Origin of the sequence: Moritella yayanosii, from assembly GCF_900465055.1 — a bacterium.
GTDB classification, from domain to species: domain Bacteria; phylum Pseudomonadota; class Gammaproteobacteria; order Enterobacterales; family Moritellaceae; genus Moritella; species Moritella yayanosii.
In genome coordinates this window covers 115,344-173,014 of sequence record NZ_LS483250.1, presented here as the reverse complement: position 1 = coordinate 173,014, position 57,671 = coordinate 115,344, and the positions used below count along the sequence as shown (strand labels likewise).

Sequence of the window (57,671 nt, the reverse complement as noted above, 5' to 3'; positions counted from 1 at the left end):
ACATACGCCTGAATAGCGAATTTAGCATCGGCGCACAAGTTAACAGCCATTGCTGAGAGATACATGTTTTTGGAAATAAATAACTATAATTAACCACAATCGCCCCTTAATTTTGCAACTTATGTCCGAGTAAGTTGCAGTCCATTAAGGCGTATAATAAATACTACTTTGGAGATGACGAATGACTTAAGTCAATTTTCCACTCACATCATTATTATTTTATTAAATATTTTCAATTTAATTGATTTCGATCACTTTTGATCAGCGGGTATGAAGCTCCCAATGATGACCAATGTGACAAATGTGACAGAATTTGGTGGCTTTAAGGAGAGGGGAACACGTAAGATCATGGCTTCATCTCAAAATATATAATATTCACTTAAATAAGATAATTAACTAGTTAGCCGGATTAATTACGTCAAAGGTTTCACCCGAGTCATTAGCGAGAAACTGTCCGTGGACATAATTTTTATAAGTAACTAACGACATTTATTCAATACGCTGACATCCCCCCTGATGTAATGCAATACCCGCCGCCATGAACTGCGAACAATCGTGCCGAGTATATCTCCGTTATAAGGATCCACAGTAACAAACACCGTCTTACCTGATTCAAGCGTAATAGAAAAACGGTTAGCAAGATCACGGCTTGGCACAGGTATATTGATCGCGTGAATGCGACGTACGATTACAGTGAGTCGTACAACGATTATTTAAGTTAAGAAAGGGCGGTGGGGTTAATCACGCAAGAACAAAAAAGATCCGATTGAAATTTTACGGGGTTGCAATGCTTCTGGTACATTGCGCTCTAACTGTAACGTAAGTAAGCCATTCGTCCGATCAGCCTCCTTCACTTCAATGTCTATTTCGCTTAACTCATAGCTTAGGCCTTAACGGTCGAATTACAAACATCACCAGCGCATTGAGGTTGCAGAATATCATCGATCGGGGCTGGTTTCCCGATCCCATAACCTTGGGCGAAATCGACACCCATATCCTGTAATCGCTGCCTGATAGCATCATTTTCAACAAATTCAGCAATCGTTTTCATGCCCATGACATGACCAATATCATTGATTGATTTAACCATCGCTTCATCAATCGGATCGTTCAAAATATCTTTAACAAACATACCGTCAATCTTCAATGTACACACTGGTAAATTTTTCAAGTAAGCAAATGAAGATAAACCACTGCCAAAATCATCCAGCGCAAACTGACAACCAAACTCACTGAGTGTTTTTATAAACAAGGTCGCATCCCGCAAGTTACTGATCGCCGCAGTTTCTGTAATTTCAAACTTGATCATACTTGGCGGTAAATTATGCAATGTGATCTGCTGCATAATATGGCTGAGCAGCGTATGACTGCCTAATGATGCACCAGACAAATTGATCGCCAGATGATCAACATCATCAAGCTGCTGGAAATGCTGCTTCATCCAGGCAAAGGTGTGGTCAACGACCCAACGGTCGATCGCGTTTGATAAATTATAACGTTCTGCGGCAGGTAAAAATGCACTGGGGGGCACAATGTCACCACTGCGAGTACGCAGGCGAAGTAGCACTTCGTAAATACGTTTTTGCGAAGGATCTGAGAGCGACACGATAGGTTGGGCATAGAGTTCAAATCTATTTTCTTTTAATGCATATTTAAGTTCATTAACCCAACGGAATTCACCATCGCGTTTGGCTATTGATTTCAGCCAAACCGATACTTACGCCGATACTGAATATATTTTTTTCCCATATAAACTGAAAATCAGCAATTCATTCCAGTATATTCTGCGCGATTTGTTCGGCCTGCGCTAAACTACATTGCGTCATTAAGATGGCAAATTCATCATCGGCAATATGTCCGCAGGTATCATTGATAATTTAAAACTGATCCAGATCTAAGAAACATAATACATGGGTCGCTTGATAGGATATTTTTTGAGCCGCAATTCGGGCCTCGGTTACATCCACTTGAATGCCAATAAAATGGGTTATCCCGCAAGGTAAGCTTCGAGCTAGACTGCTAACAATGCAATGTTAATCGCAAAGTGTTGGGGTTCTGGTCACACAGCTAACAACAGAAACAATGATGACCCAAAACCAGAAAAGTCATCGCTTAACATTACCCATTCATAAAAGAATGGATTAGTGGCGATGACTTAAACCGAACTGATACTAAGTAATATTACGAAATAACGTCTAACGAATTAGCAATCTCGTTCGTTAACAAAGGGTCACGAATAATACTTTGATGGTCACCACTCAATATAGATATCGATGCTGAACCATAATCTTGCCACTCATTCTCTTTTGCACCTAACTGATACTCTCTATCGGTTAAAGTACCTGTCGCCCACCAGACTGCCATTGGAACTGAAACAGGCTGTAATCTATGGCTTTGCATTAATAGGTGACATTTCATAAATAGTTTCATCTGCATATAATGCATTTCACTGGCTCCCGAGTCTCTATTAATCAAAGGCTTATGAATAGACAATAAATCACTTAAATATTCAAATGCAATGTCATCTCTCTCCTCAGTTTGTACTTGTTGTAAATCTGCTTCCAACGAACCTAATTCTAACCTGTGTTTATCTAATAATAACTCGCGAGTCTCATTATCTAAACAAGCTAGGTACCTTGCTACTATTGGAAAATCAGGTAAGTTGAGCTTGGCACGATGCGCATCGGCTCTAGCATCCACAATACCTAACCACTCAACAGTCTGACCAGACGCTTCAAGTTGATTGGTTACAGCAATCGCTAACCATGCTCCAAAAGACCAGCCCAATAAGCGGTAGGGTCCTTTAGGTTGAACAGACTGCAACGATTTTACATACAATTTAGCAAACTCATCAACGCTATCTGGCACTAAAGATAAATCCATTAACTGAGGTGACTGAATACCATATACTGTATGTTCAAGCGGTAATGACGCAACTAATTCCGTATAGGCCTGAACGTGGCCTCCTGCAGGGTGAAATATAAATAAGGGTGATTGCTGTTGACCATCGTCATTAACACCTTGTTTAAGTGCGACAACTAAAGAAGAGGCTGAAATAAGTTCTGATTTATCAACCTGCATAATAGCGGCAGCAAGATCACGTAGCACTGGATAGCGAAATAACAGCGTTAAATTCAGGTTTATATTTTTCTGCTGTTTTAATAATGCAATCATCCGCCCAGCAAGTAATGAGTTCCCGCCTAAAGCAAAGAAGTCATCATCAGCAAAAATCGATACCCCCCCTAATAAGCTACCCCATGTGCTGGCTAACCAAAGCTCCATTTCAGAACTCGGCGGTAATCCGATCTTGGTACTTTGCTCCGGATTTGGTAAGGCTTTACGATCTATTTTATTATTCGCATTTAATGGCATTGCCTCTAATACGACAATGGATTGCGGAACCATATAAGATGGTAACGCGTCTCTGAGTTGAGCCATTAACGAACCAATATCAAGATGCATACTTTGAATCGCAGTCACATAGCCCACTAAACAAGCATGTGGCGTGTCGACATAACAAAGTTGAATGACGGCATCCTTCACGCCTGGGTACGCGCTTAAAATAGCCTCAATCTCCCCTGCTTCAATTCGATAACCACGCAATTTCATCTGGAAATCTTTTCGGCCAATAAATTCCATATTGCCTTGGTTATTTATGCATACCACGTCTCCTGTTTGATACATTCTTGCACCAGCAATAGTACTAAACGGATCGGGCATGAACACCTCTGCAGTTAAACTAGGTTGGTTAGTATAACCCCGAGCTAGACCTTCGCCAGCAATAAACAACTCGCCTTCAACACCGTTAGCAACGGGATTTAACCAGTCATCCAATACATAGAAATCAGTATTTGCAATTGGCAAACCTAAATGTGGTTGTGCAGCACTGTGCTTATTTAGCGCTACAGCTGATGACCAAACAGTTGTTTCTGTTGGGCCATAAACATTAAGTAACCTTGCCCCCTTTGCCACAATACTCTGCGCTAATGACGGCTGTAGCGCCTCACCACCAGTGAGAACGGTAAGCTTTGACCAATTTAAATACGTTTGCTCTGTCAACATTTGCCACGTTATCGGTGTTGCCTGCATAACAGTAATGCTTTGTTGTTTAATCAGTTCTGCCAGTTGCTGACCATCACGTGAAGCATCATAACTTGCCATCACAACTTGGCCACCAGCAAGCAAAGGTAAAAACAGCTCTAACCCAGCAATATCAAAGCCTAAAGTCGTGACAGCAAGTAGCTTATCTTTAGCACTAAGTCCTGTGATTTCCATCATACTCTGTAGTAAATTAGCAAACGCTCGTCGTGAAATTTGCACGCCTTTTGGAATGCCTGTCGAACCCGACGTGAAGATCGTGTATGCCAATTGTTCAGGGTGCGGTAATGGTTGTGCATCCAACCATGATTCATCCTTCGTACAATTTTGTAATAAAAATGCTAACGTCGTCTGTACTCTACCCGTTGATAGTTCGATAGCTTGCTCATCGACTAAAATGATATCGGGTTCTGCTTGCGCTAAAATCAATGCTAATCTTGCACTTGGTTGATTAGGATCGAGAGGGATATAGGCCGCGCCAGACCACAAAACAGCTAATAATGAAACGAGGAGTTCGGTATTTCGCTGCTGGCAAATTGCAACTGAACTATTCACCCCAATACCCCGCTCACTAAGCGCCTGGGCAAGATGAGTCGCTCTGCTTATCAACTGCGTATAAGTGAGCTCACAATCTTGATCACATATAGCGATAGCATCAGGCGAATATTTCGCAACATTAAGTATCTGCTGTTCAAGACACCAATTATCTGCCCACTGTTTTTGACTTTTACCCACAAATTCATTGCTAGCGCTAGCACCCTCAGCACCTAATAATAGACCTAATGGTTGAGACTCTGCTTCAACCATCTGGGTCAAAATAGACTCTAAACTCGCCAACATATGCTTAGATGCAATATAAGCAAGTTTGTCTCCATTACAACCAACTCTGAACACCAACTGCTGATGAGGCATAATGGTAATCGTTAGCGGAATGCTATTACGCTCATATCCACTTAAAGGGCGCACAGATAAGTGCGGTGATATTTCAGATGATTCAGACATAGCTTCATTTTCGAATACCAATAACGTATCAAACAAGCTTTGCCCTGCGCTCAACTCACTTTGAGCATGAATATCAACCAATGGCGTATATTCATGTTCTCGTAATTCAGCACCTTGTTGATGAGTCTTTTGCAGTAGCTGTAGTACTGTCATTGTCTCAATAAGGTTAACTCGAACAGGCAGCGTATTAATAAAAATACCAATGATCTGCTGAGCCTGCTCAAGATCTGCAGGTCGACCCGATGACGTCATTCCAAAAACAACATCATGTTTACCACTATGTCGTGCCAACGTTAATGCCCAAGCCGATTGGATAACCGCATTCAGCGTTACCCCTTCTCGCTTGGACATATCTTTGATATTTTGGGTTAATGACGCTGACAAATTATAATCATCAAGATAAAAACCATCATCTTGATTGCCTTTAGCTAATACTAACGGTGTATTAAAATCGGCTAATTGGTCACGCCAAAACTGGTGACTTCGTGTCATATCTTGACGCGCTAACCAATTAAGGTATAGCTCAAATTGCGGGCGTACCTGCGGCGTTGAAAGTACTTTCCCAGTTAAATTCAAATAACGATGAAGTACATCTTTAATCACTAATGAAGAGCACCAAGCATCGACGATTAAATGATGGCGGCTCCAAATTAACCAATACTGTCCCTCGGCTATATGAATCAAGTGCAATCTCATTAATGGTGGCTGAGCTAGATTAAAGCCTTGCGCACGATCTTCTATACACAAATCATCAAGACGCTGTTGCTGTTCCCTTTTATCTAAACCGAGCCAATTATAACGATGAACGGGTAATTCTGCGTCCTTAGCAAACCACTGTACTGGTTCTCCATTACTGGTTTCCTCAAATGCCGCTTTTAGCGCTTGTTCAGCATTGACAGTTTGCAGCCATGCTTGAATAAATGCCGGAGTATCTAATTCGCCATTCAGTTCTACGACGGTTTGATTAAAATACAAAGATTCTGACGAAGATGAGCTATGTAAGAACATGCCCTGCTGCATTGGTGTTAATGCATAATGTTGGTTTAATGTCGGTGCTATAAGGTTACTGAGTTTCTCCTCAAATAACTTAACTAACCCAGCTAATTTATTGTTAAGCACACCAGGGAATTGCCATGATATTTGCAACTGGCCATCTCTAATTTGCGCAGTTACGTCAATGAGCTGACGACGAATACTTGATGGATGGCGAGACTGACCAGAGCCATTACTAACAAGTTGCCATTCACTACTATTTGTTCCCACTTGCCCAAGGAAATTAAAGACCAATTGTGGATGTTCAAAAGCGAACTCTTGTTGTAAATAACGTAGTACGCCATAACCAAGACCTTGATCTGGCACTTGAGATAACGATTTACCGACAGCTGATAACGAACAAGATTCAGCATTAAATGAAACCGGATAGCGCGTTGTAAACCAGCCAACGGATTCACTAAGATCTTGTTCTTCAAGCCATGGATAACGGCCATGTCCTTCTAATTCAATTATTACCTTATCTTTATTAAACACCTCGCATAACGTTGTTGATAACGCCGTAAGCATCGCGACTTCGCAGCCAGAACGTTGTTCAATAATACCCATCTCGATGAGTGACTGAGTTAACGAAGTACTAAAGATCTGCTCTATTTTTTCTGACTCAGCAATCGTGCCATTTTGTGTTCCAGGAATAAGTATGCCATCCAAAGAACGAGCCGCCATCGGAAGCCAGAACTGTCTAGCCAGATCGAGTTTATCTTTAGGGTAATGGGTTAAGCTTCGTTGCCACTCTGCCATCGACATATGCTCTGAACCGAGTTCTATAAACTCACCCCTGAGGTAAGCTTGATAGGCCCGCTGCAGATCATGACCAATAATACGCCAAGATACACCATCAACGACAAGGTGATGAGCAATCAGTAATAATCGCGCACTACCATCTTGTAAGTTGAACGTGACAACTTTAAATAGTGGACCAGATGTTAAGTTTAAACTTTGCTGACATGCCTGTACCAAACTATCAATATTAGCTAATTGCTGATTATCAAAAGCGGCATAAATACCTGCGGTTTCACCACTATTCAGCTGGCGGTACTGACGATGTTTCTCATCAAAAGTAAACCTTGCAGCTAAAGCCGGATGCTTTGTCACTATTGCGTCAATTGCCTGAGCCATTGCGCTATGGTCAACTTGTTCCGGTAATTTTAACATCACCGCTTGATTCCAGTGATGCATAACAGGTTGTTCAACTTCAAAGAACCAATGCTGGATGGGTAATAAATCAGACTCGATAGGTAAAGAAACATGGACAGGAACAACGCTATCTACAATGATACTTTCTTTTGGCTCGACCACAACTTTCGTCATCATTTTTTCAGCCAATAGACTTAACTCACTGACCGTAGGAGCGTTAAATATTTGCTTAGGTGTAAATTTAAACTGATGTTTACGCGCTTTAGCGATAAATTGTAAACAGACTATTGAATCAGCACCTAAGCTGAATAAATTGTCGTTTAATGCTACTTCACAACCTAATAAACCTTGCCAAATATCAGTCATAATATTGCTTGTTGATTTGGACTCTTCAACAACGGCTTTGACTTGACTAAGATCAGCCTTAACAGGCGTATTCAGCAGCGCTATCACTTGTTGACGATCAACTTTACCATTACGATTTAAGGGTAGCGATTTAGCAACGTGCCACAGAGTAGGCACCATGTAATCAGGTAACATGCTTGATAACTGGAGCTTAATGGTGTCTAGTAACGCACTATCACTAAGTCCTCCCTGCATCACGTCATTTAGAACAATACAGGCTGCCAGTCGGTTTCCTGATGGACCTGGAACAACGACCGCAATTGCATCCACTAACATATCAATGTCTAAAAGTTGCGCTGAAACCTCATTTAATTCAACTCGATAACCTCGGATCTTAACCTGATCATCCATTCGACCTAGGTAAACAAGTTCACCTTCTTGTGTTTGGTAAACCTTGTCGCCGGTTTTATAAACACGTATAGAACCAACCTCTTCACCTTCTTGACCTAGCTCAGGCATAAGCGGAATATTGACAAAACTAATCGCCGTCTGCTCAGGTTTATTCAAGTAGCCTTTCGCAATACCATGTCCTGCAAGCCATAATTCACCAGCCACACCTTGCGCAACGGGAATGCCATGACCATCAACAACCATCGCCGTGCTATTACTTAATGGTTTACCGAGTAATACTGGTTCTTCATTCTTGATAACTTTAGCTATACAGCCAATCGTCGCTTCTGTCGGTCCATAATGATTAACAATCGTCATCTTAGGTGCTTGCTTGGATAACCATGCTACCAGCTCTTCAGTCAAAGATTCACCACCAGAAATAAGACACTGACGCGGTAATAACCGCTCTGGTTCATCTACGGCTAGCATTGCTTTTAGATGGGAAGGTACAATTTTCAATACATCCACAGGATAACGAGCCAAATATTCAGCCAGTTCAGGTGGGTTGAAATTCAATTCAGCGGGTATCAGCATTAAGGATCGACCCGTTGCTAATGCACCGAGTACAGACGTAAGCCCTAAATCAGCAGAGACTGTAGCGAGCGTCGTCATACTGGCATCACTTGCAATATCAATTCTGGCGAAAAATGCATCAATATAACTAAGCGCATTACCATGGCTTACCGCTACGCCCTTAGGCTGCCCCGTTGAACCCGAAGTATAAATGACATACGCAGTATCAGACATATTTAATGGGGTGGCAGGGATTATACTGGCCGCCGCGCCCGTGGTTGGAATCAAGGCGGCAGATGAAACATCGAACCAAGGGGTCGATAGTTGTTGCCAATATTCAGGCTGTTCAATACCAAGTACATAATCAACACCCGCATCCTCAAGCATGTATTTAATACGCTCGACAGGTAGCTCAGCATCAATGCATAACCATGCGGCCCCTTTCCACCACGCCGCCAACATAGAAATAATTTGTTCTTGTTGACGTGGTAAGCATATCGCAATAACAGACTCTTTATGGCTGAGCTCCGGTAACTTAGATGCAAGTAATCCGGCCTGAGCAATAAGTTGTTGGTAACTCATGCTCAATTGACTATCATCTTGACTAAATAGCAACGCAGGGATCTCTGCAGGCTGAAATCTGATCCGTTCTAATAAGGTCCCTACCGGAGCATCAGGTAAGTTGACCACTGTTAAACCAGAAACTAAACCTGTTAAGTGTGCATTTAACGATTTATCAAGCGAATTCTTCTCCGTCAGTACAATATCAATGAGTTGTATTAACGAAGTAACCATTTGCGTCGCAAGCGCTAAGTCGACCCTTTCTCTATCAATCAATAGATCAAATTGTAGCTCTGTTTTTGGCACTACACGTAAGGTCAGTGGGAAGTTATTACGTACGTGATGTTCTTCCAATGTTAAAAACAAACCATCTTGAGGTTTATTATCACTTGCTGGTAAGTTTTCAAACACTAACAAACTTTCAAATAAGCTCATTTCTTGAGGCACCGACGTCACCCGATGAATTTTAGCCAAAGGCGTCTGTTCAAAGTCTCTCATTGTGAGATTTTCAGTCTGGATATCAGTTAACCAATCACCTAATTTTGTCTCTGTGTCTAGCTTTAGGCGCAGAGGTAATGTATTAATAAATACACCCAGTATTTTATCTGCACCCGGTAAATCTGCGGGGCGACCTGAGGTGGTAACACCATAAACAATATCAAGGCTCCCCATATAACGGGACAGAACCATTCCCCATAATCCCTGGATCATCGTATTTAAGGTCAGCGCATTATTTTGGCAAAGCGCATCTAGCTGACGAGATTTATCTTCACCAATCATATGATGTGAAATGCTATAACATTCCTCTGGTATACAGGTGTTAGAAAGAGGTTGTACATATGCTGCGGGTAAACTATTAGGTTGTTCAAACCCGGCTAATTGCTGACGCCAATAATCCTCGGCGGCAGCTTCATCTCTCTTTTGTAACCAAACCATAAAGTCGCTAAACGGCACCGCAGACTCTATTTTTTGCGAAACCTTAAATTCTGGATTCGACGTTTGATTTGACAATAAAGCATATCCTTGTATGACTTCACTGACCAATAAATTCAAACACCAGCCATCCATAATCAAATGGTGAATAGTCCAGACCAATTGGAAGTCATCTTTACTATGACAAATTAAAGCAACTCGCATTAATGGCGCGATATCCAACTCGATAGCTGCTAGCTCGGTATTACGTAATTCAGCAAGGGCTTCGGCTTTACGCTCAACAGAAAACCCCTGCCAATCGTATTCAACAACAGATAAATCAGCCTGTTTTAGTACAATTTGATGCGGTTCATCCACACCATCGATAACCAATTCGGTACGTAATGCGGGGTGATTATCTACAACCGCCTGCCAAGCTTGAGCAAAGACCGACGTATTTAACTCACCTTCGCATTTAACGATACTTTGGCTAATGTAAGCATCACGGTGATCTAAACAATGGAATAACATGCCTTGTTGCACCGGTGTCAACGGGTAGATATCTTCCACAACTTGGTTGCTATATTTCTCAACAAGCGTTTGAGCTTGGATATCAGTGATGTTGGCAAGTGGAAAATCAGCCGCAATCGCACCCGGTAAACATTGAAGGTTATGGCTAACTTGATTCACCCCACAGATCTCATTAAGCATATGTTCTAAATGGCTTTGGTATACTTGGGCTAAATATTCAATCGTTTCAGGTAAAAAGGCCTGTTGTGCATATTGCAGATTAACCTTTAACAACCCTTCTTGCATAAAGACATTTACTTCTAATAACCACGCTAATGGGTTAGCTAGGTCTCTAAATTCAGATAATTGTTCAGGCGCTTTCTGCATAAAGCCTTGCTGAGTATCAAGCTGACCTAAATAATTAAATACGATTTGTGGTTTAACCTGTGTAGTAAGCAAAGGCTGCGCTAAACTAAAAGGGACGATCTGCTCCGGTAACGCACTGAGTTGACGACGAGTTTGTAATATCTGCTCTCGCCAGCTATTTGGTTCAGCGCTAAGTACTGCTGGATATAAACGCGTAAACCAACCAACGGTTTGGCTCACATCCATATCTAATAGATCGCGACCATGACCTTCTAGGTTGATCAAATGATTGGGATTTGTGGTCCACTCAGTTAATGTTTTAGACAGCGCAGCTAAACATAATTCATCAATACGAGCGCGAAGAGGTTGTCCGGCCTCACGTAGCAAGCGTTCAGAATGCGCTAGGCTTAAACTAAATCGCTGATTAGCCTGCTCTCCAGGTTGGAAACTGTTAACAATACGATCAAGCGGTAACTGTGACTTAATCGCTTGTCTATTCATTGTATTGCTCACCCATGCATGCCAAAGTGCCACGCCTTCAGCATCGATCGATTGCAGCTGGCCTTGTTCAGCCCAACGTTTAAAGGGGGTGGTTTGATAGACGATATCGGCCAATTTATCGCCGCGTTCTAGACGCAGATAATCATGGCTGAGTTGATCTAATATGATCCGCCATGATACACCATCGATAACCAGGTGATGGGCAACAAGCAGTAAGCGATAGTCCGTACGTCCATCTTGCAATGATCCAAAACGTAGTAATGATGCACGGAAAACCGCACCTGTTTGTAGCTGTAGCTGCGTCTGCTCACGTTGACATAATTTGGTTATTTCAGCCTGCTTTTGTACCGTGCCACAATCATTAAAATCAATAACATTGAATGCTATCGTCATTTCGTCATCAATAGACGTATTTTGTGTCCAAGCTTGTCCTTGTTTATTTTTAGACTCCATAAATCGAGCCGTCAGCATAGGATGAGATAATACAAGACGTGTTAGCGCCTGCTGTAGATATTCTGGCACTATGTCATTATTACTTGCCAATAAAATCGCTTGGTTAAACTGGTTTGGATTATGTAAAGGTTGCGCTAAATACCAATCTTGTATCGCCGTTAACGGGATATCGCCATAAACATCATCTTGGTTATAACTGACTTGAGCTTCTTGTGTTGCTACCGCGGACAATGCTTTGACCGTTTGGTGACGAAAAATGTCTTTTGGTTGCAGTGTTAACCCTGCTTCGCGCGCGCGAGCAACAACCTGCAAGCTAATAATGGAATCACCACCAATGGCGAAAAAGTTATCATTAATCCCAACCTGCTTGATATTTAATAGAGACTGCCAAATATCGACTAAAATACTTTCGTTGCTAGAAGTAGGTGCAATATAATCACTGCTATTTAGCACAGCTAAATCAGGTTGTGGAAGTGCTTTACGATCCACTTTACCATTTTGACTCAACGGCATTTCGTCCAAAGCGACAAACACTGTTGGGATCATATATTCAGGCAGCGATGCTGAGAGCAGCGTTTGCCACTCATCAAGTTCCGGTAATGCTTTACGCTCAGATGCAACAACATAAGCAGCCAAGTATGCTGAACTTTGTTCCTCTTTACGTGCCATAACAACAACTTCTTTAACCGCTTCTAACTCTGCTATACGCGCTTCAATTTCACCTAACTCAATACGTAATCCACGAATCTTCACTTGAAAATCGGCACGCCCTACATACTCAATACTACCATCGTGACGATAACGAGCTACATCACCAGTACGGTACAAGCGACTATATTGGGCATCGCCAATAGCGCCCGACTCAGCGAACGGATTAGGAATAAAGGCTTCTGCGGTAAGGTCTGGACGATTCAAGTATCCTCTAGCCAAACCAATACCAGCAAGGTATAACTCACCGCTAACCCCGACGGGCACAGGATTCAATTCACTATCTAAGATCCAAGTTTGAATGTTTGCGATAGGAAAGCCAATGGGTACCACATCTTTAATATGTTGCTTGCGGCAATCCCAATAAGTCACATCAATAGAAGCTTCCGTTGGACCATACAGATTATGTAATTCAGCCGTTAAACTAGATAAACATTGCTGCTGTAATTGATAGGGTAAAGCCTCACCACTACAGAATATACGCGATAAAGATACACAGCTGCTCGCATCTGGGTTATCTAAGAAAACCTGTAACATCGCTGGCACAAAATGCAGCGTGGTAACTTTGTATTCATTGATTAACTCAATCAGTCGTTGACTGTCTTTATGCTCTCCAGCACCCGCTAATACCAGTGTTGACCCCATCATTAATGGCCAAAAGAATTCCCATACTGATACATCAAAACTATAAGGGGTTTTTTGTAACACGATATCATCTGTAGACAAGCCATATTCAGCCTGCATCCACGCGATTCGATTCATCACGCCACTATGAGGTACAGCGACACCTTTCGGTTGTCCCGTCGAACCCGATGTGTACAGCACATAGGCAAGCTGGCTACTGACATTAGATGACGGTTTAAACACTGTGCTTTGTGATGCAATCAAACTAAATAAATCATCCAACACCCATAGATTATGAGACTGATTTGACTCGGATAATCCTTGTCTAAATTCAGGCATCGCTAAAATCACACTCGGTTTCGCGTGATCTAAAATATAATCAATGCGTTGCTGAGGATGTTCTGGATCTAACGGTAAATATGCACAACCCGCTGTTACTGCGGCTAAAATACTCACCACCATTTGCGGTGAACGGGTCATGCATATCGCCACTTTATCTTCTGGTTGACAACCTTGTTCCATCAGCCAATTTGCTAGCTGGTTGACTCTATCGCCGAGTTCTTGGTAGGTCCAACTAAGCGATTGGTAGCGTAATGCTATATTGCTTGGTGTTGCTTGTTGTTGTGCAATCAAAGCGTCGGTCAATGTCGCAGGTGTATCAAACTCTGTGTTAGTAGCATTCCATTGCTGCTGCTGTTGCCACTCTTGAGCAGACAGTGCGGAATGGTTCGCAAGCGGTTTATCCGGCGCTGACAATAGATACTTAAGTCCTGAAATATACTTTTCCGCTAATCGTGCGATAGTGCTAGATTCAAATAATTGCGTTTTATATTGGAATGATAGGTTAATTTCCTGTCCATCATTAACAACAAATAATGATAAATCAAATTTTGCCTGAAACTCAGGTATCGCCAATACGGTAACACTCATGTCATCTAGCATGACAGACTCAGCTGAATCAACCGCGAGATAATTAAACATTGTCTGTACAAGTGGCTCGTGCTCACCTTCGCGGGAATCGCTGAGTTCATCAACAAGTTTCTCGAATGGCATTGCAGCGTGTTTTTGCGCGCCTGATATCGACTTATGTACAACATCTAACCAAGCACTCGCAGTCATCCCAGAAGACAACTCAGCACGGACAACCATCGTATTTACAAATAAGCCAAGCATATGCTCAAGATCAACATGACCACGCTCAGCTACTGGACAAGCGACTCGAATATCTGTCATTCCCGAGTGACGTGCTAATAACCACTGGTATGCTGCTAACAATATTGTATTGGGTGTACAACCAAGTGCAAGACTCGTTGCCTTTAAAGCAGTAAACGTTTCATGTTCCAACGTTATACTATACCTAGCACCCTGATGACCTGTGTCTAACGTTCTAGGATGATCAGTCGTCAAACTTAAACAATAGTCCTCAGTACCTAACGTTTGTAGCCAATAATCTTTTAACTTTTGATAATGATCTCCTGCTAATAATTGATTATGCCAATGTGCATAATCTAAATATTGCAATACAGTCTTTGGCTGTGTAACACCGTTATCACAACCCAAACTATCCACGTTATGCTGATGTTTTTGTACTGCTTTATATTTTTGTAATAAAAGTTTAGTTAATAATTGTAACGACCAATGATCAATAACAATATGGTGAAAGCTAAGTACCAAATGCGACAAACTATCGCTCATTTTCAATTGAACTAAACGAAATAACGGCGGTTCAGCCAAGTTGAACGGTGCTGACATCGCCTGTTTAATGGCATCTTGATAATCTTTGTGTTCAATATTTTGATCACAATGCTGCAAGTTTATCTCATCAATTTTTACCGCATCTGCAATCAATTTAGGCGACAGCAGTTGTACATCAGCACGCCCCATTTTTTCTGCAAATGCAGTATAAAAGATCTCATGATCAATAACCAAATCAGCAAAGGCTTGGCGTAATAATACCGTATTCACGTTACCTTTTAACGCCAATAATGCATTCACATTGTATTGGCTACTCTCTGGTTCAAGCTGCTGTAAAAACCACAATCGTTGCTGCGCTGATGACATAGGTAAATCACGTTCACTACGATCTACAGCGGTTAACGCTGGCAATTGGCTAATATTTTCCTGCTCTTGCCAATAATCAATAAGCGCCTGTTTTTTGCTCATTAATTCTTGCTTAATCTCACTCGTTATAGCCCCTTTCGGGGCCTCCACTTTTAATTTTCCATTTTCAAGGCTAATACGAATATTGCGCTGAAATAACTCTGTAATATAAACCGCAATACTCATAGCTCAAAACTCTCCCATTGTTCTTCAGATTCAATTTGTGTTTGTGTTTGTGTTTGTGTTTGTGTTTGTGTTTGAGCAATCAGCATATCAATGTAACTTGCTTGCTGTTCAAGCACCGTCATTGCTAACACATCCGTTAGACTAATATTTAAACTAAAAATATTATTTATCTGATTAACAAGACGCGTTATTAATAATGAATGTCCTCCTAACGCAAAGAAGTTATCGGTTCGTCCAACAGCTTCGACACCTAACAAGTCTTGCCACAATAAAGCGACTTTATGCTCTGTCGGGGTTGCTGGTGCCACAAAAGCGTGACCAGATGATTTAGGTTCAGGTAATGCAGAACGATCTATCTTGCCGTTATTTGTCACGGGCATTTGTGCTAACACAGTCACAAACGTCGGCATCATATAATCAGGCAGCTTGGTGAGTAGGAATGCCTGCCACATCAACAAGTCATCCAGCTGTCCCTCAGATGTATCTTCTGCCACAACATAGGCGGCTAAATAATCATTAGTCTCGCCGCTACGACGAGCAATCACGACAACTTCTTTCACTTCGGGATGTTCAGCTATGCAGGCTTCAATCTCTCCGAGCTCAATACGTAGCCCTCTAATTTTCACCTGGAAATCAACTCGTCCCACATATTCAATTGCACCATCAGGTCGATAACGCGCAATATCACCCGTGCGATACAGACGACTAAATTGAGCATCCGTATTAGCGCCTTCTACGGCAAACGGATTCGCAATAAATGCTTTTCCCGTTAAGTCATCACGACCTAAGTAACCTCGCGCCAAACCAACCCCTGCGAGATAAAGCTCTCCTTCGACACCAACAGGGACAATATTTAATGCCTTATCAAGGATCCAAGTTTGCATATTGGCAATAGGATGACCAATCGGAACGACATTGGGGATATCTTGACTTCGACAGTCCCAAAAAGTCACATCAATAGAGGCTTCCGTTGGTCCATATAAATTATGTAGCTGAGCATCAAAGCGTTGGAAAAATTGCTGCTGTAGTTGATAAGGTAAAGCTTCACCGCTACAAATAACTCGTTTAAGCGAGCGACAATCACTCACCGTAGAGTGGTCAAGAAATACTTGCAACATCGCAGGAACAAAGTGAATAGTAGTGACCTGATGTTGCTGGATAATAGCAGCTAAGCGCGCACTGTCTTTATGTGCATTCGGTTCTGCAACGACCAGTTTTGCGCCCGTAATTAGCGGCCAGAAAAACTCCCAAACAGATACATCAAAACTATAAGGTGTCTTCTGTAACACCACATCTTGATCTGTTAATGTATATTGCTGCTGCATCCAAGCCAGACGGTTAACAATACCTGCATGAGGAATCGCAACACCTTTAGGCTGACCCGTAGAGCCAGATGTATACAACACATACGCTAACTGCTCTGGTAAAATACAAACCTGAGGTGCCGTCGTTGGGTAGCTCGCACAGATCTTCAATTCTGCATCCACAATAACTGCTGTTTTTTGAAGCTCACTCGATAACGTATTGCTGCATGTTTCTAGCGTTAATACTACTTTTGCATTCGCATCTTCCGCAATATAAGCTAAACGTTGTGATGGGTGCTCAGGATCAAGTGGTAAATAAGCGCAACCCGCTTTTAAAATAGCTAATAAACTGATCACCATTTGTGGTGAACGCGTCATGCAAACAGCCACTTTATCTTCCGATTTACAGCCGTGTTCATTAATTAAGTAATGCGCTAACTGAGCCGATTTTTCGTGCAATTGGGCATAAGTTAATACAATTTCTTGCTCATTTCCCTGACTATCAGTCACTCTTTCTGATGGCTGACAAACTAACGCTATTGCATCTGGTGTCAGCTGAGCTTGTTGCTCAAGCCATGTAGAAAGCGTATCGGGGTGATGACTAAAGTCATACTGAGTTTGGTTCAATAACCAAGCTGGAGATTGCTCAGAATGAGTATTTAGCTCATCAACTAGCCCCTTACAACTTAATGCGTCACCTGTTTTTTCAGATGTATCACCTTTTGCTAATGTCGCTAATAACGTCATAAAGTCAGCAAGTAACGCATTCGCAATACTTGAATCTAACTGACTATTATTACTGACTATTCTAAAATCAAGACGTTGGTGTGGAATAATAATCATCGTCAGCGGGTAATTATTCCGCTCGGTCGTTTCACGTACAGCTAATGTGAGGCTGCGATCGACTGGTTGTTTATCTGCAGGGTAATTTTCAAATACTAACAAGTTATCAAATAAGTCTACTTGATGGCCCGTTAAACGCTGAATATTCGACAAAGAAACATGTTCATGCTCTCGACTCTCAACCATTTGTTCTTGTAGCTGAAGCGCTAAATCAACCCAGTTCTGTTCACCAGAAAGTTGTGCTCTAAGTGGAATACTTGTAATAAATACACCGACGATATCATTCGCATTAGCCAAATCATCGGGTCGACCTGCACTCGTAACACCAAAGACTAAATCATTGCTGCCTGTATATCGTTGCAGTGTTAACGCCCATACAGCTTGGCAAAGAGAGTTCAATGTTAAGCGGTTTTTCGCGGCTAATAACTTCAGCGACGCTGTCTGTTCTATTGATAAATGTTCAGTTTGCTGAGAAACACCCGAATTACTGTTAAAGGGTCTAGGCAATCTCGCCATCGTTTCATAACCATTCAGACAGTGCTGCCAATATGCTTCACTCTCCTTAAGTTCTCGATTATCTAACCATTCAATGAAATTTCGGAACGGCGGGCGGTTCGAAATAGCGGGGGTACGATTAGCACATATAGCAAGGTACGCTTGTTGTACTTCTCTTATAACCAAATTAGTACACCAACCATCCACAATTAAATGATGTCGAGTCCAAATTAGACAGTGATGATTTTCTGCTAATCTCACTAATTTAAAACGCATCAAGCCAGCTTTATTTAACTCAAACCCTGTATCAATCTCTTGTTCGGCTAATACCGTCAATTCAACTTCTGCTTCGCTTGTTATTTTTCCAAGGTAATTAATATTTTGCCAATCAACTTGTGACTCTTTAACAACATATTGAATAGGTTCATCTAGTTGTTGCCAAATAAAACCTGTACGTAACATATCATGTTGATTGATTACCCACTGCCAAGCAGATTCTAATGCCTTAACATCAAGTTCTCCATTTAGCTCAACCAGACTTTGGTTTACATACATACCTAAGCTTTGTTCTGACAATGTGTGGAACAACATGCCATTTTGTAACGGCGTTAAAGGATATATATCCTTTATGGTGTCTTGAGGAGCTGGTATTAAATCTACTAAACTATCAAGCTCGGGTTGGGTTAACGTCAATAATGGTACTTCAGATTTTGATATTGCATTATCAGTATGCTCACAATGTTCAATCATTTTTGACAAGTACTCGATGACAGTCAATGCCAACAACTCGATCTCATCTTTTGTATGCACCAAGGTATTATAATTCCAGCGCATACTTAATTCACCGCCGGTAATCATTGCATTTAAGTCTAACCATTGTGGTCGAGTATTATCACCGTGGCGTTGATTAGGAATTTGCTCAGGCGCGAGTCCAACGCCTTGACTCAACATGCCTTTATCAATTTGACCAAGATAATTAAATACTAAAGCAGGTGTAACAAGCTCCGTCACTTCATTATGTAGATACTTCAGCACACCAAAACCTTGCCCATAATCAGGCACTGCGCGTAACTGATCTTTAATAGACAGAATATGCTGACGCATCAGTAAATCTGATGAACAATTATCAATAGATGCTAATAACACTGGATAGCGACTCGTGAACCAACCTATCGTTTGTGATAAATCGAGGTCATCATGATGACGTCCGTGACTTTCTAGTTCAATCAACATGGTATTAGAACCACGCCATTGCGACATTGCGAATGTCACAGCCGCAAGCATTAATTCATCAATTTTTAGTTGATAAGCAGACAAGGACTGAGAAATCAATTTTTCAGTCAAGTGAGCAGGTAATTTGACTTCAATAACATCAACATCGCGGATATGATTTTCAATTGTTTGGGCATTGTCTAAGTTATTCATCGGCAATGACACCCAAGTTTGTTGAATTTCTTGAGCTTCGTTTGCCATCGGCGACCAATAATCACGTGCCGCCTTTATCTTATGTTCAGGCCAATGTAACAAATCATCGACCCATGCTTGATAAGATGTGGTTTGGTATGTTTCTAACGAGCCATCAGTAGAAAGTCCATGACTCAATAACTGGTAAGTTTGCCAAATTTGCGTAACTAATATACGCCAAGAAACAGCATCGATAACCAAATGATGGGCCGTAAATAAAATACGTCCTTGTGGTTGATCACTTAACTTAAATAAATCGACTCGAATCGGTGCAGTTCCACTAAACGATAACGTACCTTGCAGACTTGATAATTGAGATTGCAATGCTTCGCTATGAATAGTGTGTGAACAAACTTCAACCTGATGATTGCCAATAAACTGCTGATATTCACTATTTTTAGTCGGCGTGAAATTCATCGCTAGTTGCTGGTGCGTTGCTAACACTTGTTCTACGGCTTTAGTAAAACAAGTAACGTCTAACACGTTATCGTGACTCAAGAGTACCGATTGATTCCAATGAGCGGCATGCTTAAGCTGTTGTTCAAAAAACCAATGCTGAATTGGCGCCATCGAATATGCAGATGGCGTACTGATATTATCGTTCAATAACTCATTGCCTATAATCTCGGACGGCCCCTCCTTAGCAGCGAGAGCTTGTGCGATATGGTAAGGCGTTTGTAGTGCGAAAACCTGCTTTGGCGTAACTTTAATCCCTTGTTTTTTTAGTTTCGCGACTAACTGCAGACTAAGGATAGAGTCACCACCATGCTCAAAAAAACTGTCCTTCTCAGTTAATGCTTGATTACCAAGTAACTGCTTAAATGCAGCAAGTAAGGCCGGTGACTGCGAAGGTATATCTGTTACAGTAGGCACAGTTTTAGTTGGTAATTCGGCGATTATTGCAGCGGCTATCGCTTGCGGTGTTTGCGCCTTAAACAATAATTTAGGCGTCAAGGTTAAACCTGATTTTTTGGCTTTAGCGACCAATTGTAAGCTTAGAATGGAATCACCACCGAGCTCAAAGAAACTGTCATCCGCAGACACTTCACGCCCTAGCATATCAGTGAATAGAGCAATCAACTGATTCGTCATTTGTAATTCTGGTTCAGTCGTTAACACGTGATTAGCGGTAGCATCATGTGCTACTGACTGTGCAACTGGACTTTTTACAGCTAAAGCCGGATCTATATCGATCAGCGTATCAGGCGTACTTAAACACGCACTTAATAACTGTAAATATCGATTTAATAAATCAACAACCGTTTCGGCGTTGAATAGTTCACGGCTATATTCTAAATCTAATCTCAACTTATTATCATCTTCAGTAAGTCGTAACGTGAGATCAAAACGAGCACGGTTACTCTGGTGCGGTACCTGAGTTAATTCCAGTTCTCCCAGTTGGAGAGCTTGACGAGGAACATTACGATGAACGAAAAGCACTTGGAACAATGGGCTCCACGCTTTACCTCGAGGAATATTCAATTTATCGACAACCAAATCGAAAGGTAACTCTTGATGCTCAAACGCCTCCTGAGTTGTTTCTGACACTTGGTCGATTAACTGTCTGAAACTTTGCTTATCTTGTAGCTGATGGCGAATAACAAGGGTGTTAACCAAAAAGCCAATCATGCTTTCCAGCTCAGGGCGCTGACGACTCGCTACCGACGTACCTAAGCATATATCTTGGCCTGCTCCCAGCTGATTTAATAGTAATGAAAAGCCTGCTTGCATCACTGAATAAAGCGTCGTGCCTTGCTCTCTCGCCATATCCTGCAGTTTAAGATACACGTTGTCAGGGACATCAAGTTGAACTTCAGCCCCCTGATAGGTTCTTGATAATACATCAGGACGAGGAAAATCAAGGGGTAAAGGCATACACTCAGGCATTCCTGTTAGCTGTTTTTCCCAATATTTTAATTGTAACTCTGCAGCTTCACTTTCAAGCCACTCTTGTTGCCATAGAGCAAAATCAGCATATTGCAGTTCAGGTACAGGCGGTGCTTGAACGCTTCCCTGAGATGTAAAACGGGCATAACATTCAGAGAATTCTTTAACAAGCACAGCTTCAGACCAAGCATCAAAAGCAATATGGTGTGCAACAAACACCAAACGGGTCTGCTTGGACTTATCTGATAATAGATAGATACGTAAAGGAAGCTCGTTTTCTAAATCAAATACCGCATCAGCGACGGCCAAACTGCGTTGTTCTAAATTAGGCACATCCGATTCAGCCCAAAATGGTAGCGCATAGTCAACTTCAGCTCGTTGCATCGGTTTACCATCTACAACATGATATGTACTGCGTAATATAGTGTGGCGGTTAAGCACTTCTCGAAGTGCTAATTTTAGCGCACCAGTATCAATATCACCTTTTATGTCTAAACACGTAAACAAATTATAGGCAGAACTCCCTTGCTCATAATGGTTTATAAACCACAGGCGCTGCTGAGCATTAGACAAGACTTCCATTTCATCTTCTCTTGCTGCAGCAACAATAGGTAATTGCCAACTGTCGATATTTTTTTCTTTTAACAAGGCTCTAAACTGCACTTTTTTTTCTTTTGACAATTTAGCCAAGCGCATTGCAATATTGATTGAATTTATATTCTGATTCATAATTTACTCAAATTGGTCTAGTAGATCAGCCATCATTGCCAGATCATCTTGTTGCAACGACTCTTTTTCTAAAAGTGTGGCAAGTTCGGCAATTGTCGGATTATGGAATAACTCAGCTAATGGGATCTGTACGCTGAATGTTCGCTGGATTCTAGCTTGTAGACGAGTGGCAGAAAGCGAATTGCCTCCTAGTCTAAAGAAGCTGTCTTGGATACCTATCTGATCATGCTCTAGGATTTGTTGCCAAATATCCACTAATTGATGCTCAAGTTCAGTTTGTGGCGATAAGTAATGACCCATCCCATGACTATCTGATTCTGGCAGCGCTTTGCGATCGATTTTGCCATTACTGTTCAATGGCATTGCATCGAGGATCACAAGTTCAGTTGGTACCATATAAACGGGTAAATGCTCGGCAATCAGGCGTAACAGCAGTTCACTGTCTAAGACTGCAGATTTACGTAACGTGACGTAAGCAGCTATATAGCCATGTTCAGTATCCGCTTGCCATACTAAAGCGATAGCTTCCTTAACACCGGTTTGCGCTTGAAGCACGGCTTCAATTTCACCCAATTCAATTCTAAATCCACGTAATTTCACTTGGAAGTCAGTTCTACCTATGTACTGCAACTCACCTTTCGCATCGAAATAAACGCGATCGCCAGTGCGATACATACGCTGTCCCGGAGCTTGTGAGAAAGGATCAGGTAAGAAACTCTCGGCGGTTAATTTAGGCCGGTTTAAATACCCGCGAGCCAACCCTAATCCTGAGATATATAACTCACCTTCAACCCCTGACAATACCGGCTGAAGTGCGCTATCTAAAACATAAAACTGAGTATTAATTAATGGCTTACCAAGCGCCGCTAATTTGCCTGTTACATGCTCAACACGCGAACTTGATGCCCAAACGGTTGCTTCTGTTGGACCATAAACATTCGTCACACTCGCTGATTTTTTTATCAATAATTCAGCTAATGCTGCATTCAACGCCTCACCACCAGTCAGAACATTAAGTGATGACCACCAAGCAGTGTCAATATCCGCTAAGCTTTGCCATGTTGTAGGTGTTGCTTGCATCACACTGATTTTATGCTGTGATAATAGCTGACTTAATGCTTGGTTATCTTTACTCTGTTGCTCGTTAGCTAACACCAAGGTCGCACCGTGCACCAAAGGCAAGAATAATTCTAATACAGCAATATCGAAACCAATCGTGGTCACAGCCAACAGTCGATCTTCAGCAGATATATTCACTACATCCTGTATCGCTTGTAAGAAATAATTTAACGCGGAACGATCAATCTGAACACCTTTAGGGCGGCCTGTAGAGCCGGATGTAAAAATAGTGTATGCCAATGTATTTGGGTGGCAGTCAACGACAGGCCCAGACCCTTTAGACTGTTTTTTCAGTTCTGTAGGAGAGAGACAAGGTGCAGAGTCGAAAGTCCGATCCGCTATCACTAACTGAGGTTTAGCTTGATTAAAAATATCTTCCAAGCGGCGTTCTGGCAGCAATGGATCTAATGGGATATAAGATAAGCCCAATTGATAAATAGCTAATAAAGTAACAACAAGATCAGCTTTACGTGTTAAACAAACCGCTATCGGTTGCTCATGATTGAGGTTTAATCCAGCCATAGCGCCAGCGAGTTCTGACACTTCAGCAACTAACTCTTCATAAGTTAACTGGCGATCGTCAGCAATCAGGGCTAGGCTTTCACCATCTTCATTCGCACGTAATTGAACTTGATCTAACCAATCCCACTTCGCAGGTAAATCCACTTGAGCTTCATTCACGACTGTAGGTAACGTTAACAAATCAATGAGTTGATAAGTATACGTATCAACGTCTTCAGAAAGATAGGTTAGCGCCGCGTCAAGCATGGTTAACATTCTAGTCGCTAAATCTTGTGAGACTTTTTGAGTATCAAAAGAACAATTGATATTCAGAACATGACTAGGCTCAACTTGTAACATCATCGGGAAATTACTTGATTCAGATACCTCCAGCAGATCAAATTTTGGCGTGGTCATATCCCTCAGTTCTTGAGGAAATGGGTAGTTTTGGAATACCAGTGCGGTATCAAACAGTAACTCTCCAGGCTCTAGATCAACATACGATTGGATCTCTGCAAGTGGCATGTAATCAATGCTTCGTAACTCAGATGCATCGAGCTGTAATTTTGTTGCACAATCAACTAATCGTTCAGCGGGGTTGAAACGAGTACGTAATGGTAAACTAGCAATGAACACGCCAGCCATATGCTCAATATTAGAAACTTCCTGCGGGCGTCCAGCAGACGTCATTCCAAATATCACATCATAACCACCAGTAAATCGACTTAACGTAATCCCCCACGCCAGTTGCACTAACGTATTTAACGTTAAACCATGTGCTCTAGCCTGCGCCTTCAACTTCTGCGTAACCGACTCGGCTATTTGATACTGGCAATTTTTTTGCCCTTGCATCGGTGTTTCTGGACCAGGTAAATGTGTCGTTTGGGTAAAGTCAGCTAAATACGCTTGCCACTCTTTTCCCGCATATGCCATGTCTTGACGACCTAACCAAGAGAAATAGTCGGCATAATGCGGCGCTGGTTGTAAATCTTTTTGCTGATAAATAGCCATCGCATCACCCGCAATTAATGCCGATGTCCAACCGTCTACGATCAAATGATGACGCGTCCATATTAGACGATGATCTTGAGGGGATAATTTAACTAAAATCACGCGCATAAGCGGTGCATCTGTCAGTTTAAATCCAATTTTATGCTCTTCGGCGACGAGTTCCTCAAATTTAGCGTTCTGTTCCGATATCGATAATGCCTGCCAATCTCGCATTACTGTATTCATCTCAGTATGTCGGCATACCACCTGATAAGGATGTTCAAGATCATGCCAAATAAAACGGCTTCGGGTTACATCATGACGCTGTGCTGCGCTTTTCCATGCGGCAAGAAATGCGTCTGTATTTATGCTACCAGTGAGAGCCATGCTCGTTACGTTTAAATACAATTCCGGTTGCGGATCCAACAAACAATGGAACAATATCCCTTGTTGAGTAGGTGACAGCGGTAACAAATCATCAATTAAAGATGCCGGTATATCCTGGCAAATAGTATTTAAATCACGGGTAGAAATGTTTGCAGTAACATCCTCAACGGTTAACGTTTCAGGTAAAATATCAAGATCATAACGAGATACAACTTGCTCAGTGTTCATCACTGTCGTAGACGATATTTGCTCAGTACTCGCATTTTGTTCTTCTATCTGCGGCACAATAAACAACGCTAAATCAGCCAGTGTTTGATATTTAAAAACATCCTGAGGACGCAGAATGATATTTTTCTTGCGTGCAGCAGCAATAAACTGCAGCGCTAAAATAGAATCACCTCCTATTTCAAAGAAGTTATCACTCGACTCAACATGTTGCTTTGATAACGTCATTGACCATAGCTGAGCGAGTGCTGATATAGCTTGCTCATGAAGTTTTTCCTTAGGATCCGACAGCGGTAATTGATCGGCCATAACCTCTGCTAACTCAACCGGTGTTTGATGTTTAAATAACAACTGAGGTGTTAATTTAACGCCTTCTTTTCGAGCGATTGCCACTAACTGCAACGCTAAAATAGAGTCACCGCCAACAGCAAAGAAACCATCACGACTAGTTATCTCATTAGCCTGCTTATTCAAGACTTTAGCAAACAAGCGACAGAAAAATAGAACGCCTTGATCTGAACTTAACGACATTACTGAATCGGATTCATTCGTGCTATTATTCAGGTTTAAAGCTAATTTTTTTCGATCAACTTTACCATTAATCGTACGCGGTATTTCGGCGACTGAATGCCAATAATGCGGTTGCATATAGCTAGGTAAACTCATTGATAATAAACGAGATAACTCTGTTTTATCTTGCTTACTAACAACCACGGCGGTGAGTTTTTCACGCCCTTCGGTTTTATCGAATACAATGGCGGCTTCAACAACACCATCCAGCGCATTAAGCTGAATTTCAATTTCAGCTAGTTCAACTCTATGCCCTCTAATTTTAACTTGACCATCAGCTCGACCAATGAATTTAATTCGTCCGTCTGCCAGCTGTTTCGCTCGATCTCCAGATCGATACATACGCTCACCAGAATAAAACGGATCACTCATAAAATGCTGCGCTGTTTTCGCGCTATCTTGCCAATATCCTTGCGCTAACTGATTACCCGCTATATACAAGTCGCCGATAGCACCAACAGGGACAGCTTGAAGCAAACTATCTAATAGATAAACTCGACAACCATCAAGCGGCGTTCCTAAAGCTGTAGGCTCACCAGCAAGTAAACGACCCGCAATAACACCTACCGTTGTTTCAGTTGGTCCATAATGATTAAAAACATTGAGCTCAGAGGAATAAACGCGAAGCTGTTCAAGTAAGCTATTATTAACTTCTTCACCACCAAAGACTAAAGTGTGTCGAGGTAATATTTCACTACGCTCCGATGCCAATAATCCTTGTAAATGAGAAGGGACAACTTTAAGCATATCAACTGGATATTTAGCCAAGTGATCAGCTAATCCTTCAGCATCAAGCATGAACGCTTGATCTAAAATACGCACTTGATTCCCAGATAATAATCCAGCCCAAAGTGCCGTATAGCCTAAATCAGTAGCCACACTAGCAAGGCTCGCATACACACTATTTTTTGGTAGATCTAAGCGACGATTTATAGCTTCGACATACGAAACCAGTGCACCATGCCCAACAGACACGGCTTTGGGTATCCCAGTCGAACCAGAAGTAAAGATTAAATAAGCCGGATCCCCCGCACATAATGTAAGAGGCTTAACCAAGGGTTGCGAGACTTGAGCTAAAACATCAGTCGCGTCTAACCAATGATAAATCTCGGGTAACCAATCAGGCCTGCTGCCAGCACCAACACACACTTCGACATCTGCTTCTTTAAGCATTATTTGTGTACGTTCATTAGGCTGACCATCATCTAACGGAACAAAAGCAGCCCCGACATACCAAACTGAAAGCATCGCGATAACTTGCTCTACACCCCGTGGTAATAAAATAGCAACGCGATCGCGATGGTTCACATTGGATTGCGACAGTGCATAGGCTAAACGAGATGCTTGTTCACTTATCTCTGCAACAGTTAATACCTGTTCGTTATATAATAATGCTGGCTGCGTAGGCGCAATATCTTGCCACATCGCCAACCCAGTTTCGTAACCAGGGGTTACGGGTTTAGCATCCGGCAACCAAGCTTTGAACTGATGCTGAATAAGCAATTTATGAGGTGCTAACAGCAACTCATCTAAGAGTTCAAAGAATCCATCGGCAATCGCGGTGATCGTTTCAGCAGTATATAGTGAAGAATTAAAACGCCAGTGATAACGAAACGAGTTCTCATATTCATAGACAACTAAATTAAGTTCGTGTGCAGCACCACGCTGTCCCGAGTCAATTATATGATCGGATATCGGCATACCCATAATACGGTCATTAGCACGTGTATAAGTAAACATATGCGAAGTAACCGCGGTGCGTTCCGCACTTCTATTATCTATCAATGCTTCACTGATTTCTGTCAGAGGCATTCTTTGATGCCGCAATGATTGACGATAAAAACGAGCACGTTCAACGATCAACTCAGTAAAGTTACAAGGCTCTGTAAAATCAGCAGGAATAAGAAAAGGATTAACACAATAACCAACAATTTCTTTATGGGATCGCTTATAACGCCCCATCGTTGGCGACGCAATCAGAAACTTAGATTGACCAGACAGTTTATGTAAATAAAACTGAAAAGCACTTAGCAAGACAGTATATGATGTGGTCTTAGTCTCACGAGCCAACGCAGTAACTTTATCCGTCAGCGCTTGATTACCATCGAATTGCAATTCACAACCATCAAAGTTTTGAATATCTCCACGCTCAAAATCCGTACTAATAGACAAAGGTGCTGGTAAGGGAGCTAACTCACTTTTCCAAAACGCTAACGCTTTATCTGCAGCATCTGAAGCAAGGTATTGCTTTTGTTCTGTAACCCACTGGCTATATTGAACTGACGGTGCAGGATCCGTTGTGCCATCAACAAGCTGAGAATAATACTTAGCCCAAGTAGCAACCATTTGCTCAATAGAATAAAAATCACCAGCAATATGATGCAATGTCACAATTAAATAAGGTGTTACCTTACCATCGGTGTCATTTATCAACACATTCGCTCGGCACACATAACCTTGCTCTAATTCAAATGGCTGATCAGCGCATTTTGCTATCCAATCATCCTTTTCTGTTTCGGTGAAACGGTGGTTTTCAACAGAAAAATCCGCTGATTTATGCGGGGCGAGAAAAGCATAAACCCCCTTTTCATCTTGTTGATAACCCGTTTTAAGCGCATCATGATGCTCTATCGTATGATAATAACTCTGCTCCAATAAATTAATATCAATAGCATGTTGCTCTCTGCCGCCTAACAAGGTAGAGAAATACATATTGTAAGCGGAAGATTCAGGGGCTAGCTTGTACAAAAACCACAGCGATTTCTGGTTCGAAGATATATCGAGTCTAAGTCCTTTGTCGTTTTGTTCCACTTGAGTTTGTTCTAATTCCATTTTAAATTTTCCTAAATATTACCTTCGGCCATAGCAACCACAACTTTACGAGCTCCAGTAAAACGCGAACGAGAATGAGCAACAAGCATATTATCCAACATCAGAATGTCTCCAGCCTGCCATGGAAATTTGATTGTGCACTCGTCTAACACACCTCGGATTTCAGCCAAAATAGAGTCTTCGATAGGAGAACCATCACCGTAGTACACATTACGTGGCAGGTCTTCTTCGTCTACGACAGATAACAAAACTTCTCGAATATTGGCTTCAAGGTTAGATATATGAAATAAGTGCGCTTGATTGAACCAGACCATTTCGTGAGTTTTGGGGTGCTGAGCAACCGCCTGACATACCTGACTGGTTCTTAAGTCACCATCAAGATTCCATTCAAAGTTGATTTTATTGGCCAGACAAAAACGTTCAACCTGTTTTTTATCTTTGGTTCCAAATACTTTTTCCCATGGCAGGTCGAGTCCATTTCCATAATTACGAACGTATTTTAATTTTTTAGAATCAAAATGTTGGCGTATTTTAGGATCTATTTTGTTGTAAATTAGGCGGCTATCAGCAATTGGCGTTTCACCTTCGGTTTCAGCTGGCGTAATACAGTGGAACCAAATTTTCATCGGCCAATTAAGCGTATAAGCCTGCTCATTATGCAGTGGGATCTGTTGATGTGCGGGATACTCTGTAGTGGTATAAACACCATCGCCAAGATCGGTTCTTGGCGTAGAAGCAAATTCATAATTAAGTAATGGTGAGCCAAACGAACGCGCAAACTCTTGAAATTGTTCTTCTCCTATCGTGTCAAAACCTCGAAATAATACCCCTCCAACGCGCAATAGCTCTTCTTCAACAACCTGATGCGCATCTTGCAAATAATCCGATAATCGCCCGCCTACAATAGGGGTGACAATTTTCGGTAAATCATGTTCTGCAAACATAGGATTAATACGTAAATTCGTTGTTTTTCTCATAATTAAAATCTCATGTGAAAATAATAATAAAATAAAGTGAACTTTGAATGGTAATGATAATAATTATCAGTATCATATATGCACAAGTCACATTTTGAAACAAATATTAAACATTAAAGCGAGGTATGGTCTAAGGATGAAACAACTAGGCGCGTTATTTAACGTAGTGATTAACACTGAAGAGCAGTTCTCTATTTGGCCAAGTTATAAACCTTTACCGAGTGGCTGGAAAAAAATCGGTTTTGAAGGCAGTAAAGAAAACTGTCTAGAAAAAATAAACAATGTGTGGACAGATATGCGCCCAGCATCATTGAAGAACGCACTAGCATAATTTTAATTATCATAAATCAGCATTAATATAGGATGTAGTATGCTCAAATCTAAACTAGCTAAAGCCATTAGCTTGTCATTAAAACCGCAATATCTAGTGATGACTCTTCTCGCAACCTCAACGTCTGTTTTTTCATCCGAACAAGATGTAAATAAAGGCGTAACAGAAGACGTACAGGTTACGAGAGTAGTCGGAATTAAACAGACTTTAACCAGCAATATAGCCCAATCGACCATGCGTTCAGAAGCAGACTTGTCTACGGTTCCCCGCTCGGTACAAGTCATCAACTCAGAAGTGATCGAACAACAAGCTGCTGCAAACCTGAGTGATGTGGTGCAAAACGTCAGTAACGTGACAGAGCACAATAACTTTGGTGGCACACGTGATTTATTCAAAATTCGTGGTTTTGAAGCCAATGTTTATGAAGATGGGACTCGAGTTTACGGCTTAGCTCAAGACAAAGCCGTGATTGAAGACCTCGAATCTGTCGAAGTAGTCAAAGGCCCTGAATCTGTGTTGTATGGCAATATGAGTCCTGGTGGCCTGATTAATTTAATCAGTAAACGTCCAATGCCGATTTCACAAAATCAAGTAAAAATGACAATGGATGAGCACGGTAAACAACGACTCAGTGTTGACTTCAGCGGGCCTGTGAATGACGATGGCACAGTACTCTATCGTCTGGTGGGTGTATTTGACGATTCAGAAAGCTGGCGAGATGCTTCTGACAGCAAACAAGTATTTATTGCACCAAGCCTTAGCTGGTTAGTCACTGACGATACGACACTCTCATTCTCTTATAAATACAACAAGGAAGAATTACCTTTTGATCGCGGTACATTGGCCGTGCTCAATAGTAATGGTGGCTGGGACTTTTTAGATATTAATAAGAAACGCCTAGGCACTGATTTTTCACGTCAGGAACGAGAAGTCCACAAGTTTGGTTTTGACATTGACCATGCCATTAACGACTACTGGTCTATGCGCTTTAAAGCACGTAATTATGAAAGAAAATCGTCGGCCAAACGTGTACATTTTTATGCATCATCAGATGCAGCTGTAGAGACTTATAATCCGCCTCGCGCACCATTTCCCGTAGACCTTTATCTTGAAGATAAAACCGATCATGCTTTTGATGGTAATATCAACAGTTATATCAACGGCAGTAGACAATCCAGTAATACTCAATTGTACTCTTGGGAGAATAACATTGAATTTAACACCGGAGCTGCCGAACATCGTACAATCATAGGCGTTGATTACACGCATTATAAAGAAGAAAAAAATCAGTCAGCGTCGGCTAGTTGGAGTAAAGTAAATTTTGCCCCCTACGCAGAATATGCACTCCAAACACCTAATACGCATAGCGGACGATTCGATTATTATACTGATGATCCTTCTCAGGCGGCTTATCCCGACGATATGTATGACATTAAAGACGTTAATCTAAAACTAACCGAATATAGCGTCTTTGCTCAGGACTTAATTAAATATGGCGACTGGAGTTTCGTACTTGGTGCGCGCTATGACGTATTTGAAGCAGAGACTACGGAAACTTGGGATGCAACCTTCAAGGCAAATGCTGCGGCAATTGGCTCTCCACAGACCAACTCTTCATCAAAAAGCCCTAAAGAAAAAAATATCAGTGTACAAGCAGGTGTTTTATATAAATTAAACCGTCAAGTATCCTTGTTTGGTAACTTTACTGATTCTTACCTACCGAATCAAAAATTTGATAGCATTGCAAAGGAATGGGTTGAAGCCCAAAACGGCAGACAATTTGAAGTCGGTAGTAAATTATCGTTATTAGGTCACAGACTCAATTTGACTACTTCGGTCTTCCGTACTGACCTTGATAATGTTGCTTATGCCGGTGATATAAAAGGCAGCTTCGACGTATACAAGCAGAAAAGCCAAGGTTTCGAGATCGATGGTGATTATGCGATCACCGATGATCTAATAGCCCTATTCTCATATGGTTATACTGATGTTGACTTCGTAGACGCTCCCGATAGCGTAAGTAAGCCTGTGAACGTGCCAAAAAACAACGCCAGTCTTTGGCTAGCATATCAGGCAAGTCATGAATGGGGTGTTGGCAGTGGCGTTCGTTATGTTGATGATCGTGCAGGTAACCGTCGTAAAGGTTATGACTATACTCTCGATGCTTACACGCTAATCGATGCAGCTATTTGGTATGCACCAGACTTTGCAGATAATGACCTTAAACTTCAATTGAATGTGAAAAACTTATTTGATAAGGACTATTACACAGCAGGCTCAGATTCGACACAAAGCGCAGTGTACTTAGGTTCACCAAGAACAATTTCATTGAGTGCAGCATATAATTTTTAATATTGTATGAGTATGAATGATTACAAAAGAGGGACTCATTGAGTCCCTCTTTTATTGGAGACTTGAATGAAAATACTTTTTTGCTTTCCTTCTTCAGGCAGCGCAGCCAATATGTATCTGCCATGGAAAGTATTATTAGCACAACAAAATATTGAACTGGTCGCATTAGAATATCCAGCGAGAGGGACTCGCTTCTGCGATAACCCCGTTAATTCAATAGCTGCGTTAACGCATGACTTGCTCGATCAAATTAAACCCAAGATAAAGCATACAACAGAGTTTGCCTTTTTAGGTCATAGCTTAGGCGGGTTGGTGTGCTTTGAAACCACACGCTTATTAGGCAAGTTAAAACTACCTTTACCTTCACAATTGATTATTTCGGCACGTCAAGGGCCACTCTGCAACCTCCCATCATCCTTATCGAGTAGACAAACCGATGACGAGATAATTAAAACATTAAAAACAATGGGCGGGATAGCAGATGAAGTGTTGGCTCACACTGAATTGATGGCATTAATGTTGCCTATAATCAGAGCCGATTTAAAACTCAATGAAGAATACAGCTGCAGCGATACATCCGCAATATCAGTGCCAATCACAGCAATATATGGCAGTCATGACCCTGTCGTCGAAAAGCGTAATGTCGAGCAATGGTCTTCATTCACCGAGTCAGGGTTTGAATTAATAGAAATGCCAGGTGACCATTTCTATTTCAATCAGAATTTACCACTATTCTTAACCACAATTGCTCAACAACTCCGCAATAAAATGACTATTATTTAGTAAACAAAGGGGTTGGCGTTACGCCTAATCCCTGCCATTCAAAACAATATCTATCTGGCGACTGGCGTTTAATCTTCTTCACAAAATGAGGCTTTGGCGTGCCGACCGCAATCGCACCCACGACCTGGTCTTCAGGCTTCATACCGAACATAGGTTTAACATCATCACTCGCCAAAAATGTATACCAAAGGCCAGAATATCCCATTAAATGCAATCCGCTCATGATGTTCTGAGCTGCGGCTGCGGCGCACAATCGTTGGTCCCACAATGATACTTTATGTTCTGGATCAAGATCAGTTATCACCATAATCATCATAGGTACCGCAGCAATATCTCTTGCAGAACGGTACGCTTTATCTTTTAGTTCACCATTATCACTTTGACGTTTGTATAATTCCAACGTTAAATCACTTAATTTTTGCATGTTATCACCACGGGCAACAATAAAACGCCAAGGTTTCACATTACCGTGATCTGGTGTTGTCATCACTAAGTCAAACAAATTCCGCAATTCTGCTTCAGATGGCGCAGGATGACCTAACTTAGATAAGCTATATGAACGGCGATCAAGCAACGATTCCAATGGATTCATGATTAAATTCCTTCTCTTTTTTATCATATGTATTTGCAGCTGACAACCAATGACCAACAGACTGACGTTGTACCTGAGTACCCTGCTCTAATATTAATACTTGATGGCATAGTGCTTGAAGTAAGGTTAAATCATGGGTAATCAATACTAGGCTGATTTGACGTTGTTCCTGAATCGACTTCAGTAACGTGATCATTCGGTATCGATTTTCCTGATCTAACGCTGTCGTGGGTTCGTCTAAAATTAATAACTTAGGTGACAGAATTAAGGCTCTCGCGATCATAATACGCTGACGTTGTCCGCCTGATAATTGATGTGGATAACGATTTAAAAACGCTGTAGGTAAACCCACATCAGCCATGATCGTATCGAGTCGAGATGATAGGTTTTCTGTTTGTAATTGCGCCAAACACCCTTCTGTGAGCGTTTGGGCAATCGTTAGCCTAGGGTTTAAGCTAGAGGCGGTATCTTGAAATACGAATTGTATTTTATGCCGATGGAGTCGTAACATTCGACGTTTTTCATTAAGCCAATCATGACCATCAAAATAAACAGAGCCTGTCGCGGGGATAAGTCTTAGTAGCGCTTTCGCTAAGGTGGACTTTCCTGAACCACTCGGACCTATAATGCCAATACTTTCGCCTTCATTCAACGAAAAATTAATGTTATCCAATAACCTCTGCGGTGCACTCCACCAGCCTGTAGACTTCACATCAACAGTTAAATTATTTACATTAAGCAAGGTTCGCTGACGAGGAGAAACAGGGGGATCAAAATGCATAGGTCTCAACAAGGCTTGCGTATATTCGTGCTGAGGCTTGTTGAATAGAAGTAAGGCTTGGTTATGCTCGATCACCTTACCCTGTTGTAATACCATCACTTGATCTGCAACTTGCCTTACCATGTGTAGATCATGCGAGATGAGTACAATAGCCATGCCGGTTCGAGCTTGGATCTGCTTTAGCAACAGCAAAATTTGCTGACGCACCTCGGGATCAAGAGCCGTCGACGGCTCATCTGCAACAAGTAACATCGGATTATTCACAATCGCCAGCGCAATAAGCAATCTTTGCCTCTGCCCTCCAGACAACTGATGTGGGTAACGGGTTTTTAAGTCTGAAGATAAACCGACTTGTTCAAGCAACTCATCAATACGTTGATTTAATAACGCAGTATTACCCGCTCTAAATGACGTACCCGATTTATGATGTAATGCAATTGCTCGTTTAAGCAGCCACTCGATACGTTTCACAGGGTTGAGTGCCGATAAGGGTTCTTGCGACACCATGCCAATCTGCTTTCCTCTCACCTTCTGCCATTGCAGATCAGAAAAAGTACGGCTATTATGTCCATTGATACTAACAGATCCACTCGCCACCCCCACTTTAGGTTCAATACCAAGTAATAACTTGGCTAATAGGGTTTTTCCAGCACCACTTTCGCCAACCACAGCCAAAGTTTGTCCCTTATCAACTTTAAAACTAATGTTATCTAGCAGCTTAGCTTTTCCAATAGAATAACTTAGTCCTTCAACCTTCAGCATGATCTTTATCCTTATACGGGCTCAACCATTCTTGTATTGCTTCACTCATCAGCACCACTAATGTCACAATGACTAAAATAGCACCACAGCCCGTTAACCCTAACCAAGGGGCGTGCAAGTTGTTTTTACCTTGCGAAATCAACTCCCCCAAAGAAGGGTAACCGACAGGTAATCCGAACCCCAGAAAATCTAACGTAATTAGCGAGCCTAAAGCCCCAGAAAATACAAACGGTAAACTACTTAATGTAGCAATAAGTGCATTTGGCATAATGTGTCGCCAAATTACCCGCCAATCAGGAACACCTACAATAAGTGCAGACTGAATATATTCCAACTGACGTGTTCTTAATACCTCGGCTCGAACTAACTGCGCTAAATAATGCCAACCAAACAAGGCCAAAATCATACTTAAGGTAAAGAAACTCGGCTGAATAAGACTCGATACAATCATCACCACAAAAATCACAGGAACCGAGCCCCAAATTTCGCTAACACGCTGACCAAACAGATCGACTAACCCACCAAAATACCCCTGTAACGTACCTGCAACTAATGCTAACAAGGCAATATTGACAGTAATAAAGAAGGAGAAACCAAGGCTAATACGTATGCCATAAAGAAGCCGAGCAAAAACATCCCGTCCCTGATCATCCAATCCTAACCAGTTTTCGGATGTTGGAGGTGACGGATAACTCAGCTCATAATTAATGGTACTGTAGCTGTAATGCACAAGCGGCCATAACGCCCAGCCTTGCTTTGCAATCTGTTCACTCAAAAAAGGATCGGTATAGTCTGCTTCTGAATCAAAATCGCCACCAAACTGAGTTTCGGGATAACTGACTAAAATAGGCAAAAATAACGCGCCCTTATAACTAATAAGTAGCGGTTTATCATTCGCGATTAATTCTGCAAACAGGCTAACAAAGAACAATATTAAAAAAACAATCGCAGCATATTTACCTCGTCTTAGCGTACTCAGGCGACGACTGCCCTTCTTTGAATTATCAGGTAAATTTACATCCTCCTGGCTAACATCCATCATCCGTTCACCTCGGAAAAATCAACACGTGGATCAACCCAACGATATATCAAATCGCCAACCAAATTCAAAACAAGACCCAGTAACGAATAACAATATAGAATACCTAATACCACTGGGTAATCTCGTTCCAATAGCGCCTCAAAACCTAACAATGCAACACCATCTAATGAAAATACGATTTCAACGAGCAAGGTGCCACCAATAAAAATAGACAGTAAGTCTGAAGGTAAGCGAGCTACGATCACTAACATACTATTCGGTAATACATGATTGAAGATTGCGCTTGTCCGACTTTCCCCCATGCAAATAGCCGTATCTAAATAAGGTTGAGCCATTTGGTCAATAATAGAATTACGTGTTAAAACAGTTAACGAAGCCAATCCACTGGCAACACAGGCTGCAACAGGTAAACATAAATGCCAAAAGTAATCGAGAAGCTGCCCTGTAACGGATAAATCAGCATGATTTGCAGAAACCAGTCCCCGTAGCGGAAACCAGCTAAAAACGCCACCAGCAAATAAAATCAATAACATAATAGCGATAATAAAAGTCGGCACTGCATAAGCGATAAACAGCAGTAAGCTGGATGTCGAATCAAACATACCTCCTTGTTTATTCGCCTTCATCACCCCTAATGGTATTGCGATTAAATAGGTTAGGAACAACGTCCAAAACCCCAAGGATAAAGAGACAGGAAGTTTAGAAAAAATTAATTCAGTAACAGGACGCTTACTAAAATAACTGTTCCCTAATTCGAATGATAAATAACGACTGAGCGTTTCAGTATAGCGTTGCCATATAGGCTTATCAAAACCATATTCTCGCGTAATTTTGTCTCGCAACTGGTCATCAATAAGCTGACCATTAGTTATTTGGTCGGTCTCATCGAAAAGTGCATTTGCCGAATTATCAATACCTTGCTGCTTAGCTAAGGCGGCCTCTACAGGCCCACCAGGCAACCACTGAAGTAAGAAAAAATTTAACGAGATAATAATAAACAGCGTCGGAAATACTAACAGCAAACGACGAATAAAATAAAAATTAAGCATATTACTTCGAGCGCTCATCCCACCAGAATTCAACTTCATAACCATATTTTGGTGCTTGTAACGGTTTTTTAATATAGTTCTGATAAGCAACTAACTGAAAGTTACGCGCCCACAATGGTAAATAGTAATAATTCCATTTCAACACCCGATCTAATGCGCGTCCGTATGCTTGCGTATCCACATAACTGTCTGACTGAACAAGTCCTTCGACAAGGTTATCAATAGCAGGATCTTGAATACCACTGAGATTATAACTTGAAGCAACACCCGCAAATTCAGATTTAAGTGATGAACGTAACTCAGTATTTGGCGGAATTCGAACCTTATATTGACTTGGGGTCATATCAAACTGACGTTGCATTAATAATTTGTAATATTCAGTGCCTGTTTTGATTGTTATGTTTGAGCTAATACCCAATTTTTTCAGTGTTTGAATATATGCGCCAATTGCAGGTTTCATGACTGGCGATGGTAATAAGAAGTTAATCGTCATCACCTCGCCCGTCACACTATGGACCAACTTATTATGTTTAACTTTCCAACCGGCCTCTTTTAACAAGGTTTGTGCTGTTAATAAATTCTTACGGTTACGACCTGAACCATCCGTGCTTGGTAGTGTAAATTCACTTGATAATACCTGTTCCGGCAATTGCGCAGACAAGGGGATTAATATCGCTTTTTCCTGTGCAGTCGGTAATCCCTCTGCAGCCAAGAAGCTATTATTAAACAGGCTTGTAGCTCGAGTGTATTGATTATTAAATGCTTTTTTATTTAACCACTCAAAATCAAACGCAGTGACCAAAGCTTCTCGCGTTCTGCGATCAGCAAATTTAGCTTGTCTTAAATTAAATACCATCACTGTAACAAAAGAAGGTGCGTCGTAATTAATCTTGTCTTTAACAACCGTTCCAGAGTCAAACACGTCACCTTGATATAACTTATTCCAGCGTAATAAATTCGTTTCCGCAATATAATTTACATTGTTGGTTTTAAGCGCTTGCACTGCTGCATTACGATCGCGGAAATACTCGACTTTGATATTCTTAAAGTTATATTTCCCCTTATTGACAGGTAAGTTTTTACCCCAATAATCATCTCTTAATTCATACACAATCCCACGACCAGGATCCACCGAGATTACTTTATAAGGGCCTGAACCTATGGGTATATCAAGCGATGGCTGCGTAAAGTCTTTATGTTGCCAGATATGCTTGGGCAATACAGGTAAGTTACCCGAGTTTAAGATTTGCAAACGGCTACCATCACCACCAAAATTAATTTTTACCGTTAAAGGATCAATAACTTCAACCGACTTAACCATTTTAAAACGTGATTTAATATTACTTAAACCACTTTCACGATACAAATTTAGCGAGTACGCCACATCTTCAGCAGTAACAGGATAACCGTCACTAAACTTTGCTTCTTTTCTTAAAAAGTAAATAACCGAAGAATAATCATCCGCAATTGTCATCTTTTCAGCTAACCAACCATAACGGGTTTTAATCTCATTTTTATCGTGGCCACGAACAGTTAAGCGATCATAAAGCCAGAATAACCCTCTCGGCTTTTTACCTAAATCGATAAATTGATGTAAAGAATCAAAGCTTCCCATTTCCGCCATGACCAACTCACCTTGCTTAGGCGCATCAGGATTCGCGTAATCAAAATTGCTAAAGTTCTCGGTATACTTTGGTTCACCATACAAGCTGATACCATGACTGGTATATTCAGCCAATACAGGGTGACTAAATGTTGCGATTAAAACCAACGCGCCCCCTAATAACCCACGAATAGATTGCTGTATATCCATTAGCTAGCTTGCTCCATAGTTAGTTCATTCACATCATTTTTAACAAGGGTTAGTTGCCCAGCATCAACACGGTATAATTTATCTGCAAGGTGGAAGTAATGATCGTCATGTGTAATAGCGATAATCGTTTTACCGCGCGCTTTAAGCTCTGGCAGTAACTCGGTATAAAAAATACGTCGGAAAGTTGGATCCTGATCGGCGGCCCATTCATCAAGTACTATGATGCTGCGGTCTTCAAGGTATGCCAATAATAATGCCAAACGCTTGCGTTGCCCTTGAGATAACTCTGTGGTGCTAAGACGACCATCAACAACTTCAACTTTATTGTTTAACGCGAGTTTAGTGAGGTAGTGTTCAACCAGTTCTGGATCGGGCTTAACCCCGTTTTCATTAATAATATTCTTAAATAAATAAAAATCAGCAAATACCACAGAAAAATGATTACGATACCAATCCATATTTTTTTCATTAATCACAGTATCAGAAAATGTGATGGTTCCACGGTGGGCACTATATAAACCGGTAAGCAGGCGTGCGCAAGTTGACTTACCACTACCATTCCCACCAACCCAGAAAATCAACTCACCTTGATTAATCGTTAAATTAATTGGCCCAACAGAAAAGCCTGATTCGCCGTCTTCACTCGGGTAATCATATTCAATTTGGTCTAGCTGAAGTGTTTTCCATGATGTCAGAAGTGCAGGAAGTGAATTCAGTTCATTGTTGTCTTCTGCTAAATCTAACGATGATACTTTGGCATAAGCGACAGAACCAACGATAAGCGCAGGTAATGAACCAACAAGTCCCGCTAAAGGAGAACGCAAGAACAGAATTGCCAGAGCATAACCCGTCACTTGTTCCGATGTCCCAATCTGGAATTGGGTATGCATAAGTAAAACAAGTGCAATCAAGAGTAAGACCGATGTATTTATCCAACTGCCATTAAGCACTGTAAGTCGATCTGCTTTTGTATCTAAGATTCTCGCTTGTTCTGCTGAAGTCTGTAATTGAGTGTGATAAAAAGACGTACGGCGTTCTTGACTTAATTTAAGCTCATTACGGCCTCGCAACATGGCATCATAACTGTCAAATAATACGTCATCATTTTCTCGTACTCGTTTTTTATAATAACGAGATGCGATCATTAACCGGCGACCGAAAATAATCGATACCGTACTCATCACAAGCGTCACGATAAAAAATGTCGCAGACAGCCAAAACAAATACCCATACGTGAACAGTACCACCGATGCTCCAAAAACAACAAAAGGTAAACTATTAAACGCTTGGCTGATAGCGGTTATGTCTTTGGTTAAAGTCGCCAGAATAGTCGGCTGACCTAACTGATCAATCCGCTCAACAGACATATTCATTAATCTGCGACTAATACTCAGCCTTAGCTCATATACAACACGATGACCCAACCGAGTAATCTGAGATTGAGAGATATAACTCAATCCAAATAATAGGAAGATGAGCGCAAAAAATAAAGTGATCGGAAAATCAGCACCGACACTTAATCGACTAATCGCTTCATTAATAAATGCGATAACTGATACGCCTGCTGCAGCACTTAAAGCACTGAGAAATATTGCGACTATAAATTTTGAATAGTCGCCTTTTAATAAAGACAGAATTAACTTCGCGTTCATGATAAACAACACTGCTTGTTAGAATTAAAACAACAACACATTAAAATGTTGTTGTTTTACAAAAGTGTGAAGATGTTAACACTAATCATTCTTATTTTCACATTGATTTTTATAAAAATAAAAGTCTGCTTAGTCTGGCATTCAAACAGGTGGGATAATCAAGGTTTATGAGAACCTTAAATTTAACCTATAGTGTAGTGATGTAATGGATACCTCAGCATCTGTGTCCAATGTAACTTGGCATACAGTATTTATGAATTACAGACAGTTAAAACCAAAAAAGCCTACTATCAAAGCAGGCTTTCATCTTTCTATATGCTATTCACTAGCACTAACACCATCAACTCAAATATGACGCCACATTCAAGTTAAAACAGCCTTACAGTGCAGCAGCTTCTACTTCAGCTACAAGCGCGTTTATTTGCGCGATATTGTCTGTCATTTCAGCTCGGAAATCATCAGCAACAGTTTTAACAGGTAGCGTAAGGTAAGTTTCAAGCTGTACCACTAACAATTTCAATAGCGCAGAATAAGTCGCAGTGTTTTGCGCTTCTTCTAGTGCTAATAATGCAGAGCTAATTGTAAAGTGTTGTGTTTCTGGCCGGTCTGCTTTAGCTAAATGTTTATTTACTTTTAACTCAGCATAATCAACGAACTGTAGTTTGATGTCGATGTCATTGTTTAGCTTTTCTAAAAATTGTGTATTGTCAGTCATAAATAGGCCTTTGTTGTTAAATGCTTACTTAAACAATAAGTAGCACGATTTTGAGAAACGTCAAACGAAAAAAGCCTGCTCAATGAGCAGGCTTTTCCAGATTCCAATTACTTGGAAAAATAATTGGTCGGTGATAGAGGATTCGAACCTCTGACCCCCTGGTCCCAAACCAGGTGCGCTACCAAGCTGCGCTAATCACCGAACATGGTGCGGAAGGAGAGACTTGAACTCTCACACTTTGCAATACTAGAACCTAAATCTAGCGCGTCTACCAATTCCGCCACTTCCGCACAATTTTTCAACTTACTAGCAGGTAACTCTAGCAAGGGTGATAACTCCATTCTAAAAGAATATCGTCGTTATCGAATATGGGGCGACTGACGGGATTTGAACCCGCGACAACCGGAATCACAATCCGGGGCTCTACCAACTGAGCTACAACCGCCACAAACTTGTTGTTAATCTCGCTAGGCTATTAATAAAAATAATGCATTAGCAAAACTAATCTAAAATATGGTGACCCCTATAGGATTCGAACCTATGGCCTACGGCTTAGAAGGCCGTTGCTCTATCCAACTGAGCTAAGGAGTCATTGGTCGGTGATAGAGGATTCGAACCTCTGACCCCCTGGTCCCAAACCAGGTGCGCTACCAAGCTGCGCTAATCACCGAACTTGTTGAAGACAACGTCTGTCAACGAGGGTGGATATTACAGAGTTGCTCTGTTCGCGTCAAATAGTTTATTAAACCGAAGAAACAACTGCCTAATAGTTATACACCAAGCGAGATTATAACAACAATATGCACGGTTTGAGTGCTAACTGCAGACTTTTTACTAAATAGTAACGCAAATCAATAACAAAGCAGATCTAAATTAACCTGCTTATCGGCGTTCTAATCTATTTAAACTAGCTCTGCAACCACAGTTTCAGACCAAGACTCTAAATTTAGCTTAGCTAATTCATCCGCAGTTAAGAAACCCGCTAGATTCAACGCGTCTTCTTTACTGGTTACAACCAGATCTGCGTGCACTTCAGCAACCAATACAATACCTAGATGCACTTCATCAACAGGGGTTACATCTTTAGAAAGGTAACCAATTGTTGTCATCCCTAAGAAGTCGCTTTCTGTTAGCCCTAACTCTTCATGTAATTCACGGTACATACCGGTGCGTAACGTTTCGGTTAACTGGAATACGCCTTTTTCATCATAAACCGCATCCACCGCATCCACGTGACCACCAATACCAATACTGAATAAGTTATGTAACCGCGATTCACCACCCGATACAGAACGTTCGTATGCCAAGTATTTGTCACCCTGCTTTACCACTACATAGGGAATAAGCTGGCGAAATTTAGGGTTTGTTTCTAACAGCGCACGCTGCATGATAACAACATCTTTGCTTTGGATATTAACAGCCGCACTGTCAATTAAACGGGTTGAAGGTGCTGCAACGTCTGCAAAAACGGAAATAATATGCTCTTGGTGTTTCACTGTTATCTACCTAAATAATTCAAAGCATCTTTATAACCAAATACGCCTTATTTGTCACTGCAATTAGATAATTATTTATCCACATCAATTGCTGACAAACAGGTGTTTTAGTGCGAAAATAGCGCAACTTTCTAACCAAGAGATGAATATAACTCAATGACTGCTCAAATCATTAATGGAAAAAATATTTCTCAGCAAGTTCGTCAGAAAGTTGCTGAAGAAGTGGCAGCGCGTACCGCACAAGGATTACGCGCCCCGGGTCTTGCTGTGATTTTAGTGGGTGCCGATCCGGCATCACAAGTATATGTTGGGAGTAAACGTCGTGCCTGTGAAGAGGTCGGCTTCGTTTCTAAATCTTACGATCTTGAAATAGATTGCTCACAAGATGCTTTATTAGCATTAATTGATGAGTTAAATGCAGATGCCACGATTGATGGAATATTAGTGCAACTGCCTTTACCTGAGCATATTGATACAACGGTTGTGTTGGAACATATTCGCCCAGATAAAGATGTTGATGGTTTTCACCCGTATAACGTAGGTCGTTTATCACAGCGTATCCCTGCATTACGTCCTTGCACACCAAAAGGTATTATTACGTTACTTGAATCAACTGGTGTTGACATACGTGGTCTAGACGCTGTTGTAGTCGGTGCGTCGAATATTGTTGGTCGTCCAATGACGCTTGAGTTATTACTTGCAGGTTGCACAACGACAACATGTCACCGCTTCACTAAAAACTTAGAAGCGCATGTACGTCGTGCCGATTTAGTTGTAGTTGCAGTTGGTCGCCCTAACTTTATTCCTGGTGAATGGATCAAGAAAGGCGCAATGGTGATCGATGTTGGTATTAACCGTTTAGAAAATGGCAAACTTGTTGGTGATGTTGGCTTTGAAGTAGCAAAAGAAAATGCTTCTTTCATTACCCCTGTACCAGGTGGTGTTGGTCCAATGACAGTGGCAAGCTTGATCGAGAATACCCTAATCTCTTGCCGTGATTACCACTCAAAATAATCGCTAAGCAATACGTTACAAATAGTACGTAATCAATCATCACGTATTATAGATAATAAAAGCCGCATCACCTTTGCTCATGCGGCTTTTTTGTAAGCTAAACGCTGCGTTAAACCTTTATTTAAAACTTAATAGTTCGACTTCAAAAATCAGGGTTGAACCGGCTTGGATCGAACCCGCACCACGGTTGCCATACGCTAAACGGCTTGGGATAAAGAATCGGCGTTTCTCACCGACAACCATTAGCTGTACACCTTCAGTCCAACCTGGGATCACTTGATTTAAACCAAATGTAATTGGCTCGCCACGCTCTACCGAGCTATCAAACACAGTGCCGTCTAATAATGTACCATGATAATGTACCGTCACTTTAGAACGTCCCGTTGGGTGATCAGTGCCGGTACCTTCTGTTAATACTGTTGATTGCAAACCTGAAGCCGTTTCTTCAACGCCTTCTTTTTCTAAATTCGCCGCTAAAAACAACTTACCTGTTTCAATGTTTTCAGCCGTTTGTTTCTTGTTACCACCCATGCGTTGCATAAGGAAAAAAATCAACGCACAACCGATGATCACTGAAATAATTTTTAACATGATTAATCCTTTATCTAACTCTTTATTAAGTAAACAAAATGCCAATGACTACTTCAATTTAAACTTAAAGTAAAAGTATGGGTCATTGGCACTTAAATCAATTGAGCCTTTATTTACGACGCCAACTAGTACCGTTAGCACCGTCTTCCAACACAATACCCAACGCATTCAACTTGTCACGCGCATCATCAGCCATGCCCCAGTCTTTGCTTTCGCGCGCATCGTTACGTTGTTTAATAAGCGCTTCTATTTCAGCCACTTCATCATCAGCGCCGGTATCACCTTGCAAGAAAGCTTCAGGATCTTGTGATAACAAACCTAATACTTCACCAAAGATAATTAACTGCGCCGCTAATTCGCCAGCGCGTTTTTCATCCGTTTCTTTGATGCGGTTAATTTCTTTCGCTAATTCGAATAACACAGGGAACGCTTCAGGAGTATTGAAATCATCATCCATTGCCGCTTTGAACGTTGCAACATACGCTTCGCAACCTGGTACAACACCATCAACGTCGGCAACTGTCACACCACGTAATGCGGTATATAAACGCTCTAAACTTGCACGCGCTTGTTTTAAGTTATCTTCTGAATAATTTAGCTGACTGCGATAATGACCTGAAATTAAGAAATAACGCACAGACTCGCCATCATATTTTTTTAATACATCACGGATAGTGAAAAAGTTATTTAATGATTTAGACATTTTCACTTTGTCGATCTGCACCATACCTGAATGCATCCAGGTATTCACGTACTCACCATTATGTGCGCAGCAAGATTGTGCCACTTCATTTTCGTGGTGTGGGAACATTAAATCAGAACCACCACCATGAATATCAAACACGTCACCCAGTATTTTGTTGTTCATTGCTGAACATTCAATATGCCAACCAGGGCGACCTTCACCCCAAGGAGATACCCAGCGTGGTTCACCCGGCTTGGCCATTTTCCATAATACGAAATCCATCGGATTACGCTTCTCTAATTCAACTTCAACACGCGCGCCAGCTTGTAGCATATCTAAGTCTTGGCCACTTAATTTACCGTAGTCAGCGAATGTCTTCACTTCAAACAATACATCACCACTGCTCGCAACATAAGCATGACCTTTCGCGACTAACGTCTCGATAATTTCGATAATATCTGGCATATGACCTGTTACCGTCGGTTCCATATCAGGGCGGATCATGTGCAGCGCATCGAAATCTTCATGCATAGCTTGGGTAAAACGTGTCGTTAACTGCTCACAAGTTTCACCTTTTTCGTTGGCACGTTTGATTATTTTATCATCAACATCGGTAATGTTACGGATAAATTTAACCGCATAACCGCGATGGCGAAGATAACGCACCACAGTATCAAACGCCACAAAAGTACGACCATGACCAATATGACAATAATCATAGATAGTCACGCCACATACGTACATACCTATTTGACCTTCAGTGATAGGTTTAAATTGTTCTTTTTGGCGAGTCAGTGTGTTGTAAATCTTCAGCATCGAATAGTGATCCTTGCGCAAACAGTAAAATGCAATTAATTGACTGATTTTACCATCAGCATTAATGATTACTAGCTTTGCAACAGCATAAAAGGCCAAAATTTAACTGAACAACCAAAAAAGTGCATAAATCAGCCAAATGAAAGCACAAAAATAACCCCTTCTCACACCATCACTATCGAAAAGCTTTGCCATTGCCAACCTTTAGGATAGAATTTACCCCGTTAATTAACCAAAGGATCATTAAGATGATAACTCTACATACAGATTTCGGTGATATCAAAATCGCACTTAACTTTGAAAGTGCACCAAAAACAGCAGCTAACTTCCTCGAGTACGCAAAAAACGGCTTCTACGAAGGTACTATCTTTCACCGTGTAATCGATGGCTTCATGGTCCAAGGCGGCGGCATGCTTCCTGGTATGGAAGAGAAAAGCTCAAATGCACAAATCGAAAATGAAGCAGACAATGGTCTGTCGAATAAATTTGGTACATTAGCAATGGCACGTACTGCTGATCCGCATTCAGCAAGTTCACAATTCTTCATCAACCTAAAAGACAACAATTTCCTAGATTTCACAAGCAAGACGTCACAAGGTTGGGGTTACTGCGTATTTGCTGAAGTTGTTGAAGGCATGGACGTGATTGAAAAAATCAAAAAAGTAGCGACTGGCAACACACTTGGCCACGGTGACGTTCCATTAGAAGACATCATCATTACTAAAGTAACTGTAGAAGAAGCTTAATAGCGCACTCAGTTTCTGAAAAATAAATACACTGCTTAGGTAGTGTATTTTTATTCCCGACAAGGATGATACCAGCACATGACTACTTTGTTTATTTCAGATCTGCACCTTGATGAACGCCATCCGCAAATTACCGAATTATTTTTACATTTTCTTGCGACCGAAGCGCGCGAAGCTGACGCACTCTACATTTTAGGCGACCTATTTGAATTTTGGTCAGGTGATGATATTCGCAATACCCTTAACAATAGTGTTAAAAATGGACTTAAAGCCTTAACCGATGATGGTATCAAATGCTTTTTAGTAAAAGGTAATCGTGATTTTCTGATCAGTAAACGTTTTGCTAAAGAAACGGGTGTGACGATACTTGGAGATTACACGGCAATTGACCTTGATGGCCAACAAGTATTAATAGCACATGGTGATACCTTCTGTACGCTTGATGAAAAATACCAAGCATTTCGTACCGCAGTAAACATCCCATGGCGTCAAAAATTATTCACCTGTTTGCCGATCTTCGTACGCGAAGCGATTGCCGATAAAATACGCGGAAAAAGCCAACAAGGTAATCAACAAAAAAGCATGGCCATCATGGACGTGACCGAGTCTGAAGTGGTCAACAAGATGCAAGAATATCACTGTGATATTTTAATTCACGGTCATACTCACAAACCGAATATCCATGATGTTCAATTGTCAGCAGATAAGCTCGGAAAACGGATTGTACTCGGTGATTGGTTTGACCAAGGCAGCGTGCTTATTTGGCGTGACGGTCAATATGACCTCCAGCAACGTGCATTTTTAAAAGACGTATAAAAAACTAACATAGGTCTGATGAATTACAGATCAAAAAAAGGAGCATTACGCTCCTTTTACGATCTATTTATGACTAAAGCAAAAACTACATAATTCAATTCACACTAAGCTTATTAGCCTTCGTTATGAATTTCTAAATTAGCAATTTCTTCTTGTTCTTTGATTATTTTAGCACCATCGTTACGAAGATCGTTAAGACGCTGTAAATAATCCGCATCAATATCACCCGTCACGTATTCACCGCTAAACACTGAGGTTTCGAATTTTTTAATCTCAGGGTTAAATTTTGAAACAGCAGCGATTAAATCATCTAGATCTTGGAAAATAAGTGCATCTGCACCGATCATCGTTGCAATCTCATCGACGTTTCTACCATGGGCGATTAGCTCGTCCGTGCTAGGCATATCAATACCGTAAACGTTCGGATAGCGCACTTCTGGTGCAGCTGAAGCTAAATAAACATTTTTAGCACCCGCTTCACGAGCCATTTCGATAATCTGCTCTGATGTAGTACCACGTACAATTGAGTCATCGACTAATAGTACATTTTTACCTACAAATTCTGATGAAATTGCATTTAATTTACGGCGTACAGACTTACGACGTAACGTTTGTCCTGGCATGATAAACGTACGGCCAATATAACGGTTTTTAACAAAACCTTGGCGGTATGGTAATTCCAGCACTTTTGCAATTTCTAAGGCACTATCACATGACGTTTCAGGGATTGGGATCACCACATCAATGTCAATATCAACCCATTCGCGCTTAATTTTTTGACCCAGTTTCTCACCCATTGCAAGGCGTGATTCGTAAACCGATATCTTATCAATGGTTGAGTCTGGACGTGCAAAATAAACAAATTCAAAGATACATGGGTTATGCTTTGCGTCTTTAGCACAGTGCGCGCTAAATAACTCACCTTTGTCAGTAATATAAACCGCTTCACCTGGTTCAATATCACGTACAAAGTTAAAACCTACGGCATCCAGTGCAACAGATTCAGAAGCAACCATATATTCTTTTTGATCGCCTTCGTTACGCATACCTAATACTAACGGACGAATACCGTTAGGATCACGAAAAGCAACGAGACCATGGTTAATAATCAGTGATACCACAGCATAAGCACCGCGTACTTGCTTGTGTACAGCTGTAATTGCAGTAAAAATCTCTTCTGCCGTCAAATGTAAACTTGGGCATTTATCTAATTCATGCGCCATCACATTAAGTAATACTTCTGAATCAGACGTGGTATTAATGTGACGACGGGCTTTATGAAATTGATCTTCTTTTAATTGGGCGGCGTTGGTTAGATTTCCGTTATGAGCAAGGGAAATACCGAACGGAGAGTTAACATAGAAAGGTTGAGCCTCTGCGGCACTCGAGCTTCCTGCTGTAGGGTATCGAACATGGCCGATACCAATATTACCTTTCAAACGCTGCATATGTTTAGCTTCGAATACATCTCTCACTAAACCATTTGCTTTGCGCTGCCTAAAGTTTCCATCACTTAAGGTTACAATCCCTGCAGCATCCTGTCCACGATGCTGTAGTACTGTTAATGCGTCATAGATAGACTGATTAACAGGGGTTGTAGAAACAATGCCAACAATTCCACACATAACCTAACTTCCTCGTTTACTGTGCTTTCGATAAAATGCTAGTTATACCCAAGTTACTTCAAGATACTATATTGCATCTTGAGATAGCTTGGGTATATACGTTTCACTTGTCATAAACCCTGCATGTTGTCCCATGCAGAAGCTTGATGTTCAAAAAACCATTTAATGAGTGGTTTTAACTCAGCTATTAGTGGCGAGCCCTGCCACCAAGCCGTTTCCGGGAAACTGGTGAATAACTGTAAAAATAACAGTAACACGCACACCACTAATACTCCTCGGGCAATACCAAAGCATACACCGAGTAATCTATCCGTACCTGACAAGCCCGTTTTATCGACTAACTGGCCAAGTATGTAATTTAGCAAAGCCCCTAACATAAGGGTCGAAATAAATAATAGCGCTATCGCCACGCCATTTTTAACTAACTGTTCACCGAACGCTGCACTAAACGCATCGAAATTTTCTAAGTAAGCCGCTATATCTTGATAATAAAAGCGAGATATAAAGAAAGCACAAAACCAAGTGCAAAGAGAGAACGCTTCCTTGACAAAACCACGCACTAAACTTATCACTGAAGATAAACCAATAACACCTAAGATAAGGTAATCAATCCATGCCATGTTTTGTTCCGCTCATTTAAAATTGGCGCCATTGTAACAACTAAAATACAAGATTGATAATAGTTAAAACCAAAAAAACCGACATAAATGTCGGCTTTTTAATTACTTGTCTCGTGGGTCAAACTTTTCAATGACACCGTTCAAGCTAGTGATTTTTTGTAATTTTGGCAATAAACGTTTTAACTCATTCTTGTCAACATTGGGGCCCACATAAAGTCTGTTTAATTGACCCGTTTTTTTATAACGCGGCAATCGGTAGGCGTTAAATCCAGCCTTCCTGATCTTTTTAACCAGTTCATCGACAGCGGTTGAATTGTTAAACGTACCCAAACGAATACTCCAACTATTACCGACTGGTGGTATCACTTTTACGGTTTTAACTGGCTTAACTAATGGGGCGAGCTTCTGCATTTTAGCGATAGCCGTTGGTGTTGAAACCCTTTTTTCAACTTTATCTACTGACGTTAAGTTGACTGTCGGCGCTGGTTCAACGAGTAACTCATTATCGAATGAATCAAAATTAACTGGATCCGCAAGTTCAACAAGCGCGGGGCGCAAAGGAATACTCGCGGTATTCTCACGATACGTTATCTTCTGACCATCAAGTAAGTCAGGTAAAAAGATAATACCAATCGCCACTAAAATGATAGTGCCGACTAAGCGATGTTGAAATGTCGATGCCACGTTTATTTAACCACTTATATGTTGGATAATTTCCGCTACCGTGCAAAATGAGCCGAAACCAATAATAATATCATGGCAATCAGCACTTTGGTTTGCTGATTGCCAAGCTTTCGCTATTGTATCATGACTCATAGGCTGCTGGCTAAGGCTATCATAGCTTTTACTATTCTGTTGCATTGCTGCAACTAATCCCTGCTCGATTTGCTGACAAGGTGCGGCTCGCTCTCCCTGCAATGCCGCCAGGTGCCAACAATCGATAACGTCAGTTAACGCTGCCAAACTTGCCGCAATATCTTTATCTTTAAGCATACCAACCACAGCAATGATCTTCACTGGTGAGCTTGCCTGTTGTTTTAAACGTGTAAGCTGTGTGGCTAAATAACGTGCCGACTCAGGATTGTGTGCAACATCTACAAACTGTTGCGGTGATGTGCCTAATTGCTGCAGTCGACCCGGTAATTTCGCATTAGCAACACCACTACGGATCGCTGTATCTGGCACTGTTAACCCTAATGCTTGAATAGCCGCGATCGCCGTTGCTGCGTTTTGCAATGGCAACTGCGGGATCTCTAGTGCCGTAAATATTAATGCACTAGCATCTTGCTGCTCGGTTGAATTTGATTGCCAGTCCCAAGTGTCGGCGTGCTGCGTATAATAATAATCACGATTAACGGCAATCAGCTCTGCACCAACTTCTTCAGCATACGCTGCAATTGTTGAGGGTGGGTTGATGACGCCACAAATGGCTTTTTTACCGGCGCGGAAAATACCGGATTTTTCCCGTGCAATCACCGCTTTATCTGTCCCTAACCAATCGGCATGATCAATATCTATCGTTGTCACCACGGCGACATCTGCAGATACTATGTTCGATGCATCTAAACGGCCACCTAACCCCACTTCAAGGATCACTACATCTAATGTGGCATCTTGAAATAACTTCAAGGCTGACAATGTCGTAAATTCAAAATACGTTAATGTGGTATCGCCACGCCCCGCTTCGATAAACGCAAAGGAATCAGCGTGAGCTTGCGCGGTGAGCATTTTACCATTAACGCGAACACGCTCTCGATAATCTTGAATATGTGGAGAACTTGTTACCCCGACATTGAAGCCTGCATCAAGTAAAATACGTTCTAAGAACGCGCAAGTAGAGCCTTTACCGTTGGTGCCTGCAACCGTAATCACTTTAGCCGAAAATGTCGTTAATGCGAGATCCTCAGCAACACGCCCAACTCGACCTAATCCCATTTCAATATTAACAGGATGAATATTTTCTAAATAGCAAAGCCAATCTGCGAGAGACTGGCTTTTATTAATACTGTTCAACATCGGTAATAGTTACTCGTTAATGTTTTTAGCGTCACTTGTTGGTGTCTTAATTTCATCGGCGACTGGCACAATAACAGATGGGATTTCTGTACTTTCTGCTGCAGTTGTGATGTGATCAGACGTTTCCAAGTTCATCATTTTCGCTAATAAGCCTGCAAGTTTATCACGCATTTCACGACGATCAACAATCATATCGATCGCACCTTTCTCTAGCAAGAATTCACTGCGTTGGAAACCTTCTGGTAATTTCTCGCGTACTGTTTGCTCAATAACACGTGGTCCAGCAAAACCAATCAGCGCTTTTGGTTCTGCAATATTAACGTCACCTAGCATGGCTAAACTTGCAGATACACCACCCATTGTAGGGTCTGTCAGCACCGAAATATAAGGTAAACCTTTGGCTGATAGCTTCGCTAACGCTGCACTCGTCTTCGCCATTTGCATTAATGAGAATAATGCTTCCTGCATACGCGCACCGCCACTGGCAGAAAAACAAATTAACGCACGATTTTCAGCCATACATACATTGATTGCAGCAACAAAACGAGAACCAACAACGGTTGCCATCGAACCGCCCATAAATGCAAATTCAAATGCACAAACGGTAACGGGAATACCTTTAACCGTTCCTTTTTCTACGACCAACGCATCTTTTTCGCCTGTGGTTTTTTGCGCGTGAGATAAACGATCTTTATATTTTTTGGTATCACGGAATTTCAATTTATCACTTGGCTCAAATTCAGCACCGATTTCGATTCGGCCATCTTTATCAAGCAATTTATTGAGGCGTTCACGTGCATTCACGCGCATATGATGATCGCATTTAGGGCAAACGCCTAAATTACGCTCAAGTTCTGCATGGTATAACACCTGATCACAAGAGGAACACTTGGTCCACACACCTTCAGGAATATTACGGCGCGCAGTTGCGCTCTTGCTTTTTGGTAGTATTTTCTCAATCCAGCTCATGAACCCTACTTATAATTTGTTCTAATTAATTGAAGTATATGATGTTAAATGCGTTGTTAATAAGAACAGAAAAAACAACCCTAGATCAATTAACAAAAATTAATGCGTTAAGTCGATGATTATCAAACTTAACAATACTCCACATTTATCGTGTAGCACAATTAAATCACAAATTATCCAATAAGTTTATATAAAACTGGTCATACCCTTGTGACATCCCATCCAAATTTAATAAAAACTCATCACGCAGAATCTATATTAGCGATTTATAATCGCTTTATTCTGCACGCTGGTCATGCTTGGTGCTTTAAATTTTAATCAACTTAATTGCAATTAAAGCAAGTAGTTAAAACTGTTCTGGTAGAAACAGTGGCCCGACAGCAGGTCTCGGCAGGTTAAATTGACTTGGGTAATCAACTTCGACCATGTACAGACCTTCTGCTTTACTTGTTGCAGCGGCAACAGAACGATCTTTACCGGCTAATAACTCAGCAATCCAAGATACTGGTTTGTTACCTTTACCGACTTCCATTAATGAACCCGCTAAATTTCTCACCATATGATGTAAAAATGCGTTCGCCTTCACATCAATAATAATGTATGAATTTTGGCGTATCACATTAATATGGTGCATGGTTTTAATCGGACTTTTTGCCTGACAATGTTTCGCACGAAAAGAGGTGAAATCATGTTCGCCAACTAATTGCTGCGCCGCTTCATGCATTAATTCAACATCAATATCACCGTAGTAATGACTAACACCAGCACTCAAAATTGCAGGGCGTAACTGACTGTTATAGATAATATAACGATAACGTCGAGCGGTAGCGCTAAAACGGGCGTGAAACTCTTCATCGACTTCTAGTGCCCAACGAACGGCAATATCGTCTGGCAGATTAGCATTCACACCCAGCGTCCAAGCAACATCTTGACGTACAGCGTCAGTATCAAAATGCACAACTTGACCGGTACCATGAACACCAGAGTCGGTACGTCCAGCGCAATGAACTCTCACGGGGTGATTCGCTACGCGTGACAATGCATCTTCCAATTTTTCTTGTACACTGATCACGTCTTTTTGTCGTTGCCAACCGTAATACTTACTACCGTCATATTCTATACCGAGTGCAATTCGCATTTTTATTCCAACTTAAACTTTCATTAATTTCTTAAAACAAAAAGCGGTGACTCTCGTCACCGCTTTACTAAATATTACACAATAATTGTATTCGCCGATTATACCGCTTCAAGTTACAACTTGAAAGTAGCTAGCGCTCGATAGTTAAATACTCATAATCGGCTCAGCAGCGTATTCACTTCTGCTTGCTGAGAAGCATCACCAGCACCGGCTAATGGCTCTAAAATTGACTTCGCGCCGTCTTTATCTTCAATTTCAAGATAAGCACGGGCAAGATCTAATTGCGCACTAACGCGATTAGTCTCATCATCAATAACAACCGTATTACTATCCAGCAGTGTATTACTGTACTCATCAAGCCCTACGTCTAATTTTACTTTATCGTAAGGTTCATCGGCAATAGAGGCGGGTTGTTGAGAAGCTTCATTTAACAATTTATCAATATCAATAAACTCTTCAGCTTGTGCCGCGGCAACATCAATAGGCGCTTGTTCGCTTGGTGCTTCGCTAAATGCGTTAGGGCTGTACTCCGCCAACATCGCTTCAATAGCATCTACTGGTTCATCATTAGATGCAGGTGGTTTTGCTACTTCAGGCGCTTTATTCGCAGTGCCGTCAAGTTCAGCTAGCATTTCATCGACAGTCTGGCCATGCGCTTGAGGCTGTTCATCGTTATCTGCCGCTGTATCCTTCGCAGGCGCATCAGCCCCTGCACTGGCCAATAGACTATCGATATCATCCATCGCAACAGCTTCGTTCTGCGCCGGAACCTGCGGCTCATTATTTGAGACTTCCTCAGCTCCCGCTTGAACGTCTGCTTCTAGCTCAGCTTCTGCGAGGATGCTCTCAATATCATCCATGTTCACAAATTCATCATCGACTACAGGCGGTGATTCAGGCGCGGCTTCAGATGAGCTCGTAGCCATCACGTCAACATCGTCCAGCGAGTTAGAATCTACATCTGGAGCTTGTGCTTTACTTAACTTAAATTGCTCTAACATTGAATCAACTTCAGCTAAGTCTTCATCTAACGTTTGGGTCTTATTTTTCGGTTGCTCTGGAATTAGACTTGGTTCGTCAAGCTCTTCACGCCAGCTTAAATCGGGTGTTACACTGTCATTTTCAAAGCTGGTACTTTCATCATCTAATGTTAAGTCAATATCACTAAAATCGTTATCGTTCACATTTAACTCTGGCATAATAGGCGCTTGTTCAATCACGTCTGCCACAATCGGCGCTGCAGATTGGGTGACAATATGCTCAGCCGACGAGTTATCAGGCGCCTCGGTAAATGAAGTTGCTTCCTGTTGCATCTGTAAATTGAAATTTGGTTCCGCCAACGTATTTATCTCGTTATTGGGTTTATCTTCTGCTACTTGCGCCTCTTTAGGCATCGCACTATCAACAGCTGGATCAGAAGAATAGTTGTCGGCATTAAGATAATCACGGAGCTCGTCAACCGTGTTGTCCGTATCAAACATCGCATTATCTTCAATGTTATGCTTCTGATCATGTCGGTTTTTTAACCATAAAGCTAACCAAATAAGAGATAACAACGAGAATAACCCCGATACACCGCCGATTAGCCACCCGTTATTCTGGGATTCAGCTTCCAACGCCGCTTGTTGTTTCGCTTCATCAATCGTCACTTGTTGCTCACTAATCTGTGCGTTTTGTTGCTCAATTAAGGCTTTCAAATCTGCTTTTAATTGATTATCCATCACCATTTGCTCTTTCAGTTCAGCGAGTTCCATCCGGATACTTTCAAGCTGTAACTTAAGGCGACGATTAGTTTCACTTGATAATAGGAGGTGTTCATTACTTGCTGATAACTCACCTTGCAGTAAAGTCAGTTTATTTCGGTCGGGTTTATTTTTAGGGATAGTCTTCGAATTTGAGCTTGCAGGCTTATTTGCGGCAGTCGAGTTTGCTTTTTTTGTCAGTAAGCGCTTTAGCTTCGAACCGTCTGTGGCTTGTATTTCAGCTGCACTTGGGATCTTCAGTATGCTGCCATCAATCATCTTGTTAATGTCACCGCCTAAAAATGCATGTGGGTTAAGCGCTAAGATTGCAGCCATGGTTTTATATAAACTCAAGCTGTTATTGGGCCTTGTCGCAGTTGCAACAGACCATAATGTATCGGCTTTGACAACAGGGCCATAGCGTCCAGGAGATGACGGAGTATGAACTTCAGGACCTTTTAATTGAAGCACAAATCCATTTGAATTAGCTGCAATACTCGCCATAGGCATCAGCAGAAATAAAACAACCCATTTTAACTTAGATAAACCCGATATCATTGTTAACCCTTACTATGAAACAACACCAACACACTTAAAATTAATATAACATATTCAAAATCCCAGTATACACATGAATTCACTGGTATCTTCATATATACCCAAGTTACTTCAAGATGCATCTTGAAGTAACTTGGATATAACTATTCTAATGGCTAATTTCAATAAAAAATAGCACCCATATTGGGTGCTAAACATGCAATTAAAATAAATTCCTAGCCAAAGGCTACATTTACTCTTACAGGTAATCGCGAATTAATAGCTCTGCAATTTGCACACTATTCGTGGCAGCACCCTTACGGATGTTATCGCCTACAACCCACATGTTGATACCGTTAGCGTGTGAGATATCTTCACGAATACGGCCAACAAACACGTCATCATGACCCGCAGAGTCAGACACAGGGGTAGGATAGTCTTCTTCATTTTCAATCAGTTTAACACCTGGCGCATGACGCATCAGTGAACGCACTTCTTCAGCACTGATTGGTGTGCGTGTTTCTAAATGGATCGCTTCTGAATGACCATAGAATACCGGTACACGTACCGCAGTTGGATTCACCATAATACTGTCATCAGCAAAAATCTTTTGCGTTTCCCACACCATTTTCATTTCTTCTTTGGTATAGCCATTATCCATGAACACATCAATTTGTGGGATCACGTTAAATGCAATTTGCTTTGGATATACTTTGGTTTCAACTTCACGCGCATTTAATAATGCGGCAGTTTGACCTGCTAATTCATCAATTGCACTTTGACCAGAACCCGATACCGCTTGATATGTGGCTACGTTAATACGTGAAATACCCACTTCATCATAGATAGGTTTCAATGCAACTAACATTTGAATTGTAGAGCAATTGGGATTGGCGATAATGCCACGATTGGTATATTGCGCGATGGCTTCTGGGTTTACTTCTGGCACAACCAGAGGAATATCATCGTCATAACGGAAATGTGAGGTGTTATCAATAACGACGACACCCGCATCGACTGCGATTGGTGCCCATTTTTCGGATACCGAACCACCTGCAGAAAACAAACCAATTTGAACTTGGGTCCAATCGAATTCTTCAACATCTAATACTGTAACTTGTTTATTATTAAAGGTAATTTCGCCACCAG

31 protein-coding genes and 5 tRNA genes (2 of these 36 cut by a window edge) are annotated in these 57,671 nt (G+C 41.3%); 6 read left to right on the top strand and 30 right to left on the bottom strand.

The window, feature by feature from the left end; translation table 11 throughout:
* The 7 genes from nosR to MORIYA_RS00745 form a co-directional block, all read right to left on the bottom strand.
* Positions 1 to 28 carry the 5' end (the start) of a transcriptional regulator NosR gene (nosR, locus tag MORIYA_RS00775; RefSeq protein ID WP_112718352.1) on the bottom strand. Its footprint begins 2,108 nt before the window's first position, so only the first 28 of its 2,136 coding nucleotides appear in the window; its start codon is at positions 26 to 28; the stop codon falls past the left edge of the window.
* A gap of 451 nt (positions 29 to 479) precedes the next feature.
* Positions 480 to 656 carry a hypothetical protein gene (locus MORIYA_RS21140; protein ID WP_232011445.1) on the bottom strand — a complete coding sequence of 59 codons (177 nt, stop codon included), beginning with the start codon at positions 654 to 656 and terminating at the stop codon, positions 480 to 482.
* A gap of 227 nt (positions 657 to 883) precedes the next feature.
* Entirely contained in the window at positions 884 to 1,606 is a 723-nt protein-coding gene (locus MORIYA_RS00765; protein WP_232011444.1) for an EAL domain-containing protein, read from the bottom strand.
* Positions 1,607 to 2,181: 575 nt separating this feature from the next.
* Positions 2,182 to 15,516, bottom strand: a complete 13,335-nt coding sequence (locus tag MORIYA_RS00760; RefSeq protein WP_112711836.1) for a non-ribosomal peptide synthetase — start codon at positions 15,514 to 15,516, stop codon at positions 2,182 to 2,184.
* Entirely contained in the window at positions 15,513 to 22,238 is a 6,726-nt protein-coding gene (locus MORIYA_RS00755) for a non-ribosomal peptide synthetase (RefSeq protein ID WP_112711834.1), read from the bottom strand. Before MORIYA_RS00755 ends, MORIYA_RS00760 begins: the two co-directional genes overlap by 4 nt.
* Before the next feature lie 3 nt (positions 22,239 to 22,241).
* Positions 22,242 to 28,862 (bottom strand): non-ribosomal peptide synthetase, encoded by a 6,621-nt coding sequence (locus tag MORIYA_RS00750; RefSeq protein WP_112711832.1) that lies wholly within the window; start codon positions 28,860 to 28,862, stop codon positions 22,242 to 22,244.
* Positions 28,863 to 28,873: 11 nt separating this feature from the next.
* On the bottom strand, positions 28,874 to 29,839 hold the full coding sequence (locus MORIYA_RS00745; RefSeq protein ID WP_112711830.1) for a TauD/TfdA family dioxygenase: 966 nt from the start codon (positions 29,837 to 29,839) through the stop codon (positions 28,874 to 28,876).
* Between the two features lie 136 nt (positions 29,840 to 29,975).
* On the opposite strand from MORIYA_RS00745, the gene MORIYA_RS00740 reads away from it, so the two are divergent.
* The 3 genes from MORIYA_RS00740 (at position 29,976) to MORIYA_RS00730 (ending at position 33,305) form a co-directional block, all read left to right on the top strand.
* Positions 29,976 to 30,170 (top strand): MbtH family protein, encoded by a 195-nt coding sequence (locus MORIYA_RS00740; protein WP_112711828.1) that lies wholly within the window; start codon positions 29,976 to 29,978, stop codon positions 30,168 to 30,170.
* Between the two features lie 39 nt (positions 30,171 to 30,209).
* Positions 30,210 to 32,522 carry a TonB-dependent siderophore receptor gene (locus MORIYA_RS00735; protein ID WP_112711826.1) on the top strand — a complete coding sequence of 771 codons (2,313 nt, stop codon included), beginning with the start codon at positions 30,210 to 30,212 and terminating at the stop codon, positions 32,520 to 32,522.
* Between the two features lie 66 nt (positions 32,523 to 32,588).
* A complete protein-coding gene (locus MORIYA_RS00730) occupies positions 32,589 to 33,305 on the top strand; it encodes a thioesterase II family protein (RefSeq protein WP_112711824.1) in 717 nt (238 codons plus the stop codon).
* Here MORIYA_RS00730 and MORIYA_RS00725 read toward each other — a convergent pair.
* From MORIYA_RS00725 to MORIYA_RS00665, 13 genes are all read right to left on the bottom strand, one after another.
* Positions 33,298 to 33,897 carry a nitroreductase family protein gene (locus MORIYA_RS00725; protein WP_112711822.1) on the bottom strand — a complete coding sequence of 200 codons (600 nt, stop codon included), beginning with the start codon at positions 33,895 to 33,897 and terminating at the stop codon, positions 33,298 to 33,300. The two genes, MORIYA_RS00730 and MORIYA_RS00725, sit on opposite strands and share 8 nt — an antisense overlap.
* Positions 33,872 to 35,440 carry an ATP-binding cassette domain-containing protein gene (locus MORIYA_RS00720; RefSeq protein WP_112711820.1) on the bottom strand — a complete coding sequence of 523 codons (1,569 nt, stop codon included), beginning with the start codon at positions 35,438 to 35,440 and terminating at the stop codon, positions 33,872 to 33,874. The genes MORIYA_RS00725 and MORIYA_RS00720 overlap by 26 nt, the downstream gene beginning before the upstream one ends.
* A complete protein-coding gene (locus MORIYA_RS00715) occupies positions 35,427 to 36,482 on the bottom strand; it encodes an ABC transporter permease (protein ID WP_232011443.1) in 1,056 nt (351 codons plus the stop codon). Before MORIYA_RS00715 ends, MORIYA_RS00720 begins: the two co-directional genes overlap by 14 nt.
* Positions 36,479 to 37,531 (bottom strand): ABC transporter permease subunit, encoded by a 1,053-nt coding sequence (locus MORIYA_RS00710; RefSeq protein ID WP_112711818.1) that lies wholly within the window; start codon positions 37,529 to 37,531, stop codon positions 36,479 to 36,481. Before MORIYA_RS00710 ends, MORIYA_RS00715 begins: the two co-directional genes overlap by 4 nt.
* A 1-nt stretch (position 37,532) precedes the next feature.
* Complete coding sequence (locus MORIYA_RS00705) at positions 37,533 to 39,344, bottom strand: extracellular solute-binding protein (RefSeq protein WP_112711816.1); 1,812 nt, start codon at positions 39,342 to 39,344, stop codon at positions 37,533 to 37,535.
* On the bottom strand, positions 39,344 to 40,996 hold the full coding sequence (locus MORIYA_RS00700; protein ID WP_112711814.1) for a cyclic peptide export ABC transporter: 1,653 nt from the start codon (positions 40,994 to 40,996) through the stop codon (positions 39,344 to 39,346). Before MORIYA_RS00700 ends, MORIYA_RS00705 begins: the two co-directional genes overlap by 1 nt.
* 379 nt (positions 40,997 to 41,375) lie before the next feature.
* The gene (locus MORIYA_RS00695) at positions 41,376 to 41,711 is read right to left on the bottom strand and encodes a hypothetical protein (protein WP_112711812.1); all 336 of its coding nucleotides are present in this window, start codon (positions 41,709 to 41,711) and stop codon (positions 41,376 to 41,378) included.
* A gap of 124 nt (positions 41,712 to 41,835) precedes the next feature.
* Positions 41,836 to 41,912 (bottom strand) — tRNA-Pro (locus MORIYA_RS00690).
* A gap of 4 nt (positions 41,913 to 41,916) precedes the next feature.
* A tRNA-Leu gene (locus MORIYA_RS00685) sits at positions 41,917 to 42,001 on the bottom strand.
* Between the two features lie 79 nt (positions 42,002 to 42,080).
* A tRNA-His gene (locus MORIYA_RS00680) sits at positions 42,081 to 42,156 on the bottom strand.
* Positions 42,157 to 42,225: 69 nt separating this feature from the next.
* Positions 42,226 to 42,302: transfer RNA gene (locus MORIYA_RS00675), tRNA-Arg, on the bottom strand.
* A gap of 2 nt (positions 42,303 to 42,304) precedes the next feature.
* A tRNA-Pro gene (locus MORIYA_RS00670) sits at positions 42,305 to 42,381 on the bottom strand.
* Between the two features lie 232 nt (positions 42,382 to 42,613).
* Positions 42,614 to 43,207, bottom strand: coding sequence for an NUDIX domain-containing protein (locus MORIYA_RS00665; RefSeq protein WP_112711810.1), 594 nt, complete (start codon positions 43,205 to 43,207; stop codon positions 42,614 to 42,616).
* A 156-nt stretch (positions 43,208 to 43,363) separates the two neighbouring features.
* Here MORIYA_RS00665 and folD point away from each other — a divergent pair, with 156 nt between their 5' ends.
* Positions 43,364 to 44,221 carry a bifunctional methylenetetrahydrofolate dehydrogenase/methenyltetrahydrofolate cyclohydrolase FolD gene (gene folD, locus MORIYA_RS00660; protein WP_112711808.1) on the top strand — a complete coding sequence of 286 codons (858 nt, stop codon included), beginning with the start codon at positions 43,364 to 43,366 and terminating at the stop codon, positions 44,219 to 44,221.
* A gap of 117 nt (positions 44,222 to 44,338) precedes the next feature.
* Here folD and MORIYA_RS00655 read toward each other — a convergent pair whose 3' ends face one another.
* Together MORIYA_RS00655 and cysS are read right to left on the bottom strand one after the other, a co-directional pair.
* Positions 44,339 to 44,812, bottom strand: coding sequence for an FKBP-type peptidyl-prolyl cis-trans isomerase (locus MORIYA_RS00655; protein ID WP_112711806.1), 474 nt, complete (start codon positions 44,810 to 44,812; stop codon positions 44,339 to 44,341).
* 109 nt (positions 44,813 to 44,921) lie between these two features.
* A complete protein-coding gene (gene cysS / locus MORIYA_RS00650) occupies positions 44,922 to 46,313 on the bottom strand; it encodes a cysteine--tRNA ligase (RefSeq protein WP_112718348.1) in 1,392 nt (463 codons plus the stop codon).
* A gap of 248 nt (positions 46,314 to 46,561) precedes the next feature.
* On the opposite strand from cysS, the gene MORIYA_RS00645 reads away from it, so the two are divergent.
* Positions 46,562 to 47,059 carry a peptidylprolyl isomerase gene (locus tag MORIYA_RS00645; protein ID WP_112711804.1) on the top strand — a complete coding sequence of 166 codons (498 nt, stop codon included), beginning with the start codon at positions 46,562 to 46,564 and terminating at the stop codon, positions 47,057 to 47,059.
* Positions 47,060 to 47,137: 78 nt separating this feature from the next.
* A complete protein-coding gene (lpxH, locus tag MORIYA_RS00640; RefSeq protein ID WP_112711802.1) occupies positions 47,138 to 47,875 on the top strand; it encodes a UDP-2,3-diacylglucosamine diphosphatase in 738 nt (245 codons plus the stop codon).
* A 113-nt stretch (positions 47,876 to 47,988) separates the two neighbouring features.
* Here the strand turns inward: lpxH and purF are convergent, their stop codons facing one another.
* From purF to MORIYA_RS00600, 8 genes are all read right to left on the bottom strand, one after another.
* Positions 47,989 to 49,500 (bottom strand): amidophosphoribosyltransferase, encoded by a 1,512-nt coding sequence (purF, locus tag MORIYA_RS00635; protein WP_112711800.1) that lies wholly within the window; start codon positions 49,498 to 49,500, stop codon positions 47,989 to 47,991.
* Between the two features lie 110 nt (positions 49,501 to 49,610).
* Positions 49,611 to 50,120 (bottom strand): CvpA family protein, encoded by a 510-nt coding sequence (locus MORIYA_RS00630; RefSeq protein WP_112711798.1) that lies wholly within the window; start codon positions 50,118 to 50,120, stop codon positions 49,611 to 49,613.
* Positions 50,121 to 50,222: 102 nt separating this feature from the next.
* Entirely contained in the window at positions 50,223 to 50,804 is a 582-nt protein-coding gene (locus MORIYA_RS00625) for an SPOR domain-containing protein (RefSeq protein ID WP_112711796.1), read from the bottom strand.
* A 6-nt stretch (positions 50,805 to 50,810) separates the two neighbouring features.
* Positions 50,811 to 52,136, bottom strand: a complete 1,326-nt coding sequence (gene folC, locus MORIYA_RS00620) for a bifunctional tetrahydrofolate synthase/dihydrofolate synthase (protein ID WP_112711794.1) — start codon at positions 52,134 to 52,136, stop codon at positions 50,811 to 50,813.
* A 9-nt stretch (positions 52,137 to 52,145) separates the two neighbouring features.
* On the bottom strand, positions 52,146 to 53,105 hold the full coding sequence (gene accD, locus MORIYA_RS00615) for an acetyl-CoA carboxylase, carboxyltransferase subunit beta (protein WP_112711792.1): 960 nt from the start codon (positions 53,103 to 53,105) through the stop codon (positions 52,146 to 52,148).
* Positions 53,106 to 53,451: 346 nt separating this feature from the next.
* Positions 53,452 to 54,243, bottom strand: a complete 792-nt coding sequence (truA, locus tag MORIYA_RS00610) for a tRNA pseudouridine(38-40) synthase TruA (RefSeq protein WP_006032852.1) — start codon at positions 54,241 to 54,243, stop codon at positions 53,452 to 53,454.
* A 152-nt stretch (positions 54,244 to 54,395) separates the two neighbouring features.
* Entirely contained in the window at positions 54,396 to 56,543 is a 2,148-nt protein-coding gene (locus MORIYA_RS00605; protein WP_112711790.1) for a FimV/HubP family polar landmark protein, read from the bottom strand.
* A 238-nt stretch (positions 56,544 to 56,781) separates the two neighbouring features.
* On the bottom strand, positions 56,782 to 57,671 hold the 3' portion of the coding sequence (locus tag MORIYA_RS00600) for an aspartate-semialdehyde dehydrogenase (protein WP_112711788.1). 127 nt of this gene lie beyond the right edge of the window; 890 of the gene's 1,017 nt are visible here — the last part of the coding sequence; its start codon lies beyond the right edge, outside the window — the gene reads right to left on this strand; its stop codon occupies positions 56,782 to 56,784.

Excerpts from the sequence above, each read along its gene's own strand:
- MORIYA_RS00760 (WP_112711836.1), bottom strand. The coding sequence starts at position 15,516 with ATGAGTATTGCGGTTTATATTACAGAGTTATTTCAGCGCAATATTCGT.
- MORIYA_RS00755 (WP_112711834.1), bottom strand. The coding sequence starts at position 22,238 with ATGAATCAGAATATAAATTCAATCAATATTGCAATGCGCTTGGCTAAA.
- MORIYA_RS00750 (WP_112711832.1), bottom strand. The coding sequence starts at position 28,862 with ATGGAATTAGAACAAACTCAAGTGGAACAAAACGACAAAGGACTTAGA.
- MORIYA_RS00745 (WP_112711830.1), bottom strand. The coding sequence starts at position 29,839 with ATGAGAAAAACAACGAATTTACGTATTAATCCTATGTTTGCAGAACAT.
- MORIYA_RS00740 (WP_112711828.1), top strand. The coding sequence starts at position 29,976 with ATGAAACAACTAGGCGCGTTATTTAACGTAGTGATTAACACTGAAGAG.
- MORIYA_RS00735 (WP_112711826.1), top strand. The coding sequence starts at position 30,210 with ATGCTCAAATCTAAACTAGCTAAAGCCATTAGCTTGTCATTAAAACCG.
- MORIYA_RS00730 (WP_112711824.1), top strand. The coding sequence starts at position 32,589 with ATGAAAATACTTTTTTGCTTTCCTTCTTCAGGCAGCGCAGCCAATATG.
- MORIYA_RS00725 (WP_112711822.1), bottom strand. The coding sequence starts at position 33,897 with ATGAATCCATTGGAATCGTTGCTTGATCGCCGTTCATATAGCTTATCT.
- MORIYA_RS00720 (WP_112711820.1), bottom strand. The coding sequence starts at position 35,440 with ATGCTGAAGGTTGAAGGACTAAGTTATTCTATTGGAAAAGCTAAGCTG.
- MORIYA_RS00715 (WP_232011443.1), bottom strand. The coding sequence starts at position 36,482 with ATGATGGATGTTAGCCAGGAGGATGTAAATTTACCTGATAATTCAAAG.
- MORIYA_RS00710 (WP_112711818.1), bottom strand. The coding sequence starts at position 37,531 with ATGCTTAATTTTTATTTTATTCGTCGTTTGCTGTTAGTATTTCCGACG.
- MORIYA_RS00705 (WP_112711816.1), bottom strand. The coding sequence starts at position 39,344 with ATGGATATACAGCAATCTATTCGTGGGTTATTAGGGGGCGCGTTGGTT.
- MORIYA_RS00700 (WP_112711814.1), bottom strand. The coding sequence starts at position 40,996 with ATGAACGCGAAGTTAATTCTGTCTTTATTAAAAGGCGACTATTCAAAA.
- MORIYA_RS00695 (WP_112711812.1), bottom strand. The coding sequence starts at position 41,711 with ATGACTGACAATACACAATTTTTAGAAAAGCTAAACAATGACATCGAC.
- folD (WP_112711808.1), top strand. The coding sequence starts at position 43,364 with ATGACTGCTCAAATCATTAATGGAAAAAATATTTCTCAGCAAGTTCGT.
- MORIYA_RS00655 (WP_112711806.1), bottom strand. The coding sequence starts at position 44,812 with ATGTTAAAAATTATTTCAGTGATCATCGGTTGTGCGTTGATTTTTTTC.
- cysS (WP_112718348.1), bottom strand. The coding sequence starts at position 46,313 with ATGCTGAAGATTTACAACACACTGACTCGCCAAAAAGAACAATTTAAA.
- MORIYA_RS00645 (WP_112711804.1), top strand. The coding sequence starts at position 46,562 with ATGATAACTCTACATACAGATTTCGGTGATATCAAAATCGCACTTAAC.
- lpxH (WP_112711802.1), top strand. The coding sequence starts at position 47,138 with ATGACTACTTTGTTTATTTCAGATCTGCACCTTGATGAACGCCATCCG.
- purF (WP_112711800.1), bottom strand. The coding sequence starts at position 49,500 with ATGTGTGGAATTGTTGGCATTGTTTCTACAACCCCTGTTAATCAGTCT.
- MORIYA_RS00630 (WP_112711798.1), bottom strand. The coding sequence starts at position 50,120 with ATGGCATGGATTGATTACCTTATCTTAGGTGTTATTGGTTTATCTTCA.
- folC (WP_112711794.1), bottom strand. The coding sequence starts at position 52,136 with ATGTTGAACAGTATTAATAAAAGCCAGTCTCTCGCAGATTGGCTTTGC.
- accD (WP_112711792.1), bottom strand. The coding sequence starts at position 53,105 with ATGAGCTGGATTGAGAAAATACTACCAAAAAGCAAGAGCGCAACTGCG.
- truA (WP_006032852.1), bottom strand. The coding sequence starts at position 54,243 with ATGCGAATTGCACTCGGTATAGAATATGACGGTAGTAAGTATTACGGT.
- MORIYA_RS00605 (WP_112711790.1), bottom strand. The coding sequence starts at position 56,543 with ATGATATCGGGTTTATCTAAGTTAAAATGGGTTGTTTTATTTCTGCTG.